At 64.2% G+C, this 57,022-nt stretch carries 49 protein-coding genes, 1 other RNA gene and 7 pseudogenes (1 of these 57 cut by a window edge); 39 read left to right on the top strand and 18 right to left on the bottom strand.

All coding sequences use genetic code 11. The features are described from left to right. Positions 1–925, top strand: a 925-nt coding sequence (locus XBLMG947_RS21675; RefSeq protein ID WP_167352030.1) for an EndoU domain-containing protein, incomplete at its 5' end; no start/stop codon positions are given. After that, positions 922–1,236 carry a hypothetical protein gene (locus XBLMG947_RS13925; RefSeq protein WP_065469268.1) on the top strand — a complete coding sequence of 105 codons (315 nt, stop codon included), beginning with the start codon at positions 922–924 and terminating at the stop codon, positions 1,234–1,236. The genes XBLMG947_RS21675 and XBLMG947_RS13925, both read left to right, overlap by 4 nt. Before the next feature lie 88 nt (positions 1,237–1,324). Here XBLMG947_RS13925 and XBLMG947_RS23685 read toward each other — a convergent pair. Further along, positions 1,325–1,450: pseudogene (locus tag XBLMG947_RS23685) on the bottom strand (IS256 family transposase); the annotation flags it as partial. Positions 1,451–1,960: 510 nt separating this feature from the next. Here XBLMG947_RS23685 and XBLMG947_RS13930 point away from each other — a divergent pair. The 5 genes and pseudogenes from XBLMG947_RS13930 to XBLMG947_RS13945 form a co-directional block, all read left to right on the top strand. Next, positions 1,961–2,255, top strand: a pseudogene (locus tag XBLMG947_RS13930) (integrase core domain-containing protein); the annotation flags it as partial. Between the two features lie 95 nt (positions 2,256–2,350). After that, positions 2,351–2,851: a TspO/MBR family protein gene (locus XBLMG947_RS13935; protein ID WP_065469269.1), complete on the top strand. Its 501-nt coding sequence runs from the start codon at positions 2,351–2,353 to the stop codon at positions 2,849–2,851. A gap of 448 nt (positions 2,852–3,299) precedes the next feature. Next, entirely contained in the window at positions 3,300–3,446 is a 147-nt protein-coding gene (locus XBLMG947_RS23200; RefSeq protein WP_167352032.1) for a hypothetical protein, read from the top strand. A 94-nt stretch (positions 3,447–3,540) separates the two neighbouring features. After that, the gene (thrA, locus tag XBLMG947_RS13940; protein WP_065469270.1) at positions 3,541–6,048 is read left to right on the top strand and encodes a bifunctional aspartate kinase/homoserine dehydrogenase I; all 2,508 of its coding nucleotides are present in this window, start codon (positions 3,541–3,543) and stop codon (positions 6,046–6,048) included. Between the two features lie 74 nt (positions 6,049–6,122). Next, complete coding sequence (locus XBLMG947_RS13945) at positions 6,123–7,043, top strand: homoserine kinase (protein ID WP_065469327.1); 921 nt, start codon at positions 6,123–6,125, stop codon at positions 7,041–7,043. A gap of 74 nt (positions 7,044–7,117) precedes the next feature. On the opposite strand, the gene XBLMG947_RS13950 is transcribed toward XBLMG947_RS13945, so the two are convergent. Further along, on the bottom strand, positions 7,118–7,432 hold the full coding sequence (locus XBLMG947_RS13950; RefSeq protein ID WP_065469328.1) for an EthD family reductase: 315 nt from the start codon (positions 7,430–7,432) through the stop codon (positions 7,118–7,120). A gap of 161 nt (positions 7,433–7,593) precedes the next feature. Here XBLMG947_RS13950 and thrC point away from each other — a divergent pair, with 161 nt between their 5' ends. Both thrC and XBLMG947_RS13960 read left to right on the top strand, forming a co-directional pair. Continuing rightward, entirely contained in the window at positions 7,594–8,898 is a 1,305-nt protein-coding gene (gene thrC, locus XBLMG947_RS13955) for a threonine synthase (RefSeq protein ID WP_065469271.1), read from the top strand. 102 nt (positions 8,899–9,000) lie between these two features. Then, the gene (locus XBLMG947_RS13960; protein ID WP_065469272.1) at positions 9,001–9,732 is read left to right on the top strand and encodes a murein L,D-transpeptidase catalytic domain family protein; all 732 of its coding nucleotides are present in this window, start codon (positions 9,001–9,003) and stop codon (positions 9,730–9,732) included. Positions 9,733–9,923: 191 nt separating this feature from the next. Here the strand turns inward: XBLMG947_RS13960 and XBLMG947_RS13965 are convergent. Then, positions 9,924–10,282 (bottom strand): annotated as a pseudogene (locus tag XBLMG947_RS13965) (cyclic nucleotide-binding domain-containing protein); the annotation flags it as partial. Between the two features lie 203 nt (positions 10,283–10,485). Here XBLMG947_RS13965 and hisS point away from each other — a divergent pair. From hisS to XBLMG947_RS14025, 12 genes are all read left to right on the top strand, one after another. Then, on the top strand, positions 10,486–11,922 hold the full coding sequence (gene hisS / locus XBLMG947_RS13970) for a histidine--tRNA ligase (protein WP_065469273.1): 1,437 nt from the start codon (positions 10,486–10,488) through the stop codon (positions 11,920–11,922). A 200-nt stretch (positions 11,923–12,122) separates the two neighbouring features. After that, the gene (locus XBLMG947_RS13975) at positions 12,123–12,449 is read left to right on the top strand and encodes a YerC/YecD family TrpR-related protein (RefSeq protein WP_065469274.1); all 327 of its coding nucleotides are present in this window, start codon (positions 12,123–12,125) and stop codon (positions 12,447–12,449) included. Between the two features lie 9 nt (positions 12,450–12,458). Then, complete coding sequence (gene hisG / locus XBLMG947_RS13980) at positions 12,459–13,373, top strand: ATP phosphoribosyltransferase (RefSeq protein ID WP_065469275.1); 915 nt, start codon at positions 12,459–12,461, stop codon at positions 13,371–13,373. Then, positions 13,370–14,665, top strand: coding sequence for a histidinol dehydrogenase (hisD, locus tag XBLMG947_RS13985; protein WP_065469276.1), 1,296 nt, complete (start codon positions 13,370–13,372; stop codon positions 14,663–14,665). The genes hisG and hisD overlap by 4 nt, the downstream gene beginning before the upstream one ends. After that, positions 14,662–15,753: a histidinol-phosphate transaminase gene (hisC, locus tag XBLMG947_RS13990; RefSeq protein ID WP_065469277.1), complete on the top strand. Its 1,092-nt coding sequence runs from the start codon at positions 14,662–14,664 to the stop codon at positions 15,751–15,753. Before hisD ends, hisC begins: the two co-directional genes overlap by 4 nt. Next, positions 15,750–16,877 (top strand): bifunctional histidinol-phosphatase/imidazoleglycerol-phosphate dehydratase HisB, encoded by a 1,128-nt coding sequence (hisB, locus tag XBLMG947_RS13995; protein ID WP_065469278.1) that lies wholly within the window; start codon positions 15,750–15,752, stop codon positions 16,875–16,877. Before hisC ends, hisB begins: the two co-directional genes overlap by 4 nt. Next, a complete protein-coding gene (gene hisH, locus XBLMG947_RS14000) occupies positions 16,874–17,476 on the top strand; it encodes an imidazole glycerol phosphate synthase subunit HisH (protein WP_065469279.1) in 603 nt (200 codons plus the stop codon). The genes hisB and hisH overlap by 4 nt, the downstream gene beginning before the upstream one ends. Continuing rightward, on the top strand, positions 17,473–18,207 hold the full coding sequence (hisA, locus tag XBLMG947_RS14005; protein ID WP_065469280.1) for a 1-(5-phosphoribosyl)-5-[(5-phosphoribosylamino)methylideneamino]imidazole-4-carboxamide isomerase: 735 nt from the start codon (positions 17,473–17,475) through the stop codon (positions 18,205–18,207). The genes hisH and hisA overlap by 4 nt, the downstream gene beginning before the upstream one ends. Continuing rightward, positions 18,201–18,977, top strand: a complete 777-nt coding sequence (gene hisF / locus XBLMG947_RS14010; protein WP_065469281.1) for an imidazole glycerol phosphate synthase subunit HisF — start codon at positions 18,201–18,203, stop codon at positions 18,975–18,977. Before hisA ends, hisF begins: the two co-directional genes overlap by 7 nt. Further along, a complete protein-coding gene (hisIE, locus tag XBLMG947_RS14015) occupies positions 18,967–19,587 on the top strand; it encodes a bifunctional phosphoribosyl-AMP cyclohydrolase/phosphoribosyl-ATP diphosphatase HisIE (RefSeq protein WP_065469282.1) in 621 nt (206 codons plus the stop codon). Before hisF ends, hisIE begins: the two co-directional genes overlap by 11 nt. A gap of 313 nt (positions 19,588–19,900) precedes the next feature. Next, the gene (locus tag XBLMG947_RS14020; RefSeq protein ID WP_065469283.1) at positions 19,901–21,487 is read left to right on the top strand and encodes a calcineurin-like phosphoesterase C-terminal domain-containing protein; all 1,587 of its coding nucleotides are present in this window, start codon (positions 19,901–19,903) and stop codon (positions 21,485–21,487) included. Between the two features lie 168 nt (positions 21,488–21,655). Continuing rightward, a non-coding RNA gene (locus tag XBLMG947_RS14025) (sX9 sRNA) lies at positions 21,656–21,730 on the top strand. A 264-nt stretch (positions 21,731–21,994) separates the two neighbouring features. On the opposite strand, the gene XBLMG947_RS14030 is transcribed toward XBLMG947_RS14025, so the two are convergent. The 6 genes from XBLMG947_RS14030 to XBLMG947_RS14055 form a co-directional block, all read right to left on the bottom strand. Beyond that, positions 21,995–23,071 carry a C13 family peptidase gene (locus tag XBLMG947_RS14030; protein WP_065469284.1) on the bottom strand — a complete coding sequence of 359 codons (1,077 nt, stop codon included), beginning with the start codon at positions 23,069–23,071 and terminating at the stop codon, positions 21,995–21,997. Positions 23,072–23,259: 188 nt separating this feature from the next. After that, complete coding sequence (mtnC, locus tag XBLMG947_RS14035; protein WP_065469285.1) at positions 23,260–23,958, bottom strand: acireductone synthase; 699 nt, start codon at positions 23,956–23,958, stop codon at positions 23,260–23,262. A gap of 2 nt (positions 23,959–23,960) precedes the next feature. Next, positions 23,961–24,527, bottom strand: coding sequence for a 1,2-dihydroxy-3-keto-5-methylthiopentene dioxygenase (locus tag XBLMG947_RS14040; RefSeq protein WP_065469286.1), 567 nt, complete (start codon positions 24,525–24,527; stop codon positions 23,961–23,963). Between the two features lie 35 nt (positions 24,528–24,562). Then, the gene (locus XBLMG947_RS14045) at positions 24,563–25,216 is read right to left on the bottom strand and encodes a methylthioribulose 1-phosphate dehydratase (RefSeq protein ID WP_065469287.1); all 654 of its coding nucleotides are present in this window, start codon (positions 25,214–25,216) and stop codon (positions 24,563–24,565) included. A gap of 89 nt (positions 25,217–25,305) precedes the next feature. Beyond that, complete coding sequence (locus tag XBLMG947_RS14050; RefSeq protein ID WP_065469288.1) at positions 25,306–26,736, bottom strand: amino acid permease; 1,431 nt, start codon at positions 26,734–26,736, stop codon at positions 25,306–25,308. 76 nt (positions 26,737–26,812) lie between these two features. After that, positions 26,813–28,285: an amino acid permease gene (locus tag XBLMG947_RS14055; RefSeq protein WP_065469289.1), complete on the bottom strand. Its 1,473-nt coding sequence runs from the start codon at positions 28,283–28,285 to the stop codon at positions 26,813–26,815. A 142-nt stretch (positions 28,286–28,427) separates the two neighbouring features. Between XBLMG947_RS14055 and XBLMG947_RS14060 the strand changes: the two genes are divergently transcribed. After that, the gene (locus XBLMG947_RS14060; RefSeq protein WP_181093258.1) at positions 28,428–29,018 is read left to right on the top strand and encodes an NUDIX hydrolase; all 591 of its coding nucleotides are present in this window, start codon (positions 28,428–28,430) and stop codon (positions 29,016–29,018) included. 68 nt (positions 29,019–29,086) lie between these two features. On the opposite strand, the gene XBLMG947_RS14065 is transcribed toward XBLMG947_RS14060, so the two are convergent. Further along, positions 29,087–30,397 (bottom strand): hypothetical protein, encoded by a 1,311-nt coding sequence (locus tag XBLMG947_RS14065; RefSeq protein ID WP_104536903.1) that lies wholly within the window; start codon positions 30,395–30,397, stop codon positions 29,087–29,089. Between the two features lie 312 nt (positions 30,398–30,709). Next, positions 30,710–31,951, bottom strand: a complete 1,242-nt coding sequence (gene serA / locus XBLMG947_RS14070) for a phosphoglycerate dehydrogenase (protein WP_065469292.1) — start codon at positions 31,949–31,951, stop codon at positions 30,710–30,712. Positions 31,952–32,159: 208 nt separating this feature from the next. On the opposite strand from serA, the gene XBLMG947_RS14075 reads away from it, so the two are divergent. From XBLMG947_RS14075 to XBLMG947_RS14085, 3 genes and pseudogenes are all read left to right on the top strand, one after another. Further along, on the top strand, positions 32,160–33,578 hold the full coding sequence (locus tag XBLMG947_RS14075) for an FAD-binding oxidoreductase (RefSeq protein ID WP_065469293.1): 1,419 nt from the start codon (positions 32,160–32,162) through the stop codon (positions 33,576–33,578). Between the two features lie 34 nt (positions 33,579–33,612). Continuing rightward, on the top strand, positions 33,613–33,912 hold the full coding sequence (locus XBLMG947_RS14080; RefSeq protein ID WP_065469294.1) for a DUF2388 domain-containing protein: 300 nt from the start codon (positions 33,613–33,615) through the stop codon (positions 33,910–33,912). Next, a pseudogene (locus XBLMG947_RS14085) lies at positions 33,909–35,729 on the top strand (DUF7844 domain-containing protein); the annotation flags it as partial. The gene XBLMG947_RS14080 and the pseudogene XBLMG947_RS14085, both read left to right, overlap by 4 nt. A gap of 399 nt (positions 35,730–36,128) precedes the next feature. Here XBLMG947_RS14085 and XBLMG947_RS14090 read toward each other — a convergent pair. The 5 genes and pseudogenes from XBLMG947_RS14090 to XBLMG947_RS14110 all read right to left on the bottom strand — a co-directional run. After that, positions 36,129–36,509 (bottom strand): annotated as a pseudogene (locus XBLMG947_RS14090) (hypothetical protein); the annotation flags it as partial. Then, positions 36,509–37,075: an elongation factor P-like protein YeiP gene (yeiP, locus tag XBLMG947_RS14095; protein ID WP_005993551.1), complete on the bottom strand. Its 567-nt coding sequence runs from the start codon at positions 37,073–37,075 to the stop codon at positions 36,509–36,511. The gene yeiP and the pseudogene XBLMG947_RS14090, both read right to left, overlap by 1 nt. A 99-nt stretch (positions 37,076–37,174) precedes the next feature. Continuing rightward, complete coding sequence (locus XBLMG947_RS14100; protein WP_065469329.1) at positions 37,175–37,945, bottom strand: SDR family NAD(P)-dependent oxidoreductase; 771 nt, start codon at positions 37,943–37,945, stop codon at positions 37,175–37,177. A 137-nt stretch (positions 37,946–38,082) separates the two neighbouring features. Further along, positions 38,083–38,979 (bottom strand): hydroxymethylglutaryl-CoA lyase, encoded by an 897-nt coding sequence (locus XBLMG947_RS14105; RefSeq protein WP_065469295.1) that lies wholly within the window; start codon positions 38,977–38,979, stop codon positions 38,083–38,085. Continuing rightward, positions 38,976–39,773 carry an enoyl-CoA hydratase-related protein gene (locus XBLMG947_RS14110; protein WP_065469296.1) on the bottom strand — a complete coding sequence of 266 codons (798 nt, stop codon included), beginning with the start codon at positions 39,771–39,773 and terminating at the stop codon, positions 38,976–38,978. Before XBLMG947_RS14110 ends, XBLMG947_RS14105 begins: the two co-directional genes overlap by 4 nt. 117 nt (positions 39,774–39,890) lie before the next feature. Here XBLMG947_RS14110 and XBLMG947_RS14115 point away from each other — a divergent pair, with 117 nt between their 5' ends. From XBLMG947_RS14115 to recJ, 14 genes and pseudogenes are all read left to right on the top strand, one after another. After that, complete coding sequence (locus XBLMG947_RS14115) at positions 39,891–40,139, top strand: FeoA family protein (RefSeq protein ID WP_065469297.1); 249 nt, start codon at positions 39,891–39,893, stop codon at positions 40,137–40,139. Then, positions 40,136–41,995, top strand: a complete 1,860-nt coding sequence (gene feoB, locus XBLMG947_RS14120; RefSeq protein WP_065469298.1) for a ferrous iron transporter B — start codon at positions 40,136–40,138, stop codon at positions 41,993–41,995. Before XBLMG947_RS14115 ends, feoB begins: the two co-directional genes overlap by 4 nt. 1 nt (position 41,996) lies before the next feature. Next, positions 41,997–42,251 (top strand): DUF6587 family protein, encoded by a 255-nt coding sequence (locus tag XBLMG947_RS14125; protein ID WP_065469299.1) that lies wholly within the window; start codon positions 41,997–41,999, stop codon positions 42,249–42,251. A gap of 59 nt (positions 42,252–42,310) precedes the next feature. After that, positions 42,311–42,811, top strand: a pseudogene (locus XBLMG947_RS23690) (nuclear transport factor 2 family protein). A 228-nt stretch (positions 42,812–43,039) separates the two neighbouring features. Then, positions 43,040–44,242, top strand: coding sequence for an aminotransferase-like domain-containing protein (locus XBLMG947_RS14140; RefSeq protein WP_065469330.1), 1,203 nt, complete (start codon positions 43,040–43,042; stop codon positions 44,240–44,242). Beyond that, positions 44,239–44,958 carry an MOSC domain-containing protein gene (locus tag XBLMG947_RS14145; protein WP_065469301.1) on the top strand — a complete coding sequence of 240 codons (720 nt, stop codon included), beginning with the start codon at positions 44,239–44,241 and terminating at the stop codon, positions 44,956–44,958. The genes XBLMG947_RS14140 and XBLMG947_RS14145 overlap by 4 nt, the downstream gene beginning before the upstream one ends. Before the next feature lie 411 nt (positions 44,959–45,369). Beyond that, positions 45,370–46,086 (top strand): 4-hydroxy-tetrahydrodipicolinate reductase, encoded by a 717-nt coding sequence (gene dapB / locus XBLMG947_RS14150; RefSeq protein ID WP_065469302.1) that lies wholly within the window; start codon positions 45,370–45,372, stop codon positions 46,084–46,086. 240 nt (positions 46,087–46,326) lie between these two features. Continuing rightward, the gene (gene carA / locus XBLMG947_RS14155; protein WP_065469303.1) at positions 46,327–47,484 is read left to right on the top strand and encodes a glutamine-hydrolyzing carbamoyl-phosphate synthase small subunit; all 1,158 of its coding nucleotides are present in this window, start codon (positions 46,327–46,329) and stop codon (positions 47,482–47,484) included. Between the two features lie 69 nt (positions 47,485–47,553). Beyond that, the gene (locus XBLMG947_RS23695) at positions 47,554–48,702 is read left to right on the top strand and encodes an AAA family ATPase (protein ID WP_245228199.1); all 1,149 of its coding nucleotides are present in this window, start codon (positions 47,554–47,556) and stop codon (positions 48,700–48,702) included. Further along, complete coding sequence (locus XBLMG947_RS14165) at positions 48,699–49,106, top strand: PIN domain-containing protein (protein ID WP_065469305.1); 408 nt, start codon at positions 48,699–48,701, stop codon at positions 49,104–49,106. The genes XBLMG947_RS23695 and XBLMG947_RS14165 overlap by 4 nt, the downstream gene beginning before the upstream one ends. A gap of 8 nt (positions 49,107–49,114) precedes the next feature. After that, positions 49,115–52,357, top strand: a complete 3,243-nt coding sequence (gene carB / locus XBLMG947_RS14170; RefSeq protein WP_065469306.1) for a carbamoyl-phosphate synthase large subunit — start codon at positions 49,115–49,117, stop codon at positions 52,355–52,357. 8 nt (positions 52,358–52,365) lie between these two features. Continuing rightward, on the top strand, positions 52,366–52,830 hold the full coding sequence (greA, locus tag XBLMG947_RS14175; RefSeq protein WP_010367104.1) for a transcription elongation factor GreA: 465 nt from the start codon (positions 52,366–52,368) through the stop codon (positions 52,828–52,830). Between the two features lie 16 nt (positions 52,831–52,846). Then, on the top strand, positions 52,847–53,767 hold the full coding sequence (locus tag XBLMG947_RS14180; RefSeq protein ID WP_065469307.1) for a phosphoglycerate mutase: 921 nt from the start codon (positions 52,847–52,849) through the stop codon (positions 53,765–53,767). Continuing rightward, positions 53,764–55,503 (top strand): single-stranded-DNA-specific exonuclease RecJ, encoded by a 1,740-nt coding sequence (recJ, locus tag XBLMG947_RS14185; protein WP_065469308.1) that lies wholly within the window; start codon positions 53,764–53,766, stop codon positions 55,501–55,503. The genes XBLMG947_RS14180 and recJ overlap by 4 nt, the downstream gene beginning before the upstream one ends. An 85-nt stretch (positions 55,504–55,588) precedes the next feature. On the opposite strand, the gene XBLMG947_RS14190 is transcribed toward recJ, so the two are convergent. After that, complete coding sequence (locus tag XBLMG947_RS14190; protein WP_065469309.1) at positions 55,589–56,620, bottom strand: DUF1176 domain-containing protein; 1,032 nt, start codon at positions 56,618–56,620, stop codon at positions 55,589–55,591. 271 nt (positions 56,621–56,891) lie between these two features. Further along, positions 56,892–57,022, bottom strand: a pseudogene (locus XBLMG947_RS14195) (acyltransferase family protein); it runs 1,089 nt beyond the window's last position.

Consider the following 57,022-nt stretch of genomic DNA (forward strand, 5'->3'; position numbering starts at 1 on the left):
CCTTAGTGCGGATCAACAAAATGAGGTAATCAAAAGGATCCCGACAGGTACCGTCACTGTATTGATTGGGGAAACAGAAGGGACATCCGTCTCTGATAATTTGCGAATCCGGGATGCTGTGGGCTCCCATGCAGCGGGCTCGACTTCCTCAAGCGGAGTAGCGTCAGATAACGAGAGTTTGCGATTCAAGGGCGCCAGAGTTGTATTCGATCTAGCGATTGCAGGCGGAGAAAAAGTCGAGCAATTCAAGAACTTTCTTGGTCCTAAGATGGCCGAGACTACTGCTCTTGTGCTAATGGCAGCAGCCGGTGATCCGGTCAAAACGCTTGGTAGTGTGCTTCTGGGGGCGACCCCAATAAATCGTTACATAGATGAAAAAAAGGAGAGTTTATTAGTTCAGCCGCTTTCGCCATTTGTAGGTTCAGCAGTTTTCGGTGCCGAAACCGATCGCGATCAGCAAGCGGTGCATCCGGCGAGCCATGCGACTAGCTCGATGCTTATCGATACACTGTTGTCGTCACTTGGTGTCTTGGGAACTAAGGCCGGCGCGATTGGGGTTATTAAAAGTAGCGACGGATTCTCGGGTTTAGTAAAAGATGCAGAAGAGCATGTATCTCTTCTAGATCCGAAAGCAACTACTCATATTCTGGGTGGGGATGGACCTACTTCTGGCGGGCATAGGTTTGGTGTGGGAAAGCCTGGGAAATCTGAGTTCCCTTCCAGTTGGAGTGACTCTAAAGTAGAGCATGCTATTTCTGATGTCGCCACAGATCCGAGTGTTAAATGGTCTGTGCCGGATAAGCGTGGATATGTGCCGGGTGCGGCAACCAGGGATGGAGTGGACATAAAAGTTGTTTACGACACAAAAAATGGGAAAATTGTAACTGGGTATCCCACCAATACACCAAAGAATCCAAAGCCATGAATTTTTATGCTGAATTAGTTGAGAAAAATCTACTTTACATTATTGATGAGCTGGCTGGGCAGGCAGCGGTTAGATCCGAATTTTCGCATGATGAGATGACTTTATGTGATCAAATAAAACAGATGACGGAATGGGTCGAAGATGCGGGTGAATACGGTTTGGCTTATGAAAATATTGTTTGTTTGCTAGAAGAGTGTTCGTTCTTTTTGCGAGGGCTTAGTGCTGTTAAGTTGTTGGAACTAGGTCTCATCTTTGGATTCAAAACGGATATGGATAAAGATAGAATATTTGATAGGCGGGGAGCGGTGTAAATATTGCGTCAAATCTCAGGGGCGGAGGTGATTAAGCGGAACACCGCTCTGGCCAGGTTTGTCAAACGAACTGTGTAACCGATTTTCATCACAGCGCCCCCAGTGGCACTCGTTCCTCGCTGCACATCAACCGGAAGCTCTGCAACGCCGGTTTCAAGTGGTGGATACTTTTCCAGTTCTTTGACGCTTCCCAGATCGCCATAAACAGCGCCTTCCAAAGACCGGGGTCAGGTGCAATTAATAGGTCAATCTGACCCTGCAGTTTGCAGGTCGCTTCAATGGCGGCGCGGACAGAACCCGTGTTGCAACCGGCACTGCCGGTGACGCAGGCGCTCAGGACGGAGCTAATACGCAGGACGCCACACTCGCCACGTCCGCGGCATCGTCAAGATGTCGGTCGCACCGGTGATGTCCGGTAAGAACGGGGCCAGGTTTAGTTAATAAGTCTAAAGAACGGTTTCATGTGTAATTAATAAATCAATCTGACCCTGCGTTCGGCCGAAGGCAACGCGTGTTGCTGGCCAGCAAAGACATACTGTTCGACGTTGCGCACAACATCCAGTCCAGCGGCAATGCCAGCACTGGCAAGGGCTGGGGCTTCAACAATGCCGCCGGCTTGCCGTACGGCAACTACAACCAGCAAGGCATCGGCAACGGCCAGACCGACACCATCACCGGCACCCAGTTGTCAGTGGGCGGCAACGCCAGCCTGACCACCACGCAGGGCGACATCTTCGTGACGTTGGCCTTAGCTGAGTGGGCCGAGCGCAAGGGGATTGCCCTGGAATTCATAGAGCCGGGGCGTCCGATGCAAAACGTTTCATCGAACGCTTCAACGGCAGCTGCAGGCGCGGCGTGCTGGACATGCATTCTTCCGCATGCTAAGCGAGGTCCGCCAACAGACCGAAACTGGCTGGCCAATTACAACCGCCGGGTCCCGCACGACAGCTTAGGCGGACTAACTAACGCTCGCCGAGTTCCGCGATCAACATCAACCGCTGACCTCTAAACCAGCCTGAGAGTTCCCCCGGCTCTGCCGGGGAGGCAGTAGAAGTCACGGCTTGCACAGATGCTTTGGCAGGCTGGCGAGCATTGATAACTCGCCACAACTCTCATGACGCACTGTCTGTCAAAAAAATCGCAGTGGTTCGGCCTTCTCGGCTGGCTGGCGCTGTGCTATTCAATCGCCGGGCTGGGCGCGGCGGCATCGATTCAGGCGGCCAGCTTTTACGCGGAGCTACAGCGTCCTGTCTGGGCGCCGCCGGGGTGGTTGTTCGGGCCGGTGTGGATGGTGTTGTATGGAATGATGGCGGTGTCCGTCTGGTTGATATGGCGCCGTGGAGGATGGGCTGATGCGCACGTGGCATTGATGCTGTTCGTCATGCAGCTGGCGCTCAATGGTTTGTGGAGCTGGCTGTTCTTTGCATGGCACATGGGAGCCTGGGCGTTTGCCGACATCGTGGCGCTGTGGCTGGTGCTGGCGGCTACGATCGCGGCATTCGTGAAGAGGCAAACGCTGGCGGCGTGGTTGCTGGTGCCGTATCTGGCATGGGTGAGCTTTGCGTTGGCGCTTAATTCCTCGGTCTGGCAACTCAATCCTCAGGTGCTCGGCTGATCCTGGGGTGTTACGCAGATGGTTTGCAGGATCGGCCTTGTCTGTCGGCGCGGAATACAGGACGACGATCATCTGAGTGGTGCGACGACAATCCGCTGTGGGAAGCGGCATGTCGGCAGTGGCAAGGGGCAGGGTGTTCAGAGGTAATGACGGCCTCTGAGCCGCCTCGCATGTCCGCGCTGACCAGACAGGTGCACACGCGTAGATGGACGCCAACCGTGGATGGGCGCAAACGATGCGAGTTAAAGCTTTCCCTTCGCGCCAAGGCGCTGGGAGGTCTTCGAAAGCTGCGCACGGGGGGGCGCCGAGGTCGCCATAAAAGTTTCCATAGCAATCAATTACTTGCGAGTGCAGCGCCTAAATCCCTGAGCAGCAAGGTTTTCTGTTCGGTATCCCGAGTGCGTGCGGCTGCCCATTCACGCAACGCTTGACAGGCCTCGCCCCGCTGATGTCTTTTGCACGCATGGATAACGCCTCCGCCACCGTTTCGCTTCTCTTCCAGCCGCTGTCGCGGGCCGGTGCGGGCGTGGCCGGCATTACCACCATCATGATTACCGCCACCATTCGCCCGGTGCGGTCCGTCGTCTTCGCGTAACTTCCGAAAACAACGGCCCCGCACCCGGATCAGGATGCGGGGGCTTCCCTCTCTCATCCGATGCGGACGGGGCCTCCCCCAACGAGGTCTTTCGATGTCATCGCCTGCTGTTTCGTTCGAACCCGCTGCTGTTCTCGCGTCCTCTGCGCGCACCGTCGTGCACAAATTCGGCGGCACCTCGGTGGCCGATGCCGAGCGTTATCGCCATGTGGCGCAGTTGCTGCTTGCACGCGACGAGACGGTGCAGGTCACCGTGGTGTCGGCGATGAAAGGCGTGACCGATGCATTGATCGAGCTGGCCGAACTGGCGGCCAAGGGGCGCCCCGAATGGCGCGAGCGTTGGCATGAAACGCGTGCACGCCATCGCGCTGCGGCGGTGGCCTTGCTCGGTGAGCATTCCGGGCCGACGGTGGAGTGGCTGGACGAACGTTTCGAGCATCTGTCGCAGATCCTCGGCGCATTGGCAGTGATCGGCGAATTGCCGCGCGAGGTGCTCGACCGCGTGCAGGGGCTGGGCGAGGTGTATTCGGCGCAGTTGCTGGGCGATCACTTCCGCGCGATCGGCGAAGATTGCGCAGTGCTGGACGCGCGCGACGTGCTGATGGTCAACCGCGGCGAGCTGGGTGTGGATGTGGACTGGGATGTCAGCGCGCAGCGTCTTGCCACCTGGCGACAAGCGCATCCGCAAACACGCGTGGTGGTCACCGGGTTCGTGGCGCGCGACCGCGCCGACCGCATCACCACGCTGGGCCGCAACGGCAGCGATTATTCGGGTGCGATCTTCGCGGCCTTGTTCGATGCCGACGAGCTGCATATCTGGACCGATGTGGATGGTGTGCTGTCAGCCGACCCGCGCGTGGTGCCCGAAGCGGTGCAGCTGGAAACGCTGAGCTATGACGAGGCTTGCGAGCTGGCGTATTTCGGCGCGAAGGTGGTGCATCCGCAGACCATGTCGCCAGCAATCGAACGCGGTTTGCCGATCATCATCCGCAACACCTTCCAGCCGGAACATCCTGGTACGCGCATCACAGCCAGCAGTGCAGTGAGTGGGCCGATCAAGGGGCTGACACTGAGCCCGGATCTGGCCGTACTGAATCTGGAAGGCACCGGCCTGATCGGTGTGCCTGGCACGGCCGAACGCGTGTTTGCAGCGCTGCGCACGGCGCAGGTATCGGTGGTGATGATTTCGCAGGGTTCGTCGGAGCATTCGATCTGCTGCGTGGTCAAACAACACGAGTCCGAGCGCGCACGCAATGCGCTGTTGCAGGTGTTTGCGCATGAACTCACAGTCGGTCAGGTGCAGCGCGTGCAGCTGACCACCGGCATCAGCGTGCTGGCGGCTGTGGGCGATGGCATGGCCGGGCAGCCGGGCGTGGCAGCGCGGCTGTTCGAATCGTTGCGGCGTGCGCAGGTCAATATCCTGGCCATTGCGCAGGGTTCGTCCGAACGCAACATCTCGGTGGCCATCGATGCGGCGCATGCCACCAAGGCGTTGCGCGCGGCGCATGCCGGTTTCTGGCTGTCGCCGCAGACGTTCTCTGTGGGCGTGATCGGGCCGGGGAATGTCGGCGCGGCGTTGCTGGATCAACTACGCATTGCGCAACCGCAATTGCTGGGCAAGGCCAATCTGGATCTGCGTCTGCGTGCGGTGGTGTCGCGTAGTCGCATGCTGCTGGACGAACGCGGCCTGGTCGGCGACTGGCGCGAAGCGTTTGCATCGGCTACTACGCGCACCGATCTGGAGCGCTTCACCACGCATCTGCTGTCTGCGCATCTGCCGCATGCGGTCATCATCGATTGCAGTGGCAGCGCCGAAGTAGCCGACCGCTATGCGGGCTGGCTGGCAGCTGGCATCCATGTGGTGACGCCGAACAAACAGGCCGGTTCCGGCCCGTTGGCACGCTACGAGGCCATCCGCTCAGCAGCCGATGCCAGCGGCGCGCGCTTCCGTTACGAAGCCACCGTGGGCGCCGGCTTGCCGGTGATCACCACGCTGCGCGACCTGGTCGATACCGGCGATGCAGTCACCTCGATCGAAGGCATCTTCTCCGGCACACTGGCGTGGTTGTTCAACAAATACGACGGCAGCGTGCCATTCGCCGAACTGGTGACGCAGGCCCGCGGCATGGGCTACACGGAGCCCGATCCGCGTGATGATCTGTCCGGCGTGGATGTGGCGCGCAAGCTGGTGATCCTGGCGCGCGAAGCCGGCCGCGCGATCAGTCTGGAAGACGTGCAGGTGGAAAGCCTGGTGCCCGAGGCACTGCGTCAGTCCAGCGTGGACGATTTCATGGCGCGCTTGCCCGAGGTCGATGCTGCCTTTGCGCAGCGTCTGGCCAAAGCGCGTGCGGCGGGCAACGTGTTGCGCTATGTCGCGCAGTTGCCGCCGGATCGCGCGCCCAGCGTGGGCCTGGTGGAACTGCCGGCCGATCACGCGTTCGCTAATTTGCGTCTGACCGACAACGTGGTGCAATTCACCACGCGCCGCTACTGCGAGAATCCGTTGGTGGTGCAGGGACCGGGCGCGGGGCCGGAAGTGACCGCAGCAGGGGTGTTCGCCGATCTGCTGCGCGTGGCGGCAGGCGAGGGCGCGCGGCTGTGACGCAGACAGTGACAGACCAGCCGCCTGCGACGCCTGCGCACGAGCGTGATCGTGCTTCTCTCGGCAGACATGGTCTGCACGAAGCACGCGCCTTCGCGCCGGCATCGGTTGCAAACGTCGCCGTGGGATTCGACCTGCTCGGCTACCCGATCGATGGCGTCGGCGACACCGTCACCGTGCGCCGCATCGAAGCGCCGGTGGTGCGCATTGCTGCGATTCGCGGCACGACCGTGACGCTGCCACTGGATGCCGAACGCAATACCGCCGGCGCTGCGTTGATGTCGCTGCGCACCACCTTGCAGCTGCCTTACGGCTTTGAGATCGAGATCGACAAAGGCATTGCGTTGAGCTCGGGCATGGGGGGGTCTGCTGCGTCGTGCGTGGCGGCGTTGGTCGCGGCAAATGCGCTGCTGGCGTCGCCGCTGGATCACCACCAGCTCTATCAACACGCGCTCGATGGCGAAGCGGTGGCCAGCGGCAGCCGACACGGCGACAACCTGGGGCCGCTGTTTTTGGGCGGTCTGGTGCTGTGCACGCTGGAACATCTGGTACCGATCGCAGTCCCGGCAGCGTGGCATAGTCTGCTGGTGCATCCGGATGCCGTGCTGGAAACGCGGCGTGCGCGCGAAGCCCTGGCCGGGAACTATCAATTACGCGAGTTCGTCGCGCAGAGCACCAATCTGGCGCTGGTGCTGGCCGGTTGCCATGCCGGCGATGCGGACTTGGTACGCGCAGGCTTGCGCGATGTGCTGATCGAACCGCGTCGCGCCCCATTGATCGCCGGCTTTGCAGAGGCCAAGCGGGCAGCGCTGGACCATGGTGCACTGGGCTCCAGCATTTCCGGCGCCGGGCCAAGTGTGTTCGCGTGGTTCGAATCGCGCGCCGCAGCAGACGCTGCGGCACCTGCGGTGCAGGCCGGGTTTGCTGCCGCGGGTGTCGATAGCCAGGCCTGGGTCTCGCCGATCGCAAGTCCTGCAGCACGGTTGCTCGGATGAATCGGTGCTCACGTAACGACAATGCGCCGCAGGCAGCGAGCAGCAGGTCTGGCTTGCAACGCGCCGCTTGCGATTCAGTCGACGACGACTTCGCTGATCTGCATCACTGGGCTCAGGTCGGTGTAGTTGGGGATGTCGCCCAGGATCTCCGCCGCGTGCGGGCCGAAGCCGGCATTGAAGGTCTCGACCGACTCGCAAAAGATGTGGCACATGCCGATGAACGCAGGGAGGCTGCCGGCGTCGGCGCCGCTGATGCCTTTGTCCACGGTGTACTTCAAACAGGCCGCCCCCATGCGCGCGCTCACCAGCGGCATGTGCCGGTCGCGGTAGTAGGTGTGGTCGAAACGGGCGCCGTCGCGGTAGGGGTACATCACGCTGACCTTGATCATCTGCCGACTCCACGGAAAGGTGGGCGCAGCATAGCCCTGCGCCATCGACCGTGGGTAACCATTCGGCGGCATGCCCTCGCGCCGCGACACCCGGCCACGCCATACGCCGCACGCGTGGTCATGGGCACCGCCCAGCCTTCGCTTTCTCTGGAGTCACGCTGATGTTTATTTCCACCCGTGGCGGGGCGCCCGCCGCCAGCCTGAGTCAGGCCATCGCCGCCGGGCTGGCGCCCGATGGTGGCCTGTACGTGCCGCAGATCCTGCCGCCCGCCCGTACGCTTGTGGCGGGCGACGACCTGGCCGCCACCGCCACCGCGCTGTTGCAGCCGTTTTTCGAGGGCGATGCATTGGCGGCAGAGCTGCCTGCCATCTGCGCTGAAGCCTTCGATTTCCCGGTGCCGTTGGTGGCGCTGGGTACGCCGAGTGATTACGCGCTGGAGCTGTTCCATGGCCCCACCGCCGCGTTCAAGGATTTCGGCGCGCGCTTTCTGGCCGCCTGCCTGACGCGCTTGTGCCGTGCCGAAGACCGCCCGCTCACCATCCTGGTCGCCACCTCCGGCGATACCGGCGCCGCTGTGGCCGCTGCGTTTCATCGCCAGCCCGGCCTGCGCGTGGTGGTGCTGTATCCGGACGGCCGTGTGTCGCCGCGCCAGGCGCACCAGCTGGGTTGTTTCGGCGACAACATCCAGGCCTTGCGCGTGGCCGGCTCGTTCGACGATTGCCAGGCGATGGTCAAGCAGGCGTTGAACGACGCGGCGTTGCAGGCGCAGGTGCCGCTGAGTTCGGCCAACAGCATCAGCTTGGGACGGCTGCTGCCGCAGATGAGTTACTACGCGCATGCCGCCCTGCAGCACCATGCAGCGTCGGGCGACGTGCTCAATCTGGTGGTGCCCACCGGCAATCTGGGCAACGGGCTGGCGGCGATCATTGCGCGTGCGCTCGGGGTGCCGTTGGGCCGCATCGCGCTGGCGTCCAACGCCAATCATGTATTGCCGGACTATTTCGCCGGCGACGCTTACGCACCGCAGCCCAGTGTTGCCACGTTGGCCAATGCGATGGATGTCGGCGCGCCGAGCAATTTCGAGCGGCTGCGTTGGCTCTACAACGGCGACGATGCGGCCTTGCGTGAGGAATTCCGTGCGTTGTCGGTGGACGATGCGGCGATTCGCCACACTGTGCAGCAGCGCTTCGCGCGCTACGGCGAGGTGCATTGCCCGCATACCGCGACTGCGGTGCACGTGCTTGCGCAACTGCGTGCCGAAGGTGCAGAGGGCGGCAGCGGCGACTGGGCGGTGGCGGCGACGGCGCATCCGGCCAAGTTCGAAGGCGTGGTGGAACCGTTGATCGGCCGGACGGTGGAGGTTCCGCCGGCGCTGGCGGCGCTGCTGCAGCGTCCAGCGCATGCCGAGGCCTTGGCGCCGGACTACGCGGCCTTCCGGCAGCGTCTGCTTGCCGATGCGGCCTGACCCAACGCGTTCAGCCACCCGGGGTTGGAAAGTGGCTCGCATGGGGCTATCTCTAGGCAGGTGCGGTCCCACTGTGGCGCCGCGTCCGCTGTGGGTTGTTGCATGTCTTATCGAATGATCGCCGTTGCCGCCGCGTTGTGCGCGTGGGCAGCGGCTGATGCGGCCAGTGCGGCCGGTGCCTTGTCTGCTTCTAAGGCCTCACCACGTGTGGGCCTGATCGAGGCGCTGGCGCGTCAGGCGCCGTCGCTGGACCGCCAGGTGTTGGCCCTGGCCACTGAGGCGTTGCAGTGCGCCCGCCAGCGCCAGCAGGTGGGTGCCGAACGGGTGCTCAGCGTCATCGACTACAGCCGTCCTTCGACCGAGCGCCGGCTATGGGTGTTCGATCTGGACAAGCAACGTCTGTTATTCAAGGAATGGGTCGCGCACGGGCGCAATACCGGCGAGAACCTGGCGGCGAAGTTTTCCAATAACGACGGCAGCTTCCAGTCCAGCCTGGGCGCATTCACTGCGCAGGAGTCGTATACCGGCCAAAACGGGTATTCGCTGCGGCTCAAGGGCCTGGAGCCCGGTTTCAACGACCACGCGCGCGACCGGGCCATCGTCATTCACGGCGCGCCTTATGTCAGCGAAGCCATCATCCGCAGCCAGGGCCGGCTGGGCCGCAGCCTGGGCTGCCCGGCGGTGCGGCCAGCGGTGGCCAAGCAATTGATCGATACCTTGCGCGAAGGTGCGTTTGTGTTCGCCTACTACCCGGATCGTGCCTGGCTACGCCAATCGCAGTTATTGCGTGGCGGCTGCGGCGGCCCGGTGGCGCATGCGGTGGCCGGGCGCTGAGCGTGTGATGTGCGAAGCGCCAGCCGCAAGCGGCTGGTGAGCAGCTTGCGAACCCTGTTGTTGTCGGATTGCGGGTAAGCCACTGCGGATATCGGTCACTGGACGACTTGCACAGCTTAAAGCTTGGTTAACAAACAACCGAAGCGTCTATTCATCCAACCAACTGCCCGGGTAAGCGCGCACAGGCAGAGCAGCAGCTTGCGTTTCAGGTGTGGGTAAGCCCTCACGCCGCTGGCGCATCGGCGCAATTGACGTGCGGGCCACCCGGCTGTCGACGATGGCTTCGATAGCGTGGCGGTGCAGCGCGGTTTCGGTGAGCCCGACGTAGTCGTTTGGCAGCACGCAGCATGAAGCCGGTGGTCTGACTGCGGCCGTCGGCCAGTGTGCGCACCATGCGCAACGCAGCGGATGTCACCGTATAAACCTTGTGCCGGGTCTCGCCCGCGCGCACCAACGTGCTGCCAGGCACATGGGCCGCCGCGTGGGTTATCTGATCCAGCGCGTCCATTTCCTGCGCCGGCAGCGCCCTGACAATCGCCCGGCCGCGCACAGCGCAAAGCGCGCACTCGGAACTGGATGTGCGGCTGATGTATGCCGCGCCGGGCGCGTGGCATGGCGCGCTGGGGTCGGAAAGCTGCCGGTACATTGGCTACGCAGTGCTGGATGGCATGGAATGCTACGCCATGCGGTCAGCGCGGCCGCCCAGCCGGTAGAATCGCGTGTTCGCCACATTGTCCTGCAGGAGTTTCGCTCGTGATCAAGCCCCGTACGCCGCCCGGCATCATGGAATTGCTGCCGCGCGAGCAGATCGCGTTCCAGCGCATGCTGGACGTCATCCGCCGCAATTACGAGCGGTTCGGGTTCCTGCCGGTCGAAACCCCGGTGTTCGAGCTGTCCGACGTGCTGCTGACCAAATCCGGCGGCGAGACCGAGCGCCAGGTGTATTTCGTGCAGTCCACCGGTGCGTTGGCCAATGCGGCTGCCGCCGCCGACGAGGGTGACGAGATTGGCGGCCTGCCGGAGCTGGCGTTGCGCTTCGACCTGACCGTGCCGCTGGCGCGCTATGTCGCCGAGCACGAGCACGAGTTGAGCTTCCCGTTCCGTCGTTACCAGATGCAGCGCGTGTACCGCGGCGAGCGTGCGCAGCGCGGGCGTTTCCGCGAGTTCTACCAGTGCGATATCGATGTGATCGGCAAGGATGCGCTGAGCATCCGCTACGACGCCGAAGTGCTGGCGGTGATCCACGCGGTGTTCGCCGAACTGGGCATCGGCGATTTCAAGGTGCAGTTGAACAACCGCAAGTTGCTGCGTGGGTTCTTCGAAAGCCTGGGCGTGGCCGAGGGCGAACTGCAGCTGGCGGTGCTGCGCGAGGTCGACAAGATCGACAAGCGCGGCGCCGATTACGTGCGCGACACGCTGGTGGGCGAGGGCTTCAATATTGCCGCCGAGCAGGTGGCCAAGATCCTGGCGTTCGTGGCGGTGCGCTCAAGCGGCCACGCCGATGCGCTGGCGCAGTTGCAGGCGCTGGAAGCCTCGGTCGGCGCCAGCGCCACGCTGGGCGAGGGCATTGCCGAATTGCGCGAGGTGCTGGAACTGGTCAAGGCGCTGGGTGTGCCGGAAAGCGCGTACTGCCTGAATTTCTCGATCGCGCGCGGGCTGGATTACTACACCGGCACCGTCTACGAAACCACGCTCACCGATCATCCGCAGATCGGCTCGATCTGCTCGGGCGGCCGTTACGAGAGCCTGGCCAGCCACTACACCAAGTCCAAGCTGCCCGGCGTCGGCATCTCGATCGGCCTGACCCGGCTGTTCTGGCAGCTGCGCGAGGCCGGCCTGATCCAGGGCATCGCCGAAAGCAGCGTGCAGGCCATGGTCGCGCTGATGGACGAAACCCGCCTGGACGACGCGCTGGATATCGCGCGCCGCCTGCGTATCGGCGGCATCAACACCGAAGTGCAGATGGAGCCGAAGAAGGTCGGCAAGCAGTTCCAGTACGCCGCCCGCGCCGGCATCCGCTTTGTGGTGCTGGCCGGCGACGACGAGCTGGCGCGCGGTGTGGTGGCGGTGAAGGATCTGGTGCGCGAGCAGCAGTTCGATGTGCCGCGCGACGAGTTGGCGAGTACGCTGCAGGTTGAGCTGGAGCAGGCCAAGGCGATGTTGGTGGCCGGAGCCGGCACCGCCGATTGAGCGGATGGCGCGGCCAATAAGCTTGGCTAGGCGCGGCCGCGTGATCGCTGCGAAGACGAACCCACGGATGCCTGGCATCGGTGGGTTTTTGGTTTCCTGCCCGTCCGATCCGGAGTTTCGGCCTGAACCATTGGCGTCTCAGACCTTGTCGCCCACGCACGAATTGCGTTAATGTACTAACACGCTATTACATTAACGCAATGAAACAACGACCTGCCCCCCGCCAAATCACCGATGTCACCGCCTCGCTCAAGATGCTGGCCGATGCGCTGGCATGCCTGGACGAGCCCGGCTCGGTCGAGGCATTCCTGCGCGATCTGTGTACCCCGGCCGAGCTCGAAGCCATGGCCGACCGCTGGCGGGTGGTGCCGTTGCTCGTCAAGGGCGCGCCGTACCGCGAGATCCACGAGCTGACCCAGGTCAGCGTCACCACCATCGGGCGCGTCGCGCGCACGCTGGAACGCGGCGCCGGCGGCTATGCCGCGGCCCTGCGTGAGCAAGCCACGCGCCCTGTCGATTCCCACTGAGAGAACAAGATGAGTGCTTCCACGGCAGCGCCGGCACGTGACCGGTTGCGTATTGCCATCCAGAAAAACGGCCGCCTGGCCGAGCCGGCGCGCAGCCTGCTGGCCGCCTGCGGGCTGAGCTGGCGGCAGAGCCGCGACAAATTGTTCTGCTATGGCGAATCGCTGCCGGTGGACCTGCTGCTGGTGCGCGACGACGATATCCCCGGTCTGATCGCCGATGGCGTCTGCGACTTGGGCATCGTGGGCCAGAACGAGCTGGACGAGCAGGCATCGGCGCGTCGTCGCGCTGGCTTGCCGGCCGCGTACCACGCCGTGCGCGGGGTCGGTTTCGGCCAGTGCCGGCTGATGCTGGCCGTGCCGGAAGAATGGGATTGGCAGGGCGTGGCGCAGTTGGCGGGCAAGCGCATCGCCACCAGCTACCCGGCGATTCTGGCCGACTGGCTGGAACGGCAGGGGATCGATGCGGCGGTGGTGGAGCTCTCCGGTTCGGTGGAAATCGCGCCGCGCCTGGGCACCGCCGATCTGATCTGCGACCTGGTCTCCAGCGGCGCCACGCTGGCGGCCAACCAGCTCAAGCCGGTGGAGTTGGTGATGGAGAGCGAAGCCGTGCTGGCCGGCGCCGTGCGCGAGCCGGCCGATGCGCGCGCGGCCTTGTTGGCGATGCTGCTGCGGCGCATGGACGGCGTGCTCAAGCTGCGAGACAGCAAGCTGCTGATGTTTCGCGCCGAACACGGCAACGTGGACGCGCTGCGCCGCCTGCTACCCGATGCCGACTCGCTGGTGCAGCTGCCAGACGATGGCAACGGCGCGCTGCGGTTGCAGACCATGTGCCACGGCGCGGTGACCTGGCAACGGCTGGAAGAACTCGAACGCGCAGGTGCGCAAGGCTTGATGGTGTTGACGGTGGAGCGCTCGCTGGCATGAACATTCTCGACTGGTCCCAACTCGATGGCGCGTCGCGCACCGACGCATTGACGCGCCCGGTGCAGACCGTGGCGACGCAAACGCGCGACGCGGTCGCCGCACTGATTTCCGACGTACGCACGCGCGGCGACGTCGCATTGCGCGAGATCACCGCACGTTTCGACGGCGTGTCGCTGGACGACTTTGCAGTGAGCGCGGCCGAATGCGCCGCCGCCGAAGCCGCCGTGGCACCGGAACTGCGCCAGGCCATGCAGGATGCCGTGGCGCGGATCGAGACCTTTCACCGCGCCGGCATGAGCGAGGGTTATGCGGTGGAGACCGCGCCTGGCGTGGTGTGCGAAAAGATCGTGCGGCCGATCGGTCGCGTGGGTCTGTACGTGCCGGCCGGTAGCGCACCGTTGCCGTCGACCGCGTTGATGCTGGGCGTGCCGGCGCGTCTGGCCGGCTGCCGCGAGGTGGTGTTGTGCACGCCGCCGCGCAAGGATGGCAGCGTGGATCCGGCAGTGCTGGTGGCCGCGCAGCTGACCGGCGTGCGCCGCGTGTTCAAGCTTGGCGGCGCGCAGGCGATCGCCGCGATGGCCTACGGCACCGAGTCGGTGCCGAGCTGCGACAAATTGTTCGGGCCGGGCAACAGCTATGTCACCGAAGCCAAGCAGCAGGTGGCGCAGTCCGGCGCGGCAGCGATCGACATGCCGGCCGGCCCGTCGGAAGTATTGGTGATCGCCGATGCTGGCGCGCAACCGGCGTTCGTCGCTGCCGATCTACTATCGCAGGCCGAACACGGCCCCGATTCGCAGGTGTTGTTGCTGTCCGACAGCGACACGTTGATTGCCGCCGTGCAAGTTGAGTTGGATGCGCAACTGGCGCAGCTGTCGCGTGCCGACATCGCGCGGCAAGCGCTGGCGCAATCGTGCTTGATCAAGGTGCAGACGCTGGATGAGGCATTTGCGATCAGCAACCGTTATGCGCCCGAGCACCTGATTCTTGCGCTACGCGAACCGCGCGCATGGTTGAACCAGCTGGAAGCGGCCGGCTCGGTGTTTCTTGGCGATTACACGCCCGAAGCGCTCGGCGATTACTGCAGCGGCACCAACCATGTGCTGCCGACCAGCGGTGCGGCGCGTGCGTACAGCGGCGTCAGCGTGGCCAGCTTCCAGAACATGGTCAGCGTGCAGGCCGCGAGCAGGGCGGGTATCGCCGGCATCGGCGAATGCGCGTTGATTCTGGCGCGCGCCGAAGGATTGGACGCGCATGCCAACGCAGTGGCACTGCGCATGGGAGTGGCAGCATGAGCACCGCATCGATGCTGGAGCTGGTGCGCGAAGACCTGCGTGCATTTGCCGGCTATTCGTCGGCACGCACCAGCGCATTGCAGGGCGATGTGTGGCTCAACGCCAACGAGTCGGCCTGGAGCAATCCGGCCGACCCAAGCGCGAGTACGCGGCGCTATCCCGATCCGCAACCGAAGGGCCTGCGCAGCGCGCTTGCGGCGCTGTACGGTTGCGCACCGGAGCAGCTGTTGATCGGCCGCGGCAGCGATGAGGCGATCGATCTGCTGGTCCGCGGCTTGTGTGTGCCAGAGCGGGATGCGGTGCTGGTGACGCCGCCGGTATTCGGCATGTACGCCGTCTGCGCGCGGCTGCAAAACGCACCGCTGGTGGAAGTGCCGCTAAGCGATGGGCTCGACGGCTTCCACGCGGATATCCCGGCGATTGTGGCAACGGCGTTGGCTTCTAATGCCAAGCTGGTGTTTCTGTGCTCGCCTTCAAATCCTGCCGGTTCGGCGATCGCGCTGGACCAGATCGAACGCGCATTGCAGGCACTGCAGGGCAAGGCGCTGGTGGTGGTGGACGAGGCCTACGGCGAATTTTCGGATGTGCCTTCGGCCGTCGGCCTGCTGGCGCGCTACGACAATCTCGCGGTGCTGCGTACGCTCTCCAAGGCGCATGCGCTGGCGGCTGCGCGTATCGGCACCCTGATCGCCAACGCCGAGTTGATCGCCGTGCTGCGTCGCTGCCAGGCGCCGTATCCGGTGCCGACGCCGTGCGCGGCGATGGCCGAGCAGGCCTTGTCTGCGCCAGCGTTGGAGGTCACCCGCCTGCGGATCACCGAGGTGCGTAGTGAACGCGAGCGTGTCTACAAGGCGCTCGTGCAACTGGCTGGTGTGCGTCAGGTCTATCCCTCGCAAGGCAACTTCCTGCTGGTGCGGTTCGACGATGCCGAAGCCGCATTTCGGGCGCTGCTGAACGCCGGCGTGGTGGTGCGCGATCAACGCGCGGTGCCGCGCCTGTCCGATGCATTGCGCATCACCCTGGGCACGCATGACCAGAACGAGCGCGTGTTGAGCGCACTGCAACGCACGCAGGAGGCCGCGGCATGACTCCGATTCTTTTCGTCGACCGCGATGGCACGCTGATCGCCGAGCCGGCCGATTACCAGATCGACGCGTACGAAAAACTGCGCTTCGTCGATAACGTGATTCCGGCGATGCTCAAGCTGCGCGATGCCGGCTATCAGTTCGTCATCGTCACCAATCAGGATGGGCTGGGCAGCGAGAGCTTCTCACGCGCGTCCTTCGACGGTCCCAACAACCTGATGCTGCAGATCTTCGCCAGCCAGGGCATCGAATTCCGCGAAGTGCTGATCGATTGCAGCTGGCCGGCAGACAACGCACCCACGCGCAAGCCGGGTGTTGGCCTGATGGTGCCGTATCTGCAGGACCGCACCATCGACTGGGCGCGCTCGGCGATGGTCGGCGACCGCATCACCGATCTCCAGTTCGCGCAGAACCTCAATATCCGTGGGTTTCAGCTACGCACCGAGGAGTTCGGCGGCGAATGGGATTGGCCGGGCATCGCGCACGCGCTGGTCGATGCGCCTCGCCGCGCGGTGGTTCAGCGCAACACCAAGGAAACCAAGATCCGCGTCGAGTTGGATCTGGATCGCGTGGCCGAGCCGCAGACCGCCACCGGCCTGCCATTCTTCGACCACATGCTGGAACAGATCGGCAAGCATGGCGGTTTTGCGCTGGACATCCGTGCCGAAGGCGACCTGCATATCGATGAGCACCACACCATCGAGGACACCGGCCTGGCGCTGGGCCAGGCGCTGCGCGAAGCCCTGTGCAACAAGCGCGGTATTGGTCGCTACGGCTTCGATCCGGTCGAAAGCCCGTGGCTTGCGGCGGGCGAGGGTGCGCAGCATGGATTCACCCTGCCGATGGACGAAACCATCGCCAGCGCGGCGCTGGATTTCAGCGGCCGGCCTTACTTCGTGTTCGACGGCGAGTTCAAGCGCGAACGCGTGGGCGACATGCCGACCGAGCTGGTGCCGCATTTCTTCCGCTCGATCTGCGACGCATCGGGTTTGAACCTGCACCTGAGCGTGCGCGGCGAGAACGATCACCACAAGGTCGAGGCTTGCTTCAAGGCGCTCGCACGCGCCTTGCGCCAGGCGATCCGTCGCGAAGGCACGGCGCTGCCGTCGACCAAGGGCGCGCTATGACCGACCTTGCGCTGATCGATGCCGGTGGCGCCAACCTGGGCTCGGTGCGCTACGCATTGGAGCGGCTCGGCATCGAGGCGCGGCTGGTGCGCGATGCGACCGGTTTGCAGGGTGCCGATCGGGTGATCCTGCCCGGCGTGGGCGCCGCACCGGAAGCGATGAAACGGCTGCGCGCCCAGGGGTTGATCGAGCCGCTGCGCCAGTTGCAGGTGCCGTTGATCGGCATCTGCCTGGGCATGCAGCTGCTGTTCGAGCGCTCCGAAGAAGGCGATGTGGAATGTCTTGGCCTGTTGCCGGGCGTGGTACGCCACATGACGCCGGCGTTGGGCATCCGCGTGCCGCATATGGGCTGGAACCAATTGGTGCCGATGCGCGAGTCGGCACTGCTGGCCGGCCTGCCCGAGCGCGCCAGTGCCTATTTCGTCCATGGCTACGCCGCGCCGGTCACGCCGGATACGGTGGCCGCCTGCGACCACGGCGGCTTGTTCACGGCGGTGGTGCAGCAAGGCCTGCGCTGCGGCGCGCAGTTTCACCCGGAGCGCTCGGCCGACACCGGTGCCCGCATCCTGCGTAATTTTCTTGAAATGAGCTTCCCATGAGGTTTACCGTCTACCCGGCGCTGGATATCCGCAACGGCCGCGTGGTCCGCTTGTTGCAGGGCGATTACGCGCGCGAAACCCAGTATGGCGACGATGTGCTGCCGCGTGCGCAGGCGTTTGCCGATGCCGGCGCACAGTGGATGCATCTGGTGGATCTGGATGCAGCCAAGGCCGGTGGCTATACCTTGGCCAGCACGTTGGGCGAGATCGCGCGTGTTACCGGTTTGCAGGTGCAGACCGGCGGCGGCGTGCGGTCGCGCGATGATGTGGCGCGTCTCCTTGATGCAGGTGCGGCGCGCGTGGTGATCGGTTCGCTGGCAGTGCGTAAGAGCGACACCGTCATTGCATGGCTGCAGGAATTCGGTGCGGATCGCCTGACCATTGCGCTGGACACACGCCAGGATGCCGACGGCATCTGGCAGTTGCCGGTGCACGGCTGGACCGAAGCGGCCGAGGCCACGCTGGATCAATTGGCCGTGCGGTACGCACAGGCCGGCTTGCAGCATTTGCTGTGCACCGACATCGCACGCGATGGCATGTTGTCTGGGCCGAATATGGACCTGTACGCACATTTGCGTGTACTCACGCCGCAAGTGCAGGTGCAGGTTTCCGGTGGTGCGCGCAATCTGGCCGATGTCGCTGCTGCCAAGGCGGCAGGCTGTGCCGGCATCGTGCTCGGCAAGGCCTTGCTCGAAGGACATCTGCATCTCGAAGAGGCGCTGGCATGTTGAGCCGCCGCATCATTCCGTGCCTGGACGTGCGCGAAGGCCGCGTGGTCAAGGGCGTCAAGTTCCGCGATCACATCGACATGGGCGACATTGTCGAACTGGCATTGCGCTATCGCGCGCAAGGCGCCGACGAACTGGTGTTTTACGACATCGGTGCCAGCCCGGAAGGCCGTTCGGTCGACTACACCTGGGTCGAGCGCGTGGCGCGGCTGATCGATATTCCGTTCTGCGTGGCCGGTGGTATCGGCGATGTGGAAACGGCACGTGCGGTGTTGTACGCCGGAGCCGACAAAATTTCGATCAACTCGCCCGCGTTGGGCCGCCCACAATTGATCTCCGAGCTGGCCGATGCCTTCGGTGTGCAATGCGTGGTGGTCGGCATCGATTCGATTCGCGAGGACGATGGTCAGTGGCGCGTGCGCCGCTACACCGGCGACCCGGGCAAGACACAGGCGCTGCCGATGCGCACGCTGGACTGGGTGGCCGAAGCGCAGCGGCTGGGCGCCGGCGAAATCGTGCTCAATTGCATGGACAACGATGGCGTACGCCGCGGCTACGACATCGCCCAGCTGCGGCAGGTGCGCGGATTGTGCCGTGTGCCCTTGATCGCCTCCGGCGGTGCGGGCGAAATGCAGCACTTTGCCGACGTGTTCGACCAGGCCGATGTGGATGGCGCACTGGCGGCCAGCGTGTTCCATAGCGGCGCGATTCCGATTCCGGAACTCAAGCAATTCTTGCGTGCGCAACAGATCGAGGTACGCGATGGACAGTAACGAGGCAGCAACCGGCGATGCGCTCGCAGCGCTGGACTGGGGCAAGGGCGACGGCTTGTTGCCGGTGATCGTGCAGGACGCGGACAACTTGCGCGTGTTGATGCTGGGTTACATGAATGCCGAGGCGTTGGCCGTCACCCAGCAGCGCGGCGACGTCACCTTCTTCAGTCGCAGCAAGCAGCGCTTGTGGACCAAGGGCGAGAGCTCGGGGAATGTGTTGCGCGTTGTCTCCATCGAAGCCGACTGCGATGCCGATACATTGCTGGTGCAGGCGCGTCCGCACGGGCCAACCTGCCACCTGGGCCGCACCAGTTGTTTTCCGAGCGCGCCCGGTCAATTCCTCGGTAGCCTGGATGCCTTGATCGCCACACGCGAGCGCGATCGCCCGCATGGCAGTTACACCACCGAGCTGTTCGAGCAAGGCATCCGCCGCATCGCGCAGAAGGTGGGCGAGGAGGGCGTGGAAACCGCGCTGGCCGGTGTGGTGCAGGGCGATGCGGAATTGCTCGGCGAGTCGGCCGATTTGTTGTATCACCTGATCGTGTTGTTGCGTGCACGTGGGTTGGGACTTGGCGATGCGGTGGCGTTGCTGGAGTCGCGGCACAAGTAGCGCGGTTTGCCAGGCGTGCCGCTTACGCGACGGGGCGTTAGCGATGACGCTCAGTCGCGCGAGCGGTCGCTTTTGAAAATAACCAATAGCACCGAATGCGCAGTCGTCAGGTGGATGCGGGCAGCGCGCAAAACCCGAGCGCACGGCGTTACATGTTGATTCCAAGGGACGGCCGTGTCCGTCTGTCAGTGTGCGGAGCAAGCCGGCCGCTCTCAGCTGATTGGCCCTTGTGCCGGGATCTGTCGCGTTCGGTGTTCGGTCCTGCAGCGCGTCGGCAGGTACAATTTCCGCTGATCTTGGTGCGGGAAAATACATGCAGCTTCGCTTCGCTCTGTGGACTCTGGGTTTTCTCGCAGGCACAGCGCACGCGCGCGACGCCATCGTCGATGGCATCGTGTACGAAGAGCGCGACGGACGTGCCGGGCGCGGTGTCGATGAGCCGGGGGTTGCCGACGTGACTGTCTCCAACGGCGAGCAGCTGGTGCGTACCGACGCGCAAGGCCGCTACCGTTTACCGGTACGCGACGGACAGACGGTGTTCGTAATCAAACCGGGCGATCGTCGCTTTGTACCCGCAGTCGACGGCCTGCCCGCGTTCTGGCGCCACTACGCACCGGGTGGCTCTACCAAGCACACATACAGCGGCATCGCCGCGACCGGCCGGACCACGCGCAACTGGGATTTCGCGCTGACACCGCGCGCCAGTGCCGCAGCAGATGGCTTCCAGATGCTGGTATTTGCCGACAGCCAGACCGCCAGCCTTGCCGACGTGGGCTACTACCAGCGCGATATCGTGGCGCCGATCATCGGCAAGACCACCGCCAGCTTGGGCACGACGCTGGGCGATCTCGTCAGCGACGATCTGAGCCTGTATCCGGCCTTGAACAAAGTCACCACGCAGCTGGGCGTGCCGTGGTTCCATGTGCCGGGCAATCACGATCTTAATTTCGATGCAGACAACGATGTGCATTCGCTCGACAGCTGGCGCGCAGTCTACGGCCCGGACACCTATGCGGTGGAGGAAGCCAACGCCAGCTTCGTGTTTCTGGACGATGTGATCTACACGCCCGGCGGCAAGCCGGCCTATGTCGGCGGCCTGCGTGAGGACCAGTTCGTGTTTCTGCAGAGCTATCTGGCGCAGCTGCCGCGCGAGCGCCTGCTGGTGCTGGGAATGCATATCCCGTTGTTCGATGCGGCCCCGGGGCAGGAGACCTTCCGGCATGCCGATCGCCGCCGCCTGTTCGCATTGCTGAAAGAGTTTCCGCATGTGCTGGTGCTCAGCGGGCATAGCCACACCCAGCGTCAGGTGGATCATGGTGCGGACGAAGGTTGGCAAGGCGCACGCCCGCTGCACGAATACAACGTTGGTGCGGCCTGCGGTGCGTTCTGGTCGGGCGCCAAGGATGCCGACGGCATTCCCGACGCGACGATGAGCGACGGCACACCCAATGGCTATGCAGTGCTGCAGGTTGCCCCCGGCGGCGACTACACGCTGGCCTATCACGCCGCGCGCGCGGCCGATGATGCGCAGCTGCTGCTGCATGCGCCCAAGATGCTGCGCAAGGGCGCGTATGCGGCGTGGGGCATCTACGCCAATGTCTTCATGGGCCAGGACGACACCGTCGTGGAGATGCGCATCGACAACGGCGTCTGGCAGCCAATGAAGCGGGTAGAGCGCAGCGATCCGCGCGTGCTGGCAGAGAACGTGCGCGACGACGCGGCCGACGCGCTGCGCGGTTACGACCGCTCGCCAGAAGCCACGCCGTCCACGCATCTATGGCGCGGCGCATTGCCGACCACCCTGGAGGTGGGCGAACACACTGTCGAAGTACGCGCGCATCTGCCGACCGGGCAGTACAGCGCCAGCACTGCGTATCGCCTGCAAACCGCTGAGCCTTGATGCCGCTGCCAAATTGTCACCGGCAATGCCTGCTCCCACCGGGAGAAGGAGGGAGGATGCGGGGACGCGCCATGCCCGACATCATCCAATCGGTTGAGCACTTCGCGCCAAGAGAATCTCGATCGCGCCAAACGGCTGCGCTCGCCTTCAGGCCGGCTCGTAATGGGCATGGACCAATCGTCCACTCTGGTTCCTGTGCGCCGTCCATGCGCACCTGATGGCTGCTCGCTGAGGTTTGTCGCAGCGGTAGTGGCCTGCGTTCTCCTGACATCCAGACCGGGCGGCGTTGCTGCGGCATCGCAGCGTTGCATCGGCTGCGCCGCGTCATCCTGATCGCTACGAACACAAACGCCTCCACATGGGAGGCGCTTTGGTATCCGGGCTGGCAGGCGTTGGCGTGCTGGCGAAGATCGGTGCTGGCTGGCGAGTGGCTGGCTGGCCCGGCGAGTGTAACGATGGCGTGCCAGTGCTGACGAAATGAGAATTAGTCTCAGAATTCCACTGCGATTATCGAGTGGACGAGACAGGCACAGGCGGCGCCTTGGACGGTGAGCGCGCTGTTTCCGGTTCCTTTGTCCTCTTCTCCTCATCCACCGCTGGATTTGCGGGTCGGGTCGTTGAATCGACCTCTGGTTCCATCTCGGCATCCGCATCTACGGGTGGATACGGATATGCAATCGCCGGCCCCAGATGCAGGCCGGCACGCCAACGTGCCAGTACCGGCGCGATGCGCTTGCCCAGTGACTGTTGCGGCAATGAGGGCAGCTCGCCTTCCTGCTTTTCGCGTGCGGTGATGGCGGCTTTGGCGATCTCGAACGCAGCCAACGGATCGGCGCTCTGGTTCATCGCGTCGATCAACCACGCCTGCCCGAAGTAGGTGGCATTGGAGGTGTTGCCGCAGCCGAACGAGGGCCGGTCGGCACGCGCGGCGGTAAGGATCAGCGTCTGCGGTGAGCGCAGCGCAGGAATGAAGCCGCCTGAGTAGCAGGCCGACAGCACGATGATGCGATTGTCGATGCCGGCATCGTCCAGCGCCTGACGCAGATCCTGCGGGCTGATGAAATCCTCTTCCTTGTCGTCCACCTGCACATACAGGCTGTGGTCTTCGGTGCCGTGCGTGGTGACGAACAACAGCAGCGCGTCTTCCTTGCGATCCATGCGCTTGCCGATTGCGGCGAGCGTGTCGTACAGATTGTCGTAAGTGGCCAGCGGTGCGTATGGATGTTCGCCCAGATTGTCCGGGTTGTTGACCAGCGTGACCACGCGCCCGCGCGCATCGAACCGCTGCTCGAACAGCTGCTTGAGGTACAGCGTCTCGTTGCGGAACACATCGTCGCTGGCATCGCCGGCAAAGCCGAGCACATACAGGTCGGTGACGCCGGGGCGCTGCGGTTGCAACGCCTTCAATGCGTGCGCAAGCGCAGCCTGATCGACCGGATCCACTGCATCCTGGCTCGCTGCAGGCTGAGCCGGCAATGCAGCCCCAGCATCCGGATGGCAGCCGGCCATCAACGCGACCACGACGATCAGCAGTGCGAGTGGCCGCAGCAAGGCGTTTGATCCAGGAGGGAAATGCAGCGACATGAAGAACGCCGAGGCCGAGGGGAGGCGGGATACGTGTCCAAACGCATTGATCGCAACGCAGACGCTCATCCCGTCAGAGAGCAGAGAGGTGCGGCGCGCTCGCAGCCGTAACGGACACGAGGCTCACACCGCACTAGACAACGACGGCGCTCACCCGACAGTGAGCGCCGTCGGCTTGTCGATCGTGCTTAAAGCACCAGTTGGCTAAAACTCTCCACGCGCTGGTGGCTGCCGACATCGTCGGCCGAACGCGGCGTGGGGTAGTCCTCACGGCGGTCCAGCAGCACGGTACGCATGCCCGTCCGTTTGGCCGCATCGAGCTCTTCGATCACGTCCGACAGGAACAGGATCTCCGTCGCAGGCGCGCCGATGCGCTCGGCAATGCGGCGATAACTGGCGGCTTCCCGCTTGGAGCCAACCTCGGTATCGAACCAGTCGGTGACCAGGCCGCTTAAATCGCCCGCATCGCTGTGCGCGAAGAACAGCTTCTGCGCCGGTACCGAGCCGGACGAATACACGTACAACGGAATGCCTGCTGCATGCCAGGCCTTCAACTGGATCGCTGCATCGGCATACATGTGCGCGGTGAAGTCGGCAGTCTTGTAGCCATCGCCCCAGATCAGGCCCTGCAAGGCCTTCAGCGCGGTGTGCTTGCGGTCCTCGTCGATCCAGGTCTGCAGCGTGGTGATCAATACCTCGTCCGGCACGTCCTCGCCGATTTCGTCGGCTACCTGGTTGAGCCAGTGACGCACCTGCGGATGGTTGCCGTGCTCGCGCACGTAGGCGGGCATGGCGCGGCGCGCATACGGGAACAATACGTCTTTGACGAACGAAATGCTGCTGGTCGTACCTTCGATATCGGTGAGGATCGCTTGCGGTCGTGTCATCGTCAGCTGGCCTTGTGAGGTGTCTCGGGGGCGTAGCGGGGGAATTGTTTGGCGATTTCGGTACCGGTGAAATGTCCGACCCAGCCGTCCGGCTCGGTGAAGAAACGGATCGCCACAAAGTGCGGTTCCGGCCCCATGTCGAACCAATGCAGGGTGCTGTCGGGCACGGCAATCAGATCGTCCTTGACGCATTCGATCTCATAGACCTTGGCGTCCACGTGCAGCGTGAACAGGCCCGAGCCGGCGACGAAGAACCGCACCTCGTCTTCCTTGTGGAAGTGCTCGTCCAGGAACTTGGCGCGCATTTCCTCGCGCTTGGGGTTGTCCGGCGCGATGCTGACCACGTCCACGGTCTTGAAGCCGCGCTCTGCGCTGATGCGGTCGATATCGGCGCGGTAAGCGGCCATCACCTGTTCGGGCGTGGCGCCCGGTTCGACCGGCTGGCTGGCATGCCAGCGCTCGAAGGTGACGCCGATCTTGACCAGCTCGGCGGCGATCGCATCGCCGTCGCGGCTGTCGAATTCCGGGGTGGTCGGGTTGGTGTCGGCAAAGATACGCAGTCGGCTCATGGCGGTCTGGCTCACGAATGGGGGACGGGCAATGCTCAGCGCGTGCCGCGCAGTTTCAGCAGTTCGAGTTCGCAATGCAGCAGGAATTCGAACGCTTCCAGATGACGACGTGCCTCGGCCATGTTGCGGCCCCAGGCATACAGGCCGTGTCCTTCGATGAGATACCCCCACATGCCCTGTTTGTCCAGCAAGGCGTCGACCTGCGCGGCCAGCACCTGCATGTCCTGGGTGTTGGCGAACACCGGCACGTCCATTGCGGTTTCGTGGGTGGTATTGCCTTCGAAGGCCTTGAGCAGTTCGTAGCCTTCCAGGCGGATCACGCCGCTGCCTGCATACAGGCGCGAAGCAATCGTCTGCACCGGCGAGTGGGTATGCAGCACGCAGCCGATCTCCGGAAACCGGCGATACAGTTGGGTGTGCAGCAGGGTTTCGGCAGACGGGCGCAGCGGGCGACCCACGGCCTGGCCATCGAAGTCCACCACCATGATGTCTTCTTCGACCAGGCGACCCTTGTCGCGGCCGGAGACGGTGATGGCAGCGTGCTGTTCGTCCAGACGATGGGAAAAATTGCTGCTGGTCGCAGGTGTCCAGCCGGCGTGCGCCAACTCGCGGATGTTGGCGATCAGCAACTGGGCCAGCTCGTGCAGACGCGCGGTGCTATAGGGCGGGGGGGCAGTAGTCGCATTCATGGGCCTATTCTACTGCGGCCCCGGTGTACGGGCGGGTGCAGCGCAGCAGGTGTGTTCCCGCTGCGCCAGACCCAGGACCATGCGTGGCCTCAGCGGCCGTCGCGCAGGCGACTGTGGCGATACCCGTAACCGAAGTAGATCACCAGCCCGATCAGCGTCCACAGGCCCATCAGCATCCAGTTGTGCAGCGTCATCGCCGACAGCAGCGCAAGACAGCTCAGCACACCGGCGGTGCAGAGCAGCCAGGCGGCCGGCATGCGGAACGGACGCGGCAGTTCCGGATGCGTGCGGCGCAGGATCAAGACGCCGGCGCAGACGGCGGCGAAGGCGATCAGCGTGCCCATCGAGGTCATTTCGCCCAGCACATCCAGCGGGAAGACCGCTGCCAGTAGCGCGATGCCTACACCGGTGACGACGGTATTGATGTGCGGGGTGTGGTACTTGGGATGGATGCGGGTGAAGATCGATGGCAGCAGCCCGTCGCGCGCGATGATCATGAAGATGCGCGGCTGCCCGATGATCATCACCAGCACTACCGACGACAGCCCGATCAGCGCGCCCACTTCCACCACCACCCGCAACCAGGCCAGCTGCGGATGCGCAGCCACCGCGGTCACCACAGGCTCATCCGTGCCCAGCTGGGTGAACGGCACCAGGCCGGTCATCACCGCGGCCATGGCGATGTAGAGTACGGTGCAGGTCACCAGCGACAGCATCATGCCGATCGGCAGATCGCGTTGCGGGCGATGCGATTCCTGCGCCGCCACCGACACCGCTTCGAAGCCGATATAGGCGAAGAACACCATCGCTGCGCCGCGCAACACGCCTTCCATGCCGTACTTGCCCGGGCCTTCGTTGGCCGGAATGAACGGATGCCAGTTGGCAGTGTCCACGTATTTCCAGCCCACGGCGATCACCAACAGAATCAAGCCGGTCTTGAGGATCACCATGGCCATGTTCATGGCCGACGACTTGCGGATGCCGACATAGCAGAGCCAGGTCAGCAGCAGCACGATGCCGGCCGCCGGCAGGTTGGCGATCGCCCCGGTGGGCTGCAGCTTGCCGTCGAGCGGCGCACTGACGAACGCGGCCGGCAAGTGGATGCCGAAGTGTTCGAGCAGGCTCAAGAAATAACCGGTCCAACTGACCGCCACCGCCGAGGCGGACACGCCGTATTCCAACACCAGCATCCAGCCGATGAACCACGCGGCCAGCTCGCCGAAGGTGGCGTAGGTATAGGTGTAGGCGCTACCGGAGACCGGCACCATCGCAGCGAATTCGGCGTAGGCCATCGCGCAGAACGCGCAGCACACCGCCGCGAGCAAGAACGAGAGCATGATCGCCGGGCCGGCATGATCGGCCGCGGCCTGGCCGGTGATGACGAAGATGCCGCCGCCGATGACCGCGCCGATGCCCAGGGCGGTCAGCCCCCAAGGGCCGAGCGCGCGTTGCAGGCCTAGCCCTTCGGCCGCCTCATGGCTGGCGTGCGGGTGTTTGGTGGCCCAGAGTTGTTTGAACATGAGGCGGTTCCGGCTTGGCGCTACGCGCGATCATCGAACGAGAAGACCGGCGCCGCGCGCCGGCCTTGAGAGAAGGTCAGGCCCGCTTGGCCAGTCGACTATGGTGGATGCCGTAGCCGAAGTAGATAAACAGGCCGATCACGGTCCAGCCCACGAACACCTTCCAGTGTTCCTGGAAGGCCTGGAAGAACAGGAACAGACAGGCCAGCGCGCCCAGTGGACAGATCACCATCGCCAGCGGCACCCGAAATGGGCGCTGCAGATCGGGTTTGGTGAAGCGCAGCACCATCACGCCGGCACACACCGTGGCGAAGGCGAGCAGGGTACCCATCGAGACGAGTTCGCCCAGCACGTTCAACGGAATCATCCCCGCCAGGAGCGCGGCGACCACGCCGACGAAGAGCGTGCCGACATAGGGTGTGCGGAATTTCGGGTGCACCTTGCCAAACAGTTTGGGCATCAACCCATCCTTGGCCATGGTGTAGAAGATGCGTGGCTGCGCCATCAGCATCACCAGCACCACCGAGGACAGGCCGGCGATCGCACCGATTTCCACCGCGGTCTTGAGCCAGGTCAGTTGCGGATGCGCTTCCAGCGCGGTGGCTACCGGCTTGGCGGTACCGAGCTGGGTATAAGGCAGCAATCCGGTCAGCACCGCACAGACGATGATGTAGATGACGGTGCAGATCGCCAGCGACACCAGGATGCCGATCGGCATGTTCTTCTGCGGATCCTTGGTTTCGCCAGCGGAGGTCGAGACCGCGTCGAAGCCGATGTAGGAAAAGAACACGATGGAGGCGGCACGGAACACCCCGTCCCAGCCGAACTGGCCCGGACCGGTGTTTTCCGGGATGAAGGGGTGCCAATTCGCCGGATCGATATAGGAAATGCCGAAGCCCACGAACAGGCAGATCACCACGACCTTGATCGCCACGACGATCGCGTTGGCGAACGCCGACTGAGTCACCCCGACGTAGCACAGGATGCTCACCGCGGCGACGATCAGGACAGCCGGCAGATTGACCAAATTGCCTGAACTGACAAAGCCGTGGCCGTCCCAGGCCAGCGGCGCACCCGCCAGCTCTGCGGGGAATGGCAGCCCAAGGGTGCCGGTGATGAAGCTGATCAGATAGGCAGACCAACCGACTGCAACGCTGGACCCGGCGAACAGGTATTCCAGCACCAGGCACCAGCCGATGAACCAGGCGATGCCTTCGCCGAGCGTGGCATAGGAATACGAATAGGCGCTGCCGGAGACCGGCATCATTGCGGCAAATTCGGCATAGCACAGGCCGGCAAAGGCGCAGGCGATACCGGCAAATACGAACGACAGCATCACCGCCGGGCCGGCGTGATTGGCCGCCGCCTGGCCGGTCAGCACGAAAATGCCGGCGCCAATCACCGCGCCGATGCCGAGCATGATCAGGTGTTTAGCTGTGAGGGTTCGTTGCAACGTGGCTTCGCCTTGCAGGCTGCCTTCAACCGGTTCGCCCGCATCGACATGGCCAGCGGGCTCGATCGGTTTGACCCTCAACAGAGACTTCAGCATTCGGTACATCCCTAAGTGGCAAGACTAAGGCGCGGGCGCCCGGACGAAGATGGTGCGGCGCATCCCGGCGGGACAGGCAAGCGGCCTACCTTGCCAAAGCTACACGCTCACGACAAGCGCGTACGCAGCATGAATGACGATAATGTTCGCCTGGCCCACGGGAAACCGAGAAAGAACGATGGTGGATGCAAGCCTGCGGCAGCAACTGGCTGCCTACCGCACGCGCTGGCCGGACGAGGCCGAGGTGGCCGAGCAGTTCGTGCAGTTGCTGGACGATGCCACCGATCCGTTCGTGCGCGAGCGTGTCGAAGGTCATTTCACCGGCTCGGCCTGGGTGGTCAGCGCCGACGGCAGCCGCACGCTACTGACGCATCACCGCAAGCTGCAGCGCTGGTTGCAGCTGGGCGGCCACGCCGACGGCGACCGCGATCTGGCCCAGGTCGCGCTGCGCGAAGCCGAAGAAGAATCCGGCTTGCCCGGCCTGAAGCTGGCAGATGCGGTCTTCTTCGATCTGGATCGTCACTGGATCCCGGCACGCGGCGAGGTGGCAGCGCACTGGCACTACGATGCGCGCTACGTGGTGGTGGCCGGCACGGACGAAAACTTCCAGGTCAGCGAGGAATCGCTGGCCCTGGCCTGGCGCCCGATCGTCGAACTGCTCGCCGATCCGGAGCTGGATCCCTCGCTGCGGCGCATGGCGGAGAAGTGGGTGGCGTGCAGATCATTAGGTTGAGATCGCAAGACTTGTCGCAACAAGAAAAGCCTGGCTTTGCCATTGCTGAGGTCCATCGACGCACTGGCCTATGGTGTGCAGTTATCGATAGGATCGGGTGTCGAGTGTGACCGCACGGCCGCCATTCGATTGCCGCTCAGCACGACGTTACCTATCTCCCGAGCCCGCAGCCGGATGCTGGACGCTTCGATGTCGTCGCTATCGATCATCTCGTCAATCAGTTCCCCTTGCTGGATCTTCAGCATCCGCGCGGTCACGTTGGCAACATTCTTTAGATCCAGGGCAAGCTTGCTCTTGCTGATGTACGGTGCGTCCAGGGTTTCATCGACCAATTCCCCTTCGTCGATACGCACGCAGCCATCGACCCGGACGTTTCCGGAATCGCGCAGCCTGACCTTGACCTTGCTATCGCGAATGCGCACGGCATCGACCGGTTCATCGATCAGTTCTGCATGGTCAATGACGAGCGCCTCGTGCGCATGAAGGTTGCCGCTCCGGCGCATGGTCACGCGGACATTGGCGTGCTCCAGAGATGGTGTCGCCACGATGCTGCTCAACAACATGCCCTGCCTGATCTTGATTCTGCCTGCATCGACATTGGCTGCCTGGTCGGGATGCACGCCGGCCGTACCGCTTCGCATTGACGAGACGAGCGACGCAGAAGGCGAATATGCCCGATCAATCTTCAGCGCACCTTGGTCGCTCAGAACGTTAGCGCTCCGACGCAGTGCGATGGCAGGGGTCATTGAGGGATCGAAAGAGTGGATGTCCATGACTGAATTCCGGCTCCGCGGTCTCTGGCCGGTACGACCGATGCGGACTTCAGCGCCAAGCTTGGAAGGCAGGATGTTCGCCGAATCTTCGATCGCTATTCGTAGATACGCATTCTTGCCCACCGGTCCTGTCACCAGACTCATCGGCGTTTGCACAGTGGTGTCGTCGGTGATGTCGAGCACGCCTGAGGCGTGGACGTTACCGCTGTGCAGGACGAACAACCGGACGTCGGCGGACTGCCCGATGCCATGCACCAGGCAGGGCAATAGCGAAGCGGTCATGCTGGCATTTTCAACGCTGACATTGCGCTCGTTGCACACGGCAATAGAGACATGTTGTCCATCGCCGATCGTGACGGCGTGGTCCGTTGCCAATCTCTCCCAGGGACCGGCATTGAACGAAATGAAGCGGCCGGCGGTCGCAGGCCGTATTGCCGTACAGGCTGTCGGTAGAGCGAAGCGAGGACCAGGCTCCATAACACGTGCCTGCGCGTGCAGGCTGTACAGTAACGCAAGCGGGAACGCCAGCGGGATAAAAAAAACGACGCGCTTGATGTGTCGTGCGACTTTCGGCGAAGACCAGGCACGATGAAACTTATTCCTCATCCGTATCGACCCTACAGGAAATCAGCTGCTTGAGAGAAGGCGCTGTAAACACTGTCTTGTGCGCACATTAGCACTAGATTCGATCGGAACTTGTGCCTGATGCCAGGTATCGGACGTCTGCAAGACGCCTCTTGTCGTCCATGCAATGTCGAGACGATATGTGCACGATGCTGGATCGGGATGTCACACTCGGCACACGCCCGCGGCGTTGCACGCACGAGTGCTCCTGCGCAATAGAACCTTGCTACACAATGGGCAAAGCATGCGTAGTTTTTGAAAACGGGTCGAAGATCGGTCGGCAGTCTTTACCCCTCAATACAGGATGCGGGTTCGCAAGGTGCCCTGGATCTGGGCCAGGCCTTCCTTCAGTGCGGCGGCCTGCGCCTCGCTGGCACTGACGTCGATCACCACATAGCCCACCTTGGGGTCGGTACGCAGGAACTGGCCGTCGATGTTGACGTTGTGGCGCGAGAACAGCTCGTTGATCCGCGACAGCACGCCAGGCACGTTGCGATGGATATGCAACAGACGCGTGCTGTCGGGGTGCTCGGGCAGGGTGACCTCGGGGAAGTTCACCGCCGACAAGGTGCTGCCGTTGTCGCTGTAGCGCACCAGCTTGGCGGCCACCTCAATCCCGATATTGTCCTGCGCTTCCAGCGTGCTGCCGCCCACGTGCGGGGTCAGGATGACGTTGTCGTGTGCGATCAGCTTTGATTCGAATGCATCGCCATTGCCCTTGGGCTCGATCGGGAACACGTCCACCGCCGCGCCGCCGATCTGGCCGGAGGTGAGCGCCGCATCCAGCGCCTCGATGTCGATGACGGTGCCGCGCGAGGCGTTGATCAGGTGCGCGCCGGGTTTCATGCGGGCGATTTCCGCCGCGCCGATCATGTCCTTGGTCGATGGCGTTTCCGGCACATGCAAGGTGACCACGTCCGAACGCGCCAGCAGGTCGTCCAGGTCGATGGCCGCGCGGGCATTGCCCAGCGACAGCTTGGTTTCGATGTCGTGGAAGATCACCTGCATCCCTAACGATTCGGCCAGTACGCCGACCTGGGTGCCGATATGCCCGTAGCCGACGATGCCCAGCACCTTGCCGCGCGTTTCATGGCTGCCGGCGGCCGACTTGGACCAACCGCCGCGATGGCATTCGGCGTTTTTCTGCGGGATGCCGCGCAGCAGCAGGATGGCCTCGGCGATGACCAGTTCGGCCACGCTGCGGGTGTTGGAATAGGGCGCGTTGAACACCGGAATGCCGGCCAGCTCGGCCGCATCCAGATCGACCTGGTTGGTGCCGATGCAGAAGCAGCCCACCGCGATCAGGCGCTTGGCGTGCGCCAGCACCTCGGCGCTCAGCTGGGTGCGCGAGCGGATGCCGACGATATGCGCGTCGGCGATGCGGGCGATCAACGCGTCTTCCGGCAGCGATTTGGCGTGCAGTTCGATCTGCGAGTAGCCGGCGGCACGGAACACATCCACCGCGGTCGGGCTGATGCCCTCCAGCAACAGCACGCGGATGTCCTGCTTGGGAAACGAGGTTTTCTTCGGCGACATGGGGGAGCGCAATGCAGCAATCGGGTCGGCAACTATGCCAGATGGGGTGCGCAATTGGGTGGTCGCAACGCAGTGTTCGCACTGGCCAATCCCTTGCATTACAACGGTTTCAGCTGAATCAAACGCGGCGTTGGCGGCGATTGCGGCCGCTGGACGGGGCCGGCTTGCGCTGGCACGCTGTGCGGTTCCTACCGCAGCGCCGCGTGCCATGACCGATCCCCGCATCCTTTCGTTGCAACAGGCCGTGCCTGCGTTGCGTTTGAAGACAGAGCCGGCCGACCTGGAGCATTACGGCCGCGACTGGACCCGGCGTTGGACGCCGAACCCGCTGGCCATCGCGCTGCCAGGCTCGGTCCAAGAAGTGCAGGCAGTGGTGCAATGGGCGAACGCGCAAGGCGTGGCGGTGGTGCCGTCGGGCGGGCGCACGGGATTGTCCGGTGGCGCAGTGGCCGCCAACGGCGAGCTGGTGCTCAGCCTGGAGCGCTTGAACAAGCCGCTGGATTTCAACGCGGTGGATCGCACCCTCACCGTGCAGGCCGGCATGCCGCTGGAAGCGGTCCACAACGCCGCGCGCGAGCATGGGCTGGTGTATCCGGTGGATTTTGCCGCACGCGGGTCCTGCTCGATCGGCGGCAATATCGCCACCAATGCCGGCGGTATCCGGGTGATCCGCTACGGCAACACGCGCGAATGGGTGGCCGGGTTGAAGGTGGTCACCGGTGGCGGCGAGTTGCTCGAACTCAACAATGCGCTGGTGAAGAATTCCAGCGGCTACGACTTCCGCCATCTGATGATTGGCTCCGAAGGCACGCTCGGCATCGTTGTCGAAGCCACGCTACGGCTGACCGACCCACCGCCGCCCAGCAATGTGATGCTGCTGGCGCTGCCCTCGTTCGAGGTGTTGATGCAGGTGTTTGCCGCGTTCCGCGCCCAGCTGCGCCTGGAGGCTTTCGAATTCTTCACCGATCGCGCGCTGGAACACGTCTTGGCGCACGGCGCGCAGGCGCCCTTCGCCGAGGTGCATCCGTACTACGTGGTCACCGAATTCGCCGCCGGCGATGAGGCGCAGGAAGCGGCCGCAATGGCGGCGTTTGAGACCTGCATGGAGCAGGGCTGGGTCAGCGATGGCGTGATCAGCCAGAGCGATGCCCAGGCGGCGCAACTGTGGCGCCTGCGCGAAGGCATCACCGAAGCGCTGGCGCGCTACACGCCATACAAGAACGATGTATCGGTGCGCATCTCGGCGATGCCGGCGTTTCTGGCCGAAACCCAGGCACTGCTCGTCGAGGCGTATCCGCATTTCGATGTGGTGTGGTTCGGGCATATCGGCGATGGCAATCTGCACATCAACGTACTCAAACCCGATGGCACCAGTCAGGCCGATTTCGTTGCGGCCTGCGATCAGGTCACCAAGTTGCTGGCGCAGGCCCTGCAGCGTTTCGACGGCAGTATTTCCGCCGAACATGGCATCGGTCTGGTCAAGAAGGCGTACCTGTGGAGTACGCGCTCTGCCGAAGAAATCGCCTTGATGCGCGGCATCAAGCAGGTGCTCGACCCGCATCTGTTGCTGAATCCCGGCAAGCTGTTTGAGATGCACGACGCACCCGCCATCACGCCCGCCGGTTAGTCTTCCAACACCTTCACATGGAATAAATCAGCCCATGATGCGCTGCCTCGTGTTTTGCGCGTTGACGCTGCTGCCGCTGGCAGCGTTCGCATCCAGTCTGGCCGGTACCTCGGCGGGTGCCTCCTCGGCCGGTTCGTCCAATTCCTCCGGCAGCAGCTCCGGCGACGACAAGGTGGTGGCCGACGCACGCGAAGATGCGGCCGGTTTCGTCGCCAGCGATGGCGCCATCCGTGGTGTGCGCCTGGAAGCGGCGCTGCTGCAGTTGCGTAGCCGCAGCGATGCGGCGCGCTTGTCCAGCGACCTGGAATTGGCGCAGTCCATTCTGGCCCAGTGAGTCTGCGCCTGCGGTGCGGTTGGCTGCTGCTGGCCGCCTTGATCGCCCCGCAGGTGCAGGCCGAATTGTTGGTCGATGTTTTTCCGTCGGACTTGCCTCCGGCAGAGATCCAAGCAAGTAACGCACTGATGCAGCAGGTCGCGCAGCGACTGCCGCAGCGCTGGACGCAGCGGCTGACCGCACCGATCCAGCTGCAATGGCGCACCGATCTGCCGGTGCAGGTACATGGCCGTGCAATCGGCAATCGCATCCTACTGGACCGCGCGCTGCTGCAGGCTTGGAGCGCGCAGCCCGAAGATGCACGTGCCGATCGCACGGCGCCGGCCACGCGCGCAGCAATGGCTGCATTGATACACGAACTGGCGCACGTGCTCGATCGCGGTACGCAGAGTGCGTTGTCGCGCGACCCACGCCTGCGCGATCTTGCCGGCTGGCAGGTGCGGCCGTGGCGCGTAGGACGCAGCAAAAATCAGTTCAGCGACCGCAGCCCGGACGACTACGAACGCCGCAGCCCGGCCGAGTTCGTTGCCGTCAATCTTGAGCATTATGTGCTGGACGCCGACTATGCCTGCCGGCGTCCCGCGTTGGCGGCCTGGTTTGCGCAGCATATCGGTACGCCGCAGGGCGCTGTGCCATGCGAGACCACGCTGCCGTATCTGCAGGCCGACAACGATGCCGGTGCGATGTCGTTGCTGGCGTTGGACCCGGCGCGCGTCTATGCGGTGGACTATCTGCTTGCCGAAGGCAACGCGCAGCCGCTGAGCCGCTGGGGCCATAGCATGTTGCGCTTGGTGATCTGTGCCCCCGGCCGTGTACCGGGCCCCGCATGCAGACTGGATCTGCAGTACCACCGCGTGCTGTCATTCCGCGCGTTCGTGGGCGACGTGCAGATTTCCAGCTGGCGTGGGCTCACCGGTTCGTACCCTTCGCGGCTGTTCGTCTTGCCGTTGAACCAGGTTGTCGACGAATACACCAAGGTGGAATTGCGCGCCTTGTCGTCGGTGCCGCTGACCCTGACGCCCGATGAGATCGCTGCGCTGCTGACGCGTGCCGCGCAAGTGCATTGGAGTTACGACGGGCGCTATTACTTCATCGGCAACAACTGCGCGGTGGAAACCTACAAGCTGCTGCACGACGGCGTGCCACGCCTGGCTGCCGCCAATGTGGCGTCGATCACGCCGCGCGGCGTACGGCAACGACTGCAGCGTGCCGGCATGGCTGATATGCGGGTGCTGGACGATCCTGCACAGGCAGTCCGCCAAGGTTATTACTTCGAATCGGCGGCAGCGCATTACCAGGCCATGTTCGATGTGCTTCGGCGCGGCATCGCGGTGCCGCAAACCACTGTCGCGCAGTGGCTGGATGCGGCGCCTGATGCGCGTGCGCAGTGGTTCGAGCGTGGTGGTCTGCGCGAAACTGCAGCGGCATTGTTGCTGGAACAGGCAGCATTACGCCGTCAGGAGTTGCTGGCGCGCGATGCGCTCAAGCGCCTTCTGCAACCGGGTGTGGTTGCGCGCGAAACGGTGCAGGGGCAGCTGCAATCGCTGTTCGCGCGCGAAGCGCAACTCAGTCACCCGGCCATATTGCTGGGTGGCACCGGGTACGGCTTGCCGCAGGCAAGCGAGCAACAGCTGAGCGCGCGCGTGGCCCGGGAAAGCGATGCGTTGGTGGGTGGCTGGAAACAGCTGCAGGTACTGGGACGCCGGCAGTTGCCGGCCGAGGTGCGTGTTGGCTTGGAGCAGGGCGAGGCAAATGTGGAGCATTTGCGCGCGCGATTGCGTGTGCTTGCGCGCGGTGATGCGGCTGCCGCCAATGCAGGTGCAATAGCGATGGGCGAGCGGCGCGGATGCGTCGTTCGTAGCTGGTTACGGATGGAAGACGAGCCTACCGCTCTGGATCACTGCGCGTGCATGCCGCAACGCCGGTTTCTGATTGCGACAGGGCGCCGATAGTCAGGAAGCCGCATGGCTCGCGCTCCCAACCTCTCTCAGATCAGGCCTCCAATTCACAGCGAAAACGCGCATGCCTTCGAGCGCCCACGCCGCGCGCACGGGACAGGCAACGCAGTCAAGGGGTATTCCTGACGACGCGTGGCGACGCGTTCGTTATTGCAGGTCCGGCAACGTCCTGAAATGCTGCCTCTCCTTTCTCTGGGACGCTTGGGCCCGATGAAGGGCCCAGGTCCCGCACGAGAAGGCGGTCGCGCCTACTTCGCTGGCTGGTTGCAGATCCGCTTGCTTCGCATACTGACGCAGCCATTGGCTGACATGCGTGTCGTTGCGGTACTGCTGCATCAACTTGGTCAAGCGCGCCGGTGCGGGCGTGCAGAACTGCGCCACCGCCACCTCGATTTCATGGCGGCGGTCGGCGTCATAGGGCTCTTCGCCGGCGAAGTGCTCGCAGGTGTCGTAGTCGTCCACCAGCTTGCGCACATCCTCCGGCATCCCGCACAGGCCTGCCGGATGCTGCAGCCATTCGTCTTCCACCTTGGGATCGGTGCAGGCCACCGGCGCAGGCGTTGCGGCCTGCGTCGGTGCTTGTTGCACGCTGCAGGCCGCCAGCACACCTAAAACCATGGCAACGGGGCACCGACGCATCAGTCGGCGCGACCTGCAAATTCGCCCGTGGTGGTGTTGACCAGCACGCGTTCGCCGTTGGTGATGTACTCGGGCACCATGATTTCCATGCCGGTATTGAGCTTGGCCGGCTTGGGCCGCTTGGTGGCGGTACCGCCCTTCAATTCCGGCGGGGTCTCGACCACTTCCAGCGTCACCGTCTGCGGCAGCTGCACAGCCACCGGCTGGTCGTCGATCACCTGCACATAGATGCCGGTCAGGCCATCGGTGATGTAGCCGGCGTCGGTGCCGATCACATCGGCGTCCAGGGTGTAAGGCGTGAAATCTTCGTCGTCCATGAACACGAACGCTTCGCCGTCCTTGTACGAGAACGTGGATAGCCGGCGCAGCAGCTCCACTTCCGGCAGGTTGTCGTCGGCATCGAAGCTGGCGTCGGTTTTCACTCCACCCGGCACGCTGTACATGATGAAGCGAAAGCGCACATTGCCGCCGCGGCCCTGCGGCGAGCTGCGTTCGATGTCGCGGATCTGGTAGATGCCGCCGTTGTATTCGACGACGTTGCCTTTCTTGATGTCGTTAGCTTTCATGGGAATCGGGAGTCGGGAATGGGGAATCGAAAAGCCGGGGCAGGGGTGGTGGGAGTAGGGCGCCGTGACGATTCCCCATTCCCGATTCCCCATTCCCCGCTACTTGGGCGCCAACCGCACGCCGCCGTCCAGGCGAATCGTTTCGCCGTTGAGGTAGCGGTTGCGCAGGATGAAGGCGACGGTGTCGGCGTACTCGTCGGGCTGGCCGAGGCGCGAGGGGAACGGGATGGAGGCGGCAAGCGATTGCTGCACGGCCTCTGGCATGCCGTCGACCATCGGGGTCCAGAACACGCCCGGTGCGATCGTCATGACACGGATGCCGAAGCGTGCCAGCTCGCGTGCCATCGGCAGCGTCATGCCGACCACGCCGCCCTTGCTGGCGGCATAGGCCGCCTGACCGATCTGGCCCTCGAACGCGGCCACCGATGCGGTGTTGACGATCACGCCGCGCTCGCCGTCGTCACCGGCGGCGTTGTGTTGCATCACATCGGCAGCGGCCTTTGCCACATTGAAGCTGCCGACCAGATTGACCAGCACCGTGTTGCGGAAGGTGGCCAATGGCATCGGCGCCTCCTTGCCCAGCACGCGGCCGGCGCCCAGGATGCCGGCGCAATTCACTACCAGGTTGAGCCCGCCAAGCGCTTGCGCCGCCTGCGCCACGTTGGCGGCCACCTGCGCTTCGTCGGTGACATCGGTAGCGACGTAATGCGCGTTGCCGGCACCAAGCAGCGCCAACGCTGCATCGGCCTTGTCGGCATTGACGTCGAATAAGGCGACCTTGCCGCCGTCGGCAACAAGACGCTGTGCAACAGCCATACCGAGGCCGGACACGCCGCCGGTGATGATGGCAAGGACAGACGATGGCTGCATGCGGTGGTTCCCTGAGTAGCGTTGGAGGCCGGTGGAGACCAGCCAGCGAACGATCGGCGACGCGGTCGGCAATTCTAGCCGAAGCCTCTGCGTGATCGCGGTGGTAGGTGATGCGGGATCGCCAGGGCAGTGATGGCTCAGCCGGCGGCAGCCAGCGCCTTGCCGACCTTGCTGCCGGTCTCGCGACCGAGCAGTTGCGCCAGCCAGCGGCCAGTGCGGGCGAGGGCGGGCAGATCGATGCCGGTGGGCATGCCCAGCCCGTGCAACAGGTACACCACGTCTTCGCTGGCCACATTGCCACTGGCGCCCTTGGCATACGGGCAGCCGCCCGCGCCGGAGACGGCCGCATCGACCACGCGCACCCCTTGCTCCAGACAGGCCGCGATATTGGCCAGCGCTTGGCCGTAGGTGTCGTGGAAATGCACTGCCAACGCCTGCATCGGTACGGCCTGCGCCACTGCTGCCAGCATCTGGCGCGCCTTGGCCGGCGTGCCGACGCCAATGGTGTCGCCCAGGGAGATTTCATAGCAGCCGAGGGCATGCAAACGCTGCGCGACATCGACCACGTCGGCCACCGGCACGTCGCCTTGGTACGGGCAGCCCAGCACGGTGGAGACATAGCCGCGCACGCGCACGCCATCGACCGCGGCCTGCTGCAGGATCTGCCGAAACCGTTCGATCGATTCGTCGATGCCGGCATTGGTGTTGGCGCGATTGAACGCTTCCGACGCCGCGGTAAACACTGCCACTTCCTGCGCGCCGGCGGCGCGTGCGCGCGTGTAGCCCTGCAGGTTCGGCACCAGCACCGGATAGGCAATGCCGGGTGCCTGCGCGATGCCGGCGAACACCTCGGCGGCGTCGGACAGCTGCGGCACCCAGCGCGGGCTGACGAAGCTGGTCGCTTCGATGGTGCGCAGCCCGGTTGCCGAGAGTCGATCGATCAACGCGATCTTGTCGGCGGTGGCGATCGGTTGCGCTTCGTTCTGCAGGCCATCGCGCGGGCCGACTTCGACGACGCGGACGAAGTCGCTCACGCCATGCTCTCCGGCACCCAGGCGGCGCTGCGCTTGTCGAGAAACGCGCCCAGGCCTTCCTGACCCTCGGGCGACACGCGCAGACGGGCAATCAACGCCGCGTTGGCGGCATCGATGGCATCGCGGTCTGCAGGCGGCAGCACCGAGCGCACCAGCGCCTTGGCATTGCTGGCGGCCAGCGGCGCCGCCGTCAGCAACAGGCGAACCTGTCGCTCCACGGCGATATCCAGCTGATCGGCGGCGACCAATTGATGCAACAGCCCCAGCAACTGCGCGGTGCCGGCATCGAAGATCTCGGCGGTGGCGAACCAACGCCGTGCCTGGCGCGCACCGATCGCTGCAACCACATACGGCGAAATGACCGCCGGCAGCAGGCCCAGCTTGCTCTCGGTCAGTCCGAAGCGCGCCTCGGTGCAGCCGATGGCGATATCGCAGCACGCCACCAAGCCGACACCGCCACCGAAGGCGGCGCCATTGACGCGCGCGATAGTCGGCTTGGGCAGTTCATCCAGGGTGCGCATCAGCTGCGCCAGCGCGAGTGCGTCGGCGGCGTTCTCGGCTTCGCCGGCGGTCGCCATGCCGCGCATCCAGTTCAGATCTGCGCCGGCCGAAAAGGCGTCGCCGGCGCCGGTCAGGACGACAACCCGAATCCGAGACGCCTGGCCGGCCTGGCGCAATGCGTCGGTCAGCGCGGCGATCAGCGTCGCATCGAAGGCGTTGTGCACGGCGGGGCGGTGCAGTCGCAAGGTGCGGACCGCTCCCCGGTCCTCCACGATCAAGCCGGTGTCCTGCATTGAGTAAGAAGTCCATGAACGGGATGCGAACCATGATAGCGGCCCGGGTCGCCGGAGCCATGACGCGGTGCGTCGATGCTAGAATTGAGAACCATTCCTAACAATCAGGCCGTCTTTGTGACGCTGTCCGATATGCCTTTGCATCGTGCCGCCATCGTGGACTGCGTGGAGGATCGTCTTCCCAACGACACGATCGCCCGGCGCTTGCGGGAGTTGGGCTTTGTCGCAGGCGAGGAAGTCACGGTGCTGGCCACCGGGCCGGTCGGTCGAGAACCGTTGTTGGTGCAGGTCGGCTATACGCGTTTCGCCCTGCGACGCAGCGAGGCGGCGCGCGTGCAGGTGCGCGAAGCAGGAGCGGCGGCATGAGCGCGGCAGCGGTTCCCTTGCGGCTGGCACTGGTGGGCAACCCCAACAGCGGCAAGACCGCGCTGTTCAATCAGCTGACCGGCAGCCGGCAGAAGGTGGCCAACTACACCGGCGTCACCGTCGAGCGCAAGGAAGGTCATTTCCGTGCGCCGTCCGGGCGCGACTTCGCGGTGCTGGATCTGCCCGGCGCCTACAGCCTGCAACCGGCAAGCCTGGACGAGGCGATCACTCGCGACCTGTGCCGTGGCTTTTACCCGGGCGAGCCGGCGCCGGATTTGCTGGTCTACGTCATGGACGCAACCAATCTGCGCCTGCATCTGCGCTTTGCGTTGGAGCTGCGCGAACTTGGTCGCCCGATGATCGTGGCGCTGAACATGATGGACGCCGCGCAGCGACGCGGCATCGTCATCGACCTGCCGGCGCTGGAGCAGGCGCTCGGCGTGCCGGTGGTCGAAACGGTGGCGGTGCGGCGCGGTGGTGCCAAGGTCCTGGTCGAGCGACTCGATACCCAGGCGGCAGGCCTGGCCGCGCCCACCGCCAGCCCACCGGCCGACGGCAACTACCACGCGCTGGTGCGCCAGATCCTCAGCACAGCAGTGACCATGCCCACCCGCACGTCGCGCGTGGACGATGCGTTGGACCGCTGGCTGCTGCATCCGATCTGGGGTCTGGTCACGCTGGCGGTGGTGATGTTCCTGATCTTCCAGGCGGTGTATGCCTGGGCTGCGCCGATCATGGATCTCATCGACGGCAGCACCGCCGCGTTGGGCGATTGGGTTGGCGCCACCTTGCCGGAAGGTCCGCTCAACAGCCTGCTCAAGGATGGCGTCATCGCCGGACTGGGTGGGGTGATCGTGTTCCTGCCGCAGATCCTGATCCTGTTCGCCTTTATCCTGGCGCTGGAAGAATCCGGCTACCTGCCGCGTGCCGCCTTCCTGCTCGATCGCATGATGTCGGTGGCCGGATTGTCCGGGCGCTCGTTCATTCCGCTGTTGTCGAGCTTTGCCTGTGCGGTGCCGGGCATCATGTCCACGCGCAGCATTCAGGACCCGCGCGATCGGCTCGCGACCATCATGGTCGCGCCGTTGATGACCTGTTCGGCGCGCCTGCCGGTGTACGCGCTGTTGATCGGTGCCTTCATTCCGCAGAAGACGGTTTGGGGCATCTTCAATCAGCAGGGGTTGGTACTGTTCGGACTGTATGCCGCGGCCATCGTCAGTGCGCTGCTGGTGTCGTGGACGATGAAGAAGTGGCGGCGCGACAAGAGCGAGCATCCGCTGATGCTGGAGCTGCCGTCCTACCGCGTGCCGCAGCTGCGCGACCTGGCGCTGGGGCTGTGGGAGCGTGCGTGGATTTTCCTCAAGCGCGTGGGCGGTATCATCCTGGCGCTGACCATCCTGCTGTGGTTCCTGCTCTCGTTTCCGGCGGCGCCGGCCAATGCCACCTTGCCGGCGATCGATTACAGCTTCGCGGGTCGTATCGGCCATGCGATGGCGGTGTTCTTCGCACCGCTGGGCTTCAACTGGCAGATCTGCATTGCGCTGATTCCCGGCCTGGCCGCGCGCGAAGTGGCGGTGGCTTCGCTGGCCACCGTGTACGCGCTGTCTGCTGCCGACGACGATGCGGCAGCGCAGGCGTTGTCGCCGCTGATCAGCGATGGCTGGTCGCTGGCCACCGCCCTGTCGCTGCTGGTCTGGTACATCTACGCACCGATGTGCATCTCCACGCTGGCCACGATCAAGCGCGAAACCAATTCCTGGAAGCAGATGACCATCAGCGCGGTGTACCTGTTCGCGCTGGCGTATCTGGCGTCGCTGGTGACCTACCAGCTGGCCGTGTTGCTTGGCGCCGGCTGACATGGATCTTTCGCTCACCCTGCAATATGTGGTCATCGCCATCGCGGTGCTGGTCAGCCTGTGGGTTGTGATGAAGAAACAGTTCCCGGGCGTCTTGCGACGGATGCGTGGCGCGCTTGCGCTTGGCCTGCTGCTTAGCGGGCGACCGGCATGGATGCAGGCGCTGGGGCGTCGCGTTGCACCGCCCGCCACGCAAAACGCATCGGCCTGCGGCGGTTGCGATAGCTGCGGCCCGACACCGCCTCGCAGTCACTGATACCCGCAGCGTCGGCTACAGTTGCGCGGCCGCAGGACGCGGCGGCACAGGGGGCGGTGATGCGTTTGCTGGTGTTGTTTGCGGTTCTGGCCACCGTTGCGGGTGTCTATAACTACGCTGGCAATGCGCTCGACGAGCAGCAGGTGCGCGATTTCTATGCCGCGCACGACAAGGCGATGGTGAACCAGGATGGCGAGGCGCTTTGCGCGATGACCGCGCCGGACTTCGAAATGGTGGTGCTGTAGCGCATGGATTCGCATCAGCAGCGGCAGGCCACCATGCGTGAGAAATAGTGCAAGCCCAATGGCGAATGGGCGCAGGTGCTGCGGCAGATGAGTCACGTGGCCAACCCGGAAGAGCTGATCGACTACAAGCATTCGATCCCCAAGATCGACATTGCCGCCGACGAACACTCGGCGATGGTCGAAACGCGCGCAACACTCGGTCTGCCGGGCTTGCGCATGACCTTCCGCACGCGCGATAAGCTGATCCGCAAGCGCTGGAAGACGCTGATCGCCCACAGCGAAGGTACCGCCTGGGTCGGCCCGGCGTATCAGTAAAGCAGCGAACGAATCTGCTGCGCAGGCCGGTATGGGGGCAGCTGGTGCTGGGTGCGACAAGCGTCAGTCGTTGGGTCTGGTTCCCATACGTGTGTCCACGTCAGCCTGACAACCGCTCGCTACGTTGTGTTCGCCGCTCTCTACCGGCGCTGATCGAAGCAAGCAGCGGGAAGTCGGTCGCTGCAGGGCACAGCGCCACAGCCGTTGGCGTTCGCTATGCTTGCCTCCATGACAACCTCCTTCCAGATCTCCCGACGTGCGCAGGCGCTGACCAGTTCGGCGATTCGCGAAATCCTCAAGGTGACCGAACGGCCGGAGGTGATTTCCTTCGCCGGCGGTTTGCCCTCGCCAGCCACCTTTCCGGTGGAACGCATGCGCGCGGCCAGCGACCAGGTGCTGCGCGATGCGCCACAGGCGGCGTTGCAGTACGGTCCCACCGAGGGCTATGCGCCGCTGCGCGACTGGGTGGCTGCGCGGCTGAGTCGCGATGGCGCCAGCATCCGGCCCAGCCAGGTGTTGATCACCACCGGCTCGCAGCAGGGCCTGGACTTGCTCGGCAAGGTCTTCATCGACGAAGGCAGCAAGGTGCTGGTGGAGACGCCGAGCTACCTGGGTGCGCTGCAGGCGTTTTCCTTGTTCCAGCCAGCCTTCGTCGGCATGCCCTCGGACGAGGACGGCGTAGTGGTGGACACGCTGGATCCGGCACTGCTGGCCGATGCGCGGTTCCTGTATTGCCTGCCGAATTTTCAGAATCCCACCGGCCGCCGCTTGCCGTTGGCGCGTCGCCAAGCACTGGTGGCGCGTGCGACCGAGGCAGGCGTGCCGATCGTCGAAGACGACCCATACGGCGAGCTGTACTACAGCGGGCAGCCGTTGCCGAGCCTGTTGTCGATGAATCCGGATGGCGTCATCTACATGGGGTCCTTTTCCAAGGTGCTTGCACCCGGTTTGCGGCTGGGCTATGTGGTGGCGCCCGAAGCGGTGCTGGGCAAGCTGATCCAGGCCAAGCAGGCGGCCGATCTGCACACCCCGTCGTTTACGCAGCGGGTGGTGTATCAGACGCTGCAGGACGATTTTCTCGAGACCCATATTCCGCACATCCGCGCCTTGTATGCGCGCCAATGCACCCTGATGCTGGAGGCGCTGGACCGGCATTTCCCGGCGCAGGTGCAGTGGAATCGTCCGGAAGGCGGCATGTTCCTGTGGGTGACCTTGCCGCCGGGGCTGGACGGCACCGCCTTGCTGGCGCGTGCCATCGCACGCAATGTCGCGTTCGTCCCCGGCGCGCCGTTCTTCGCCACCTTGCCGCAAACCAATACGCTGCGCCTGTCGTTCGTCACCGTGCCCGGCGAGAAGATCGATGCCGGCATCCAGGTCCTGGGCGAGCTGTTACGCGAGGCGCTGGCCGAGTTGCCAGGGCAGAGCGTGTGACCGTGTCCAAGGCGGAGCAGGGCGCCCCGATCGCGATCAGGATCGATGGCGTTGCCATCGGCAGCGTGCGCGACTTCACCCGCCCCGGTAGCCGCAGTGCGATCGACAAACGCGCGCTGCAAGGCAGGGTGCAGGTCGGAGTCGAAGGCCTGGAAGGCGACGAGCAAGGCGATCGGCGCGTGCATGGCGGCCCGGACAAGGCCATCCATCATTACCCGCGCGATCACTACGCCGCCTGGCGCGACGAACTTGGCCCGCACGCCCTGTTGGAAACGGCCGGCGCTTTCGGCGAAAACCTCAGCAGTGTCGGCCTGACCGAAGCCCACGTCTGTCTCGGCGATCGCTTCGCGTTGGGCACCGCCGTGGTGGAGGTATCGCAGTTACGGCAACCGTGCTGGAAGTTATCGGATCGGTTTGGTGCGCGCGAGCTGGCGCGGCGCGTGCAGGAAACCGGCCGCACGGGGTGGTATTACCGCGTACTGCAGCCGGGCCGCATTGCCGCCGGCGACCTGCTAACCCTGCAAGCGCGACCGCATGCGCAGTGGCCGCTGTCGCGCCTGCAACAGGTGCTGTATGCACGTCAGGTCGATGTTTCCGCCATTACTGCAGTGCTGCAGTTGCCGTTGGTGCCGTCGTGGCGCGCGCTGTTCGAACGCCGCCTGCAGCGCAGCGAAGTGGAGAGCTGGAGCAAGCGGCTGGATGGCACCCGCGATTAAGAGCGATCAGCAAGCCTGCTGCGCACCCCCCTAGGCACGTGGTCGTGTTGGAAGTTTTCGTGTGCCAAGCCGGCGTTGCGGCTCCCCTTCGGTGATTGCATCCGATAAGGGGAGTTCGCTCCGTTTGAGGGCCGTTCCAAGAGCAACTGGCACTAGGGCTGTTCCGGCGCCGAACGCGCGCACGATTGCTCGACGTCGGCGTGTGTAACTCGTACGTCTGCGGTTCGTCGCTCCGTTAGCATCGATCCTAGAACCGCTCGCTACACGGTCTTGCCCGCTGCGAAAGCCACTAACCACCCAACCATGCAACTGCGCGTCGCGTGCAGGGCGCCACCGCAGTAACGAATCCCAATCCCACACCCCAATCCCGGCTATCGTGTACCACCCACATCGCCAAGCCAGCCTGCCGCCATGACAACCTCTGCTGTGAAAGTTCTGATCCACGGTGCCTCCGGGCGGATGGGCAAGGCGTTGCTGCGACTGGCCGCCGAAGACGAGACCTTGCAGGTGGTCGGCGCCGTGGTGGGCCGCTCGCCCTCGCAGCGCGTGGTCGACGGAGTGCCGTTTTTCGCTGCCAGCGAACTCGGCGGCGTGCCTGCGTACGATGTGGCCATCGACTTCAGTTTGCCGCAGGGCTTCGCGCCGATCCTGGCGCTGTGCGCGCAGCGCGGCAAGCCGCTGGTGTCCGGCACCACCGGGTTGGACGAGGCGCAGCGCGTGGCGCTGCGCGATGCCGCCCAGCAGATCCCCTTGGTGTGGGCCTCCAATTTCAGCCTCGGCGTTGCGGTGTTGACCGAGTTGGTGGAGCGTGCCGCCGGCACCTTGCCGGGCTGGGATTGCGACATCATCGAAGCGCATCACGTGCACAAGCAGGACGCGCCGTCCGGCACCGCGTTGACGCTGGGCGAGGCCGCCACCGGTAGTGGTGCGCAGCCGCGCTATGTGAGCCTGCGTGCCGGCGACATCGTCGGCGAACACAGCGTGCAGTTCACCGGGTTGGGCGAGCGGGTCGAACTGGTGCATCGAGCGACCAATCGCGACATCTTCGCGCGCGGTGCGTTGCATGCCGCCAAGCGACTGATCGACAAGCCGGCTGGCAGCTACCGCGTGCGCGATCTGGTGCTGTAAGCACGCGTGCAGCTGGGCATGAACGGTAGCCGCACGTCGCGGCCTATTCATGTCGCAGCGTTGATGCTGGTGAGGCATCGAGCACTCGTCAGGCTGGCGTGCCGGGGCAGTTGCCATTACAATTCTCGCTTGCCCGAACCAGCGTCGGACCGGTCCTCAGCACCGCGTCCGCGCTTTGCTGCAACCGGAATTTGGCCGGAAGCGCATCGGAGTCCCAGGCAGCCAGAGCGAGACCCCCACGTGACCCAACCCGCAATCCTTGTCCTCGAAGACGGCACCGTGTTCGAGGGCGAATCCGTAGGCGCCAACGGGCTTTCCGTCGGTGAAGTGGTGTTCAACACCGCCATGACCGGCTATCAGGAAGTCCTGACCGATCCCTCCTACGCCCGCCAGATGGTCACGCTGACCTATCCGCATATCGGCAACACGGGCTTTACCGACCAGGACGACGAAGCCCGCAAGATCTGGGCTGCCGGTCTGATCGTGCGCGACGTGCCGCGTCGCCCCAGCAACTGGCGCAGCCAGGTGGCCTTGCCGGAATGGCTGCAGGCCCGTGGTGTGGTCGCCATGTCCGGCATCGACACCCGCAAGTTGACCCGCCTGCTGCGGCAGAAGGGCGCACAGAATGGCGCGCTGATGGCCGGCGAGATCGACGTGGAAAAGGCACTGGAAGCCGCGCGCAAGTTCCCCGGCCTGAAGGGCATGGACCTGGCCAAGGTGGTCTCGACAGAGATCAGCTACAACTGGCAGGAAGGCTCGCTGGATCTGAACTCCGATGCCTTCCTCGGCCTCGGCGCTCTGAATGCTGGAACGTCCGCACCGGGGCAAACATTCAAAGTCGTTGCGTACGACTACGGCGTCAAGATCAACATCCTGCGCATGCTGGCCGAGCGCGGCTGCGACGTCACCGTGGTGCCGGCGCGCACGCCATTGGCCGAGCTGTTGGCGCTGAAGCCCGATGGGGTGTTTCTGTCCAACGGGCCGGGCGACCCGGAGCCGTGCGATTACGCCATCAGCGCGATCCAGGAATTGATTGCACAGAAGGTGCCGACCTTCGGCATCTGCCTGGGTCATCAGCTGCTGGCGCTGGCCGCCGGTGCGAAGACAGTGAAGATGCCCACCGGCCATCACGGCGCCAATCATCCGGTGCAGGACCTGGATGGCGGGCGAGTGATGATCACCTCGCAGAACCATGGCTTTGCGGTGGACGAAACCACGCTGCCGGCCAATGTGCGGGTCACCCATCGTTCGCTGTTCGATGGCACCAACCAGGGCATCGCGCTGACAGACGCGCCGGCGTTCTCGTTCCAGGGCCACCCGGAAGCGTCGCCGGGCCCGCGCGATGTGGGGCCGTTGTTCGATCGGTTCGTGGATCTGATGGCTGAAGCAAAAGCTTGAACCCCGTTGCCGGGCCATGTGCTCGCCCTGATGACTGCACGGCATCCCGTTGGCCCAGTGGAGATTCCAATGCTTGATCGCATCGACATTGAAGGTTTGAAGGGAGTCGGTAAGGTGGAGCTGCGGTTCGACGCAGTCAGCCGGGCGCGCGTGCTTTTTGGTGTCAACGGCATTGGCAAGACGAAGTCGCTAGAAGCAATCTATGGTGCGTTGCTATTCACCAATGAGCAGTTTTTGCGCGTCGAGAGTAATTCGGTGGTCCATGCCGGACAAAGTGTTCCCGCATCCGCTGTCCTTATCGACGATGTGCAATACCTAGTGGATCTGCCCCCGCAGCAACTGATACATGTACGAGCTGTTGCTCCACATGTAGTGCGTCACTCTCGTCCCTTGGTTTACATCGGAGCGGGTGGGCGCTCGTCGATAGGACGTCTGTCCACATCCATTGCGGCACTAGGAAACTTCGAGGAACGTAGATCTCAGCACTTCGGCATGTTGTTGCAGGAGTGCGAAAGAGGTTCTTTGCGCTCTGCCGGCATGGACGCAGACATCCGCGTGTGGTTCGTACAGCGTGCGCAGTCGGTTAATCCTTTTCAGGTGGAAAAGGACAACCTGCGCAACGAGATCGAGTCGGTATTGAAGCTGTTGCATCGCATCGATCAGCGCTTGGACGCCGAGCGCCTGCAGATAGACGGCTCGCAGCGTGTTTATCTGAGTGTGGAAGGCCGCATGATCGAGCTGGGTGAACTCAGTTCGGGGTTTGCCTCGGTCGTGAAACTGTTTCAAGCGATCATTTCCGGCTATGCGGGCTTCAGCAACTCCAAGGATCTGCAGAACCTGCCGGGCGTGGTGCTGATCGACGAGATCGAAAGTCATCTCCACGTTGGCTGGCAGGTCAGCATCGTCAGACATTTGAAGGCACTGTTTCCGAACACGCTATTTTTCATTAGCACTCACTCGCCGCTGGTGTTGACGCAGCTTGAGCAGGGAGAGGCCTATCTGCTGGAGCGCGACGCGGCAGACGGAGTCGTCAGGTCGTCCGTGATCGACTCGCCCAACATGAAGGCATTCGCGGATGTGCTCGAAGAGACCTTTGGGGTCGATCTCAATGCACTCAAGCGCGACGCGCTGGTCAGCGAAGACCAATCCGCCACCAAACGTGCGTTGCTGGATCTGATCAAGCAGCGCCGCGAGCGTCAGGGTGGGGAGCAAGCATGACCCGTCTGGTACTGCTCGATGCCAACCTGCTGATTGGCGCATTGGACGTGGAGGATGGCAACGCGGCTCACGCAGCCTCTCTGTCGACGTTCGAGGCGCTGGTCGCCGATCCGGACGCCAAGATCGCAATCTCCCCGCTGATTCGATACGAAGTGCTGCGTGGCATGGACGAGGTGGATGTCGAAGCGGTAAATGCCGTCCTCAACGACATGAAGGAGTTCGAGGTACGAGGCCAAGAGGCAATTCGTGCTGCGGAAGTATTCCGGAAAGCTCGCCAGACCAATGTAAAGCTGGATAAGCGCAAGTTCGACGTATTCCATTGCGTCTGCGCGGAAATCAATTCCCTCGAGATGCTCAGCAAGGATGGGGACATCGAGACGATTCAAAAACTTATGAAGGCCTGAAGAAGAAAATGCCCAAGCGCAGCGATCTCAAGACCATCCTCATCATCGGCGCCGGCCCGATCGTCATCGGCCAGGCCTGCGAGTTCGATTACTCTGGCGCGCAGGCGTGCAAGGCGCTGCGCGACGAGGGCTACCGCGTGGTGCTGGTCAACAGCAACCCGGCCACCATCATGACCGACCCGGACATGGCCGACGCCGTGTACATCGAGCCGATCAACTGGCAGACGGTCGAAAAGATCATCGCCAAGGAACAGCCCGACGCACTGCTGCCGACCATGGGCGGGCAGACCGCGCTGAACTGCGCGCTGGATCTGGCCGACCACGGTGTGCTGGAGAAGTACAACGTCGAGTTGATCGGCGCCAAGCGCGAAGCGATCCGCATGGCTGAAGACCGCGAGTTGTTTCGCGTGGCGATGGGCGAGATCGGCCTGGATTGCCCGAAGGCCGCGGTTGCGCACACGCTGGAAGAAGCGTTGGAGATCCAGACACGCGTCGGCTACCCGACCATCATCCGCCCCAGCTTCACCCTGGGCGGTAGCGGCGGTGGCATCGCCTACAACCGCGAAGAGCTGATCGACATTGTCGGCCGCGGCCTGGAACTGTCGCCGACCACCGAAGTGCTGGTGGAAGAATCGGTGCTTGGCTGGAAGGAATTCGAGATGGAAGTGGTGCGCGACACCGCGGACAACTGCATCATCGTGTGCGCGATCGAAAACCTCGACCCGATGGGCGTGCACACCGGCGACTCGATCACCGTCGCTCCGGCGCAGACCCTCACCGACAAGGAATACCAACGCCTGCGCGATGCCTCGATCGCGGTGCTACGCAAGATCGGCGTGGATACCGGTGGCTCGAACGTGCAGTTCGGCATCAGCCCGACCACCGGGCGCGTCGTCGTCATCGAAATGAATCCGCGCGTGTCGCGTTCCTCGGCGCTGGCCTCCAAGGCCACCGGCTTCCCGATCGCCAAGGTCGCCGCCAAGCTGGCAGTGGGTTACACGCTGGACGAATTGCGCAACGAGATCACCGGTGGCCTGACCCCGGCCTCGTTCGAGCCGTCGATCGACTACGTGGTCACCAAGATTCCGCGCTTTGCGTTCGAGAAATTCCCGCAGGCCGACGCGCGACTGACCACGCAGATGAAGTCGGTGGGCGAGGTGATGGCGATGGGCCGCACCTTCCAGGAATCGCTGCAGAAAGCGCTGCGTGGCCTGGAAACCGGCAAGATCGGCCTGGACCCGACCGGCCTGGATCTGCGCAGCGAAGACGACATCGCCGCGCTCAAGCGCGAGCTCAAGGCGCCCGGCCCGGAGCGCCTGTTCTACGTGGCCGATGCGTTCCGCGCTGGCATGACGGTGGCCGAGGTGTACGCGCTGTCGTTCATCGACCCCTGGTTCCTGGATCAGATCGAAGAACTCATCAGCCACGAACAGCAATTGGCCGACGACGGCATGGCCGCGTTGGACGCACCGCGTCTGCGCACGCTCAAGCGCGCCGGTTTCTCCGATGCGCGTCTGGCCGAACTGATCGGCAGCAACGAAGAATCGGTGCGTACCTTGCGCCGCGCGCTGAAGGTGCACCCGGTCTACAAGCGCGTGGATTCGTGCGCTGCCGAGTTCGCCACCAGCACCGCCTACCTGTATTCGACCTACGAGGACGAATGCGAAGCGCTGCCCACCGATCGCGACAAGATCATGATCCTGGGCGGTGGCCCCAACCGCATCGGCCAGGGCATCGAGTTCGATTACTGCTGCGTGCATGCGGCGCTGGCGCTGCGCGATGACGGTTACGAGACCATCATGGTCAACTGCAACCCGGAAACCGTCTCCACCGATTACGACACCTCCGACCGTCTGTACTTCGAGCCGCTGACGCTGGAAGACGTGCTGGAAATCGTCGAGCTGGAAAAACCCAAGGGTGTGATCGTGCAGTATGGTGGCCAGACCCCGCTCAAGCTGGCGCGTGCGCTGGAAGCCAACGGCGTGCCGGTGATCGGCACCTCGCCGGACTCGATCGATCTGGCCGAAGACCGCGAGCGTTTCCAGCAGCTGGTCGAAAAGCTGGGCCTGAAGCAGCCGCCGAACCGCATTGCGCGCAATGCCGAAGAAGCCTTGGTGTTGGCACGCGAAATCGGCTACCCGCTGGTGGTGCGCCCGAGCTACGTGCTCGGCGGCCGCGCGATGGAAATCGTCTACGGCGAATCCGATCTGGCGCGCTATGTGCGCGATGCGGTGAAGGTCTCCAACGACTCGCCGGTGCTGCTGGACCGCTTCCTCGACAATGCCGTGGAAGTGGACGTGGACATCATTGCCGACAAGGACGGCAACGTGCTGATCGGCGGGGTGATGGAACACATCGAAGAAGCCGGCGTGCATTCGGGCGATTCGTCGTGCTCGCTGCCGCCGTATTCGCTCTCGCCCAAGACCCAGGCCGAACTGCGTCGCCAGGTGGTGATGCTGGCCGAAGGCTTGAGCGTGGTCGGCCTGATGAACACCCAGTTCGCGGTGCAGGTCGACGAGGCCGGCGACGACATCGTGTATCTGCTGGAAGTGAACCCGCGCGCTTCGCGCACGGTGCCGTTCGTGTCCAAGGCCATTGGCATCCCCCTGGCCAAGATTGCCGCACGTTGCATGGCGGGCAAGACGCTGGCCGAACAGGGCGCCACCAAGGAAATCGTGCCGGACTACTACTCGGTGAAGGAAGCGATCTTCCCGTTCGCCAAGTTCCAGGGCGTGGACCCGATTCTCGGGCCGGAGATGCGCTCCACCGGTGAGGTGATGGGCGTGGGCCGCAGCTTCAGCGCCGCGTTCGCGCGCGCGCAGGAAGCCGGCGGCATCAAGGCGCCGCCGGTGGGCAAGGCCTTCGTGTCGGTGCGCGACCCGGACAAACAACGCGTGTTGCCGGTGGCGCAGGCGCTGGTGGAACGCGGCTTCAGCCTGGTGGCCACGCGCGGCACCGGTGCCTGGCTGCAGCAGAACGGCCTGAGCTGCGAAATCGTCAACAAGGTGGCCGAAGGCCGCCCGCACATCGTCGATTCGATCAAGAACGGCGAGATCGTCTACATCGTCAACACCACCGAAGGTCGCGCCGCCATCTCGGACTCGTTCTCGATCCGCCGCGAAGCGCTGCAGCATCGCGTGACCTATTCGACAACCGTCGCCGGCGCCAAGGCGCTGGTGCATTCGCTGGAATTCCGCGGCACCGGCCCTGTGTGGTCGCTGCAGGAACTGCACAAGGAGCTTCAAGCATGAGAGCACCCATGACATCGAAGGGCGCGCTGCGCCTGCGCGAAGAGCTGGAACAGTTGAAGTCGGTCAAGCGCCCGGAGGTCATCAATGCGATCGCCGAAGCGCGTGCGCACGGCGACCTGAAGGAAAACGCCGAGTATCATGCCGCGCGCGAGCAGCAGAGCTTCATCGAAGGGCGCATCAAGCAGCTGGAAGGCGAGCTCTCGCATGCCGAAATCATCGACATCACCAAGCTGTCGGCCGGTAACAAGATCGTGTTCGGCGCCACGGTGACGTTGGCCGATACCGAGACCGACGAAGAGAAGCGCTACCAGATCGTTGGCGATCTGGAAGCGGACATCAAGATGGGCCTGATCGCGATTTCCTCGCCGCTGGCGCGTGCGCTGATCGGCAAGCTGGAAGGCGATTCGGTCACCATCGATGCGCCTGCCGGCCAGCGCGAGTACGAAGTCGTCAGCGTCGCCTACCTGGACTGACCGGCATTACCGCGCGATGACCACCGCCACGCTGCTGCTGCCGGAAAAACGCCGTCTGCCCGGAACGCTGGGCGACACGGCGGTGGCGCGTGCGCTCGCGCGCGCCGAGCAGCGCACCGCCGATGCCGGCGAAGTGGCGCAATTGCAGCGCCATTTCAAGCTGACGCCGACGCATTGGCCGGTGGCCGCGTTGACCCGCCAGCTGGATGCCGGCGATGCCGCAGGAGCCACCTGGGTGCGTGCCGATCCGGCCTATGTGGTGCCGGACATGCAGGGCGCACGGTTGATGGGCTACGGCGAGGCGCTTGGCCCCACCGCCGAGGACCTGGCGGTGCTACTGCCGATCCTCAAGCCGATGTTCGGCGATGCAGGATTTCTGCTGGATGCGCCCACGCCATCGCGCTGGTATCTGCGCTTGTCGCCGGATGCGAAATTGCCGGACTTTGCGCCACCGGACCTCGCCATCGGCGACGACTTGTTCGAGCATCTGCCGGCTGGCGACAGCGGACGCCGTTGGCGTGCCTTGCTGACCGAAGCGCAGGTGCTGTTGCATCAGCACCCCTGGAACGAAGGCCGCGTCGCCAGCGGCAAGCCGGCGATCAATTCGGTGTGGTTCTGGGGTGGCGGTGTGCTGCCGCATGCGGTGAGTTCGCCGCATCGCCAGGTGCGTAGCCGCGAGTCGCTGCTGCGTGCGCTGGCGCTGGCGGCAGGTGCCGATGCGCAGGGCGAACAGCGCGTCGATGCGCTGGTGGATCTGCGCCATCTGCGTTCCCTGCAGCAGTTCAGCGACGATGCGGTTGCACCGCTGTTGGCGGCGATGGCGCGCGGCGAACTGGATCGGTTGGTGCTGGATTTCCAGGACGGCGAAAGCATGTCGCTGACGCATGCGCAGCGCTGGCGTTTCTGGCGCAAGCCGCGGGTACAGCTGGCGCAATGAGTTCGCATCCGCGGATCGTCCGGCGCCCCTCCGGGCACGCCGGCAGTTGGCCCGATGCCATGTTGCCGCTGCTACGCCGCATCTATGCCGCGCGCGGTGTGAGCGATGCACAAGGCGCGCAGCCGCGACTGGGCCAATTACTGTCGCCGGATCGACTGCACAACAGCGGTATAGCCGCCGAGTTACTGGCCGACGCGATAACGCAGCAACGACGCATTCTGGTGGTGGGCGATTTCGATTGCGATGGCGCCACCGCCTGCGCAGTCGGTGTGCGCGGACTGCGCATGCTCGGTGCGCTGGATGTGCACCACGCCGTGCCCAATCGCATGGTGCACGGCTATGGCTTGTCGCCTGCATTGGTCGAAGAGCTGGCGGCGTTGCAGCCGGATGTGCTGGTCACCGTCGATCACGGGATCGCCTGCCACGCCGGCGTGGCCGCCGCCAAGGCGCGCGGCTGGACAGTACTGGTCACCGACCACCATCTACCGGGCGAGGTGCTGCCGCCGGCCGATGCGATCGTCGACCCGAACCTGGCCGAAGACACGTTCCCCAGCAAGACGCTGGCCGGGGTCGGGGTGATTTTCTACGTGTTGCTGGCGCTGCGCGGCGTGTTGCGCGCACGCGGGGCTTTCGCCGAGCGCGCCGAGCCGGATCTGTCGGTGTTGCTGGATCTGGTCGCCGTCGGCACCGTCGCCGATCTGGTGCCGCTGGACACCAATAACCGTGCGCTGGTTTCGGCTGGCCTGCGCCGCCTGCGCGAGGGCAGGGGCTGCATCGGCCTGCGCGCCTTGATCGATGCCAGCGGCCGCGATGTGGCGCGGTTGAGCGCCAGCGATATCGGATTTGCGCTCGGGCCACGGCTCAATGCGGCCGGTCGGCTCGAGGACATGGCGTTGGGTATTGAATTGTTGCTCAGCGAAGACTGGAGCCAGGCACGCGGGATCGCCGGCACGCTGGAAGAGATCAACGCCGAACGCCGCGCGGTGCAGCAGTTGATGACCGACGATGCCGAGCAAGCGGTCGCCAAGGTGGTGCTGGATGCCGATGGTGCATTGCCGATCGCCGCATGCCTGTTCGATGCCGAATGGCACCCCGGCGTCATCGGTCTGGTGGCCTCCAAACTCAAGGACCGTCTGCATCGTCCGGTGATTGCGTTGGCACCTGCGGAGCCGGGTAGCGGCCAGTTGCGTGGCTCGGCGCGTTCGATTCCTGGCCTGCATATCCGCGACGTGCTTGCCGCGGTGGACGCGCGTCATCCCGGGCTGATCCAGAAGTTCGGCGGCCATGCGATGGCAGCCGGGTTGAGCCTCGATCACGTGGCGCTGGCCACGTTCGAGCAGGCCTTCCAGGCGCAGGTCATGGCGATGGTGGATGCCTCGCTGCTGCATGCCGAATTGCATAGCGACGGCGAACTGGCCGCGCATGAACTCGATCACGCGCATGCCGAAGCGCTGCGGGTGGCCGGTCCGTGGGGGCAGGGGTTTCCCGAGCCGCTGTTCGATGGTCAGTTCGAAGTGCTGCAGTACCGCGTGCTCAAGGAGCGTCATCTCAAGCTGACCCTGCGCTGCGCCGGACGCGCGGAACCGCTCAATGCCATCCATTTCAACGGTTGGCGCGGCAGCGAACCCGCGCGCGTGGTGCGGCTGGCGTATCGGCTGGTTGCCGACGACTACCGCGGCGGCACGGCGGTGCAGTTGATCGTCGAGCATTGCGAGCCGGCATCGGCACCAGGCTGATCCACACCCTGGTGCGTGCAGGTTGCCAAGCAGGCACCGGCCCCACTGCGCGAGCGATATTCCGCCCGCGCAGCGATCGAACCGGTTACTTCGTGACGTCGGCCACGATGGTCGGCAATTCCCATGCGCCGCCGGCGGCGACCAACCGGCACAGGCCGGAAGTGGATTTGGAGGTCTGTACGAAGCGGCGGCCGTCCCAGGTCCAGCGTGCCTGGCTATAGCAATCGCCCAGGCCGCGGCCCTTGTGCGAGGCCAGGATGGTGGAACCATCCAGGTCGCTGGCCTGCAGGGTGACCAGGGTCGGGGCGAACGGCGCGCGTGCATTGATCACCCACAAGCCGGTGCCGACGTTGTAGGCGCCCATCCAGCAGCCGGTGGAGACCAGCAGCTTGTCGCTGCTCAGGCGGGTGATGGTCAGCGGTTTGGAGGCTTCGCTGGTGTCGAGTCCCTTGCACTCATCGTCGGCCGAAAGCGTGGCACGCAGTGCCTGATACAGTGCCGGCAACGTGCCCAGGCGCGCATCGCCTGCCTGCGCTGCGACGAGCTTGGCCTCGTGGACCTGTGGTACCGGCAATGGCGGCAGCACGGCGGATTCGTCACGGTTGCCCTTGCGCACCAGCGCGCCGCGCGTGTTGAGCCGGCCCTGGAACTCATCCATCTTCAACAGCACGGCCGACGCGCCCTTGTCGGACAGCTGCCAGCGGCGGCCATCGTTGCCGACCGCAACGATCGTGCTGCTGCGTGGCAGCGCCGCCAGCAATGCGGCAACCTGGGCGCTGCTCAGTGACGCGGTGCCGTGCTTGCTGTCCAGTGACAGCTTGCCCTGGTTGTGTCGATCGATCTGCAGGCTGAGCGAAGCCGGCAGCTTGACCTCGTCGTACTGGCCCAGCATCAGCTCCGCGGTGACTGCCTCACCGGCCCCGGCCTTGCGGGTCAATAGCACCGACACCGGCAAGTGCTCGCCTTCGTCCGGCTGATACCCGGCGGCGCGGCAGGTGCGGGTGTTGTCGCAGGCGATGATCCAATCGTCGTGGGTGAAGTCGACGCTGGTGGCCGGTGCGGCATGGACGAACGTGGGGCTGAGCAGCAATGCCGCAACAAGCAGGGCGGGACGCATCGTGGTTCCTTCAGTAGGTCGGGCCGGCATCTTGCGGTGCCATCGGTCATGCGTCCAGCTAGGCCAGCCACTGGTGGCGAACACCGTTCATCGTATGCGAGCACGTCGCCTGCGGCGGCGCTGCATGCAGGCAATGCTGACACCGGGTTTGCGTGTCCCACGCATGCATCTGTTCGTTTATGACTGCTCCACATCGCCTCGCGGTCGCTCCCATTCGGTGTCGCGCACGACAACGCGTTTACATAAAGACGCATGACAATGCCGCGCGCCATTACGCCGTCATCGCTGGTGTGGTTTGGCGCGTGCGGGTCTCTCGCGCGCGCATCGGCAAGCCGAACAACGGCCGCAGCCAGCGCACCCGCCGGATCACAGACTCGTGTAGCGCCAGACAGCCGATCACGG

It is taken from the genome of Xanthomonas bromi, from assembly GCF_900092025.1.
GTDB lineage: Bacteria > Pseudomonadota > Gammaproteobacteria > Xanthomonadales > Xanthomonadaceae > Xanthomonas > Xanthomonas bromi.

Excerpts from the sequence above, each read along its gene's own strand:
- XBLMG947_RS14110 (WP_065469296.1), bottom strand. The coding sequence starts at position 39,773 with ATGCAGGACACCGGCTTGATCGTGGAGGACCGGGGAGCGGTCCGCACC.
- XBLMG947_RS14040 (WP_065469286.1), bottom strand. The coding sequence starts at position 24,527 with ATGAGCCGACTGCGTATCTTTGCCGACACCAACCCGACCACCCCGGAA.
- hisA (WP_065469280.1), top strand. The coding sequence starts at position 17,473 with ATGAGGTTTACCGTCTACCCGGCGCTGGATATCCGCAACGGCCGCGTG.
- XBLMG947_RS13950 (WP_065469328.1), bottom strand. The coding sequence starts at position 7,432 with ATGATCAAGGTCAGCGTGATGTACCCCTACCGCGACGGCGCCCGTTTC.
- feoB (WP_065469298.1), top strand. The coding sequence starts at position 40,136 with ATGAGCGCGGCAGCGGTTCCCTTGCGGCTGGCACTGGTGGGCAACCCC.
- XBLMG947_RS13960 (WP_065469272.1), top strand. The coding sequence starts at position 9,001 with ATGTCTTATCGAATGATCGCCGTTGCCGCCGCGTTGTGCGCGTGGGCA.
- XBLMG947_RS13975 (WP_065469274.1), top strand. The coding sequence starts at position 12,123 with ATGAAACAACGACCTGCCCCCCGCCAAATCACCGATGTCACCGCCTCG.
- XBLMG947_RS14045 (WP_065469287.1), bottom strand. The coding sequence starts at position 25,216 with ATGAATGCGACTACTGCCCCCCCGCCCTATAGCACCGCGCGTCTGCAC.
- thrA (WP_065469270.1), top strand. The coding sequence starts at position 3,541 with ATGTCATCGCCTGCTGTTTCGTTCGAACCCGCTGCTGTTCTCGCGTCC.
- XBLMG947_RS23200 (WP_167352032.1), top strand. The coding sequence starts at position 3,300 with ATGTCTTTTGCACGCATGGATAACGCCTCCGCCACCGTTTCGCTTCTC.
- thrC (WP_065469271.1), top strand. The coding sequence starts at position 7,594 with ATGTTTATTTCCACCCGTGGCGGGGCGCCCGCCGCCAGCCTGAGTCAG.
- XBLMG947_RS14165 (WP_065469305.1), top strand. The coding sequence starts at position 48,699 with ATGACCCGTCTGGTACTGCTCGATGCCAACCTGCTGATTGGCGCATTG.
- greA (WP_010367104.1), top strand. The coding sequence starts at position 52,366 with ATGACATCGAAGGGCGCGCTGCGCCTGCGCGAAGAGCTGGAACAGTTG.
- dapB (WP_065469302.1), top strand. The coding sequence starts at position 45,370 with ATGACAACCTCTGCTGTGAAAGTTCTGATCCACGGTGCCTCCGGGCGG.
- hisD (WP_065469276.1), top strand. The coding sequence starts at position 13,370 with ATGAACATTCTCGACTGGTCCCAACTCGATGGCGCGTCGCGCACCGAC.
- mtnC (WP_065469285.1), bottom strand. The coding sequence starts at position 23,958 with ATGACACGACCGCAAGCGATCCTCACCGATATCGAAGGTACGACCAGC.
- XBLMG947_RS14060 (WP_181093258.1), top strand. The coding sequence starts at position 28,428 with ATGTTCGCCTGGCCCACGGGAAACCGAGAAAGAACGATGGTGGATGCA.
- XBLMG947_RS14065 (WP_104536903.1), bottom strand. The coding sequence starts at position 30,397 with ATGAGGAATAAGTTTCATCGTGCCTGGTCTTCGCCGAAAGTCGCACGA.
- XBLMG947_RS14050 (WP_065469288.1), bottom strand. The coding sequence starts at position 26,736 with ATGTTCAAACAACTCTGGGCCACCAAACACCCGCACGCCAGCCATGAG.
- XBLMG947_RS14075 (WP_065469293.1), top strand. The coding sequence starts at position 32,160 with ATGACCGATCCCCGCATCCTTTCGTTGCAACAGGCCGTGCCTGCGTTG.
- XBLMG947_RS14190 (WP_065469309.1), bottom strand. The coding sequence starts at position 56,620 with ATGCGTCCCGCCCTGCTTGTTGCGGCATTGCTGCTCAGCCCCACGTTC.
- carB (WP_065469306.1), top strand. The coding sequence starts at position 49,115 with ATGCCCAAGCGCAGCGATCTCAAGACCATCCTCATCATCGGCGCCGGC.
- XBLMG947_RS14180 (WP_065469307.1), top strand. The coding sequence starts at position 52,847 with ATGACCACCGCCACGCTGCTGCTGCCGGAAAAACGCCGTCTGCCCGGA.
- hisF (WP_065469281.1), top strand. The coding sequence starts at position 18,201 with ATGTTGAGCCGCCGCATCATTCCGTGCCTGGACGTGCGCGAAGGCCGC.
- XBLMG947_RS14030 (WP_065469284.1), bottom strand. The coding sequence starts at position 23,071 with ATGTCGCTGCATTTCCCTCCTGGATCAAACGCCTTGCTGCGGCCACTC.
- recJ (WP_065469308.1), top strand. The coding sequence starts at position 53,764 with ATGAGTTCGCATCCGCGGATCGTCCGGCGCCCCTCCGGGCACGCCGGC.
- serA (WP_065469292.1), bottom strand. The coding sequence starts at position 31,951 with ATGTCGCCGAAGAAAACCTCGTTTCCCAAGCAGGACATCCGCGTGCTG.
- XBLMG947_RS14140 (WP_065469330.1), top strand. The coding sequence starts at position 43,040 with ATGACAACCTCCTTCCAGATCTCCCGACGTGCGCAGGCGCTGACCAGT.
- XBLMG947_RS13935 (WP_065469269.1), top strand. The coding sequence starts at position 2,351 with ATGACGCACTGTCTGTCAAAAAAATCGCAGTGGTTCGGCCTTCTCGGC.
- XBLMG947_RS23695 (WP_245228199.1), top strand. The coding sequence starts at position 47,554 with ATGCTTGATCGCATCGACATTGAAGGTTTGAAGGGAGTCGGTAAGGTG.
- hisC (WP_065469277.1), top strand. The coding sequence starts at position 14,662 with ATGAGCACCGCATCGATGCTGGAGCTGGTGCGCGAAGACCTGCGTGCA.
- XBLMG947_RS14055 (WP_065469289.1), bottom strand. The coding sequence starts at position 28,285 with ATGCTGAAGTCTCTGTTGAGGGTCAAACCGATCGAGCCCGCTGGCCAT.
- yeiP (WP_005993551.1), bottom strand. The coding sequence starts at position 37,075 with ATGAAAGCTAACGACATCAAGAAAGGCAACGTCGTCGAATACAACGGC.
- XBLMG947_RS14125 (WP_065469299.1), top strand. The coding sequence starts at position 41,997 with ATGGATCTTTCGCTCACCCTGCAATATGTGGTCATCGCCATCGCGGTG.
- hisG (WP_065469275.1), top strand. The coding sequence starts at position 12,459 with ATGAGTGCTTCCACGGCAGCGCCGGCACGTGACCGGTTGCGTATTGCC.
- XBLMG947_RS13925 (WP_065469268.1), top strand. The coding sequence starts at position 922 with ATGAATTTTTATGCTGAATTAGTTGAGAAAAATCTACTTTACATTATT.
- XBLMG947_RS14100 (WP_065469329.1), bottom strand. The coding sequence starts at position 37,945 with ATGCAGCCATCGTCTGTCCTTGCCATCATCACCGGCGGCGTGTCCGGC.
- XBLMG947_RS14020 (WP_065469283.1), top strand. The coding sequence starts at position 19,901 with ATGCAGCTTCGCTTCGCTCTGTGGACTCTGGGTTTTCTCGCAGGCACA.
- hisIE (WP_065469282.1), top strand. The coding sequence starts at position 18,967 with ATGGACAGTAACGAGGCAGCAACCGGCGATGCGCTCGCAGCGCTGGAC.
- hisB (WP_065469278.1), top strand. The coding sequence starts at position 15,750 with ATGACTCCGATTCTTTTCGTCGACCGCGATGGCACGCTGATCGCCGAG.
- XBLMG947_RS14080 (WP_065469294.1), top strand. The coding sequence starts at position 33,613 with ATGATGCGCTGCCTCGTGTTTTGCGCGTTGACGCTGCTGCCGCTGGCA.
- hisH (WP_065469279.1), top strand. The coding sequence starts at position 16,874 with ATGACCGACCTTGCGCTGATCGATGCCGGTGGCGCCAACCTGGGCTCG.